Genomic DNA, 57,671 nt, shown 5'->3' with positions numbered 1-57,671 from the left:
TTGATTGGCAGTGGCTTTTTCCTTGTGGATAAAAGCGGTATTTTACCTGGAATTGGAACCTCCGGAACAACCGAGCAAATCCCAGTTGAATTGGTGAAAGTGATTGACGGCGATACGATTAAAATTATCTACCAAGGGCAAGAGCAAAATGTCCGTTATCTATTGATTGATACGCCAGAGACTAGTCACCCTAGACTGGGAAAACAACCGTTTGGCGAGGAAGCAAAGAAAAGGAATGCAGAGCTGGTTGAGAATGGCAAATTAACGATTGAATTTGATGTCGGGGAAAGATTTGATAAATATAGTCGACTTCTTGCTTATATCTATGTCGATGGAGAAAGTGTTCAAGAAAAGCTTCTAGAAGAAGGCTTAGCACGGGTTGCCTATGTCTACCCACCAAACACAAGGTATTTAACACCGTTTGAAAAAGCTCAGAAAAAAGCCCAGAAGAAAGAGGCCGGCATCTGGTCATTGGAAAATTATGCGAGAGATGATGGGTTTCATGCGGAATCTGCAGAATCAGAATCGCAAACGAGCGCCGACGAAGATTGCCAAATCAAAGGCAATATTGGTTCTTCCGGGAAAATTTATCACACACCAGACTCGCCTTGGTATGAACAAACAAAGGAAGAAGTGATGTTTTGTACGGAAGAGGAAGCGGTGGAAGCGGGATTTCGGGCGCCGAAGTGATGGTGTCATAAATTTAGTTTTTCACCTTATTGAATATATGTTACAGTATAAGAAAGAAAATACTGACAATTCATCTTGGGGTGTGGGGTATGAGTGAAAAGCTTCGAACAAATAACAAGTCTGTCGTTTCATTAACGCTTGGAATTCTTTCCATTGTACTACCTGCGATCGGCCTGGTACTCGGTATTATCGGGATGATCTTTTCAGGAATAGCTGTAAAGGAAATTGAGAGAACAAATGAGAGTGGCAAAGGACTTGCAATCGCGGGATTTATATGCAACATTGTTGGGTGTATCATTCAATTATTTTGGATCGTTTTGGGGATTTTATCGTTTTATTCTTATTCTAACGTGGAATTTGAGATGCAATTTATTTCATTTCCAGGGTTACTCCGATAATCGGTTCCATTCAAGCAAATGTGACTGGATCAGCCTTGTGTTGGGATGGGGAGCTAAAGTTGCAACGTTCGCATGTCTTCGCCGTTTTTGACTCATGATTTAATTATTTTGTATACGACAGTATTCTATCTCTATGCGGGAGTATTTTCTTGTATACGACAGTATTCTTGCGCTATACGGAGTGCTCTCCTTACTGTTAGTCTCAATGGTTATTAACCAGCATGTATGATTTCAATATTCAACTAGCTAACAAAAGCGAGATTTATAGATTTCACTTTCGTTAGCCTCCTCATCTATATTTTACGAGACTTAACAATTAATGTAGATGGAGTTATTTTAGCTCTATCACCAGAATACCAACGTGCAGGGTTACTTTTATCATTCTGTGGAATATTTGATTCTTCGATTACTTTCTCAATAACAAACCCAGCATTTATCAACTCATTCACAAAGGTACTAACCTTTCGTCTATACATAACAACAGGAACATCACGCCAAATCACAGTTTCAGGACCTTCTTTTAAAAATGATCCATTTATAATAAACTGACCGTTTTCATAAGCTAGTTTCGTATGGATAGGATGCTCCCAACTAAATATAAACTCGCCCCCTGGTTTTAAACTTCGAAAAATGTTACCCAATGTCTTTTTTAAATTAACAGTCCAACCAAGTGCATAGATGGAGACAACCTTATCAAAATAGTCGTTGGGTAAACCTGGAATATCCTCCATCGAGGATTCAATAAAATTTATCGGAATAATATGATTATTATATGACTGTCGCCACAACGGAATCCTGTCCAAACGAGTTCACTCGCTTCATCGTCCCAGCAATGACATGGGCCAAAATCCAAATGAAAGTTCCTTGGTCTAGAGAAAAATGGAAATACATCTATGGGGAATGGTTTCCCTCCTCTGGTTATGAACAGATTGAAGGTCTAAAAATACAAGTAGGACCCGAGGTTCAGATCGGTGTAGAGAAACAGATCATGACTGAGGAGGTAGATGTTGAATTATGGCTTCCTGTTGCCAAGATTAAATAGATGGGGAGGTTTTAGATATATTAATATTTCTTAATAACAATCCGTAGAATCTAAATCTAGTTTTCCAAAAAGGACCAATCCATCATTTAACATAATGACGGCTTATAGAAATGCTAATTCAATCAAATGTCTTTTTGCTTAACGAAAATATAAATTACTGGTCTTATAGGGCTGGATATCTTAATGAACGGGAATTTTATCATTGATTTAGAAAAAGTAGACTTAGTTCAAAATCATTAGATATAACACGAATTTCCAAACAATTCGTTGCAGCGTGTCACTCAAATAAAGAGCACGCTTATTTTTTATTTAGAGCTATTTTGCGAGATAATCTAGCCTCACAGACTGCCAAACAGTAATGTGAGAGGGCGATTAACCAAGCTGGGTATCGCTCTCTTTAGCTGTGGCTAAATACAAAAAGCGGTCTCTGCCCCCATGGTGCGAATAAAAAGGTGAAAACCAAGAAAATGTAAAGGGAACTTTAGATCTTCTTGGTTTTCTTTATTCTAAAGGAAAAAGTGGTAAGAAATCATATTGTTTGACCTAGAGGTCACTTTAGGTTGTAAAGTGTATGTATAGACATTAGTAGTAAGTGGAAAATCCAATAAAGAAAGGAAGAGAGATTGTGAACGTACTGATCATAGGAGCAAATGGCCAAATAGGCCAACACGTTGTGAGGAAGCTACATGAATCTAGTGAGCATAATGCCATTGCGATGGTTCGAAAAGAAGAGCAAAAGGCAGAATTTGAAAAGCAAGGAGTCAAAGCAGCCCTTGTTGATCTAGAAGGAAGTATCAATGATATCGCCAATGCGGCAAAGGATGCGGATGCGATTGTATTCACAGCTGGCTCCGGTGGCCATACAGGTGCTGATAAAACCATGATGATTGATTTAGACGGGGCCATCAAATCCATGGAGGCAGCTAAACAAGCTGGAGTAAAACGTTTTGTAATTGTGAGTGCGATTGGCGTTCATCACCGTGATAAATGGATGGGGGCTGTGCCGTACTATAGTGCTGCCAAACATTATGCCGATGTTTGGTTAGAGAGCAGTGGTCTTGATTATACAATTATCCGTCCAGGGGGACTAACGAATGATCCCGGAACTGGAAAGGTAAAAGTGGCGGTTGATCTTGAACGCGGACAAATTTCCCGCGCGGATGTTGCATCAACCATTATTACTTCACTGGAGAATAATCATACAATTGGAAAAGCCTTTGATATGATTGGTGGAGATACACCAATTGAAGAGGCATTAAAATCATTATAGTGGCATAAAAGGTATGTGAGGCGGGAAAGACCTAGTTATCAAAAAAAGACTTTTCTTGGCCTCTTTTTGTTTGGTCCCACACGATGGGGGCAGAATGGGTAAGATACCTGTTTCTTTAAAGGTCTATTGAACATGTTCAGCACTCCCTCGTTAGCTTATGGATAAATGTAGGGGAATGATCCGTATTTTGAACAGAAGGTAAGAGAAAATAAAGATGTCTAGGTTTCACATAGGAGGTAAGAAAATGATGGGAAAACAAGGAAATTTACCTGAAATTCGTAAAACAATCATCGTGGATGCCTCAATTGAAAAGGTCTGGGAGGCTGTTTCAACGTCTGACGGCATTGCTGGCTGGTGGATGCCAAGCACATTTGAATCGATTTTAGGAAAGGAATTTGTCCTTCATGCTGGTCCGTATGGTGATTCCCCCTGCAAAGTCACAGAGCTTGTTTCCCATAATCGTGTCGGTTTTGATTGGGGAAAGGATTGGCATGTGTTATTTGAATTGCAACAGTTAGCAGGGGGCAAAACAGAGTTTACCCTTGTTCATTCGGGCTGGGATGCTGAGGGAGTAACTGAATTTGGCCAACCACACACAGCTATTCGTGGCCATATGAAGGATGGTTGGGAAAAAATTGTGAAAGAAAAATTTCCCGCATATCTTACAAGTTAAGTACAACTTCTAATATTGAGAAGATAAGGAACAGTTTTTAAAACTAAACATTTCCTTGAAAAGGGATCAAGATTGTTGATATGAAACAATCTTGATCCCTTTTCAATTTAAAAACTTCCTACTTGATCCTTACGTAAGGTCATGTTTTATAGTGTACTTAACAGTGAATATGAGAAAGGAACATAAATATGCAAAATACTATTGTTAAGACACTCATTTATGATAAACAAGTGCGTTTATTTATCGTGGATAACACAAAATTACTAAATGATATTCTTAGTCTGAACAAAGAAACAAACAAAATTCTTAAGCTGACATTAGGAAAAACCATTTCCGTTGTGAGCTTAATGTCGGCTACCTTAAAAGGGGATCAGAGAATAAGTCTCCAAATGACAATGAGTGACCCGCAATATAAAGTTTTTGCTGATGCGGATGCAAAAGGAAATGTTTGTGGTTATCTCAATGAAGCATTGCTGGAAGCTACTGATGAAATATCGCTTGAGCGCCTTATTGGTCATAAAGGGACGATTCGTGTGATAAAAGGTGCGGGGTTCAATCAATTCACGGGCATAACAGATATGCCATATCGAAACATTGTTGATGATATTTCTCATTATTTTATTCAGAGTGAGCAAATTCAAACCTATATAGGGGAAAATATTGAATTTGCACATGACAATCGTATTTTATGTAGTCATGCATTATATGCGGAGTTGCTTCCTGGTGCTCCGACTGAGCTTATTCATCAAGTTGAACATACAGTCAATATGAATTGGGATTTTTTAAAATACAACAAGGACAATATCAAAGAAAAGCTAAGTCGGCTATTTAAGGATGTAAAAGTGATCGGCTATAGTCCTGTCCAATTTTTCTGTGGATGTTCCAAAGAAATGTTTTATGGGATGCTTCATTCTTTAAGTGCGAATGAATTAGAACAGGTCATTCATAATAAAGAGTCCATTGATACAGCTTGTCAAATTTGTGGGAGGACATATTATTTCCATTATAATGAAATTCAAGGACTTTTATAATAATACGAAGGCATTTTATAAGGGTGAAATAGATGAAGGAATACTGGAAAGTAGGAGAGCTTGCAGCATTAACAGGCTTAACAATAAGAACGTTAAGGTATTATGATCAAATTGATTTGTTTTCTCCGTCTCAATATACAGAGTCTGGACATCGGCTCTACACACAAGCCGATTTGTCTAAATTACAGCAAATCTTGGCTCTAAAACAAATTGGGTTACCCTTAGAAGAGATAAAATCTGTCATGATGAATAATGAAAAAGGGTTTGCTACCAATATTATCGAAACGCAAATAACCCGAATAAAAAGAGATATACAAGTTCAACAAAAACTGTTATATGAATTAGAGAGTGCATTAAAAACGATTCGTAGTAAAAAAATAATGTCTGTAGATGAAGTAACAAAACTACTAGGAGCTATGAAATTATATCAAGAAAAATATTTTACAAAAGAGCAGTTAGACATGATGAAAAATTATTATGCTCAATATGATAAAGCTTCTTTGAAAGAGGCAGAAGATGAATTTAGAATAATTGTGAAAAAAATACAATTGGAAAAAGAAAAGGGAACACCCCCTACTAGTAGTAAGGTACAAGCCTTGGCAAAAAAATGGGCTGACATTGTGTATTCATTCACAGGAGATGATCAAGATTTAAAGAAGCAAGCTGAGAAATTCCATGCGGAAAATCCTGATAATCAGTTGCAATTTGGGATTGATGCTGAATTATACAAGTATATCCAGGCAGCATTAGTATGAAGGAGTTCTCAAGTCAGACTATAAAGGAGGGCACGTTTTGACCCTCCTTCCACACTATTTTTGAGCCGTGATAATATATGTTTTATCTGTTGGAAAAAACTTTTGTGTTACTGCTAGTCCTGCTTTTTTGATTTCTTGCGTCATTGAGGCAGAAGAAATTCTTGGATGTGGATGTGTAGGAATCTCCTCTGCTTCAAATTCCATACATACGAGAGTGCCATCAGGTTTCAACACACGCTTTATCTCCTGAAGTGAAGCAGGTAATAAAGGCTTTAGCTCGTGAAGAACTAATGAAACGAGTACAAAGTCAATGGAATTCTCGGATAACGGGATAGCGTCAACACTTCCTTCTAGCGTTTGGATATTTGAGAGAAGCTCCTTTTTTGCTTTGGATTGGACCACTTCTAACATATTTGGATCAATATCGACTGCAAAAACAGTTCCTCTTTCCACGGCTTTAGCTGTTGGAATTGTAAAATAACCTGCTCCTGCCCCTAAATCTAAGATATTATCATCCTTTTTAATTGGAAGAAGATTTAGTAGCTCTGCTGGCGATATATCTCCTCTTCTTTCAGGATCCTCGAGAAACTCAACTCTTCTGGCAAATCGTTCCATTTCTTCAGATTGATATGATTCGTTTTCCATATGATCATTCTCCTTCTAGAGGTATAGTATATTCAAACCAATCGGCATCTTACGTTTGCAGTTGATTTAAAATCAATTTCAATATATCATTCTGTGACATATCGTTCGTGAATAGTGTTTCTCCATCCACGCCAAGATAGTCATGTGGATTCCACCAAGCGTGTAAAGGATCTTCTCCAAATTCCATCCTTTTCGAACTAGCATTATGGCGCAGAACTGTTTCCTCAAAGGATAAATCAAAATAATAAGTATAGCACCTTTGATTATAGAACTGGATTAAGTCGTTCAGCATCTTACCGTAACGACTTCTATACAAGATGCCTTCCACAATCACAAATTCGCATTTATCCCGCATTAACGGGCAGTAATACCCCCACCTCAAGGCTTTAGAGAATACGGAGAAGCATAGATGGGGATACACTGCCCGTAAAAGCCCGATTAGTTCAACTAACAATCAGTGGGGGATGAAAGAAAACCCCCACTGATTGAAGGTTCACTTTATCTTTACCATATTCAGCTATTTGACGAATTAAATCAATAGAAAGGTTTCCATCTCTATCGTGAACCTTCAACATCTCACGGCGAACGACGTCCTGTGAAACCAAAAGCGTTCCATGCCCTAAATCATTTTGTAGCTTTTTCGCCGTTGTCGTTTTTCCACTCCCAGAGTTTCTGCGCATAATAATTAGTTTAGATTCCATTTCTCTCTCCCTAGCACTTGGTCAATTGCCAAATAATGTTATGTTATTTTTACCATGAAAAGGTTATTCAGGCAAAGGAGGAAGGTATCAAAGCTTTTTCAAAAAGCATTATGACTCTATTTTTAAAAGAGGGAGATTTGACAAAAAAATCATTCAAGATATAGTAGTTGATATGTCAATGTTGTCTAGTCAACAAGTTGAAGGAGGTTCCTGCTCTATTGAACTTGAACGATCATATTGGGATACTAATTCATAGTGCAGATTTGGCGATCACGAGTTATGTAAGGAAGCAACTGGAGCCCTTCAACCTTGCTCCAGAGCAGAATCTAATTATGATGATTCTCTGGAATCAAGATGGCGTCTCGTCGAATGAGCTTGTGTCAGCACTTAATAACAAAGCCGGCATCGCACGTATGATTGCGAGCTTGGAGGGAAAGGGATATATAAAAAAAGTCGATGACCCAAAGGATAAACGCAGTTTTAAGATTCATTTAACGGAGGAGGGCAAACAGCTTTCTCATGCAGTTATAGATGTACACCGCAACATGCGTGAAACTTTAACGAAGGGCATGACAAACGAGGAGGTTCACGAGCTCCAGAAACTGATCACCAAGGTGATGAATAATATTTAGGAGGACATAGATTTTTATGGATATTCTTATTATTGTAGGAAGTCTTCGCAAAGACTCTTATAACATGCAACTAGCAAAAACAATGCAAGATCGTTACCGTGGAAAAATGAATATTGACATTGCTGATATTCGTTCTTTACCACATTATGAGCAAGACGAGGAAAATAATCCACCAGAGACTGTGAAGAAATTCAAGCAGTCCATTGCGGATGCAGACGGGGTTATTATCATCACACCAGAATACAACTGGTCGATCCCTGGAGTGCTAAAGAATGCAATCGATTGGGCGTCAAGAGTCGATAAGGTTTTCATTGATAAACCAGTGATGGCTGCGGGCGTCAGTATTGGTATGGCTGGAACACTTCGTGCACAGCTTCACTTACGCGACATACTTTCAGGCCTTCAGGCTCGTTTACTTCCGCCAAGCGGCAATGAAATCCTTATTAATTTTGCGACACAGAAATTTGATGATAAATCAGAACGACTAGTAGATGAACCAACTCTCGGCTTTTTAGATGTCGTTGTAGACAAATTTGTTGGGTTTGCAAAAGAGTAAGCTATCACTCTTTTTAATCAAATATTACCAAAAGGATAGATGGACAAGGGATAATCCCTAGTTATATCTATCCTTTTTTAAAGATAAATATAATTAATCAAACGTTTGATTAGGAAAAAGAGTCGCCAATTATGGCATAAGGTAATTCATGAGAAAAGGTTTGAATGTATAGCTCGGGTTTTTGTGGACATTGAACATCCATGACAGATATTCTTTCAGCAATTGCTCCGCTTTTAGTACATTTTTTTCCTTGTTAAAAAATACCGAATCTTAGATGATCAGTATTTTCCTCTCTATTTTTAGCAATTTGTAAATAAACCCTTTTACATTCTTCCAAATAACTACTATACTTTTAGTATTGTGACACTGTAAGTTCCTTATTGAGGTGCTAAATTGGATGAAGAAATTGGGTGTTAGCTATGTATGATTTATTATTTCAAGAGTCCTATGCTGAGTGGATTTTGCCGCTTACCATCGCGATTATCTGGATTCTAAGCTGGCAATTAATTATGCTTTCTCGTTCCGTTCATGCAAATGGACGAGCTAGTGAATCTGTTCAATTGAACATTTTTACCATGCCCACGATCCAGGATGAAAGACCGCGTTTCCGGCGCTTTCAATTAATGAAAACGGTGAGAAGGCAAGAATCACCAGATGATTCCGATGATCATCACTTTTCTATTTAGAGGGTAAACATCATAAAATGTTTGTTCAATAAGTAAGGGTCAAATGGATGAACTAAGGATAAACGGCTAAAGGCGTCACTTCCTGTGGCAACGCCGTTTTGACCAACGTCCTGTTGGCCTAAAATAGAAGGGTGAACTCGAATTGAAAAAAAATACAATTTTACTTTCTTTGCTTGTGATCGCCACTTTAATGCTTGGTGGTTGTTCAGGAGTAGAAAACGAAACAGGCTTTTTTTATAATACATTTGTCCGCCCACTTGCTTGGGGAATTCATGAAATTGGTTCTGCCCTCTGGGGAGAATTTGGACTAGCGGTCATTGCTATTACGTTAATTATCCGTTTGGTCTTGCTGCCATTTATGTTAAATACGTATAAGAAACAGCAAGAAATGAAGGTGAAAATGGATATAATTAAACCAGAAATGGATGAGATTCAAAAACGATTAAAAGCAACAAAAGACCCAGAAGAGCAGAAGAAAATTCAACAAGAAATGATGGGACTTTATACGAAGCATAATGTCAATCCGCTTGGTGTAGGTTGTCTGCCTATGATCATTCAAATGCCTATTTTGATGGGGCTGTATTGGGCTATTCGGAGCTCAGAAGATATTGCGAATCACTCCTTCCTCTGGTTTGATCTAGGAAGCCCAGATCGAATCATGATGTTAATTGCAGGACTTGTTTATTTTGTTCAAGCGAAAGTGTCGATGGCGACAGTTCCAGAAGCACAGAAAAAGCAGATGCAAATGTTTGCTTATATTTCACCGATTATGATCATGTTTATTTCTTTTTCAGCACCTGCAGCCTTACCACTCTATTGGGTGGTTGGTGGTATTTTTATGATTTTCCAAACATGGCTCGGTCGGAAATTCTATACACAACATCCTGAAAAGGTAGAGGAAAACAGTAAATCGACTGATGTTAAGAAATAAAGTTTATCAAAAGGTAGTCTCTAAAAGGAGGCTGCCTTTTTTTATTGCTAGCGTACTATAAAATTGTTGCTTGTGGATAACTAGCTTATATCCCGGTCGACATCCAGCTCCAGCGCCTAGCGACTAGCAAACTTTCAGCTTCTTCCTACGATAAGTCAACATCGGCTCATTCTACGCCGTGTATCCTTTATCTCAGGCCAACAGGATGTTGGTCAGAAAGGTGTTGCGCCAGGACGGCGCGAATTTAGCCTTTCTTCCTAGAGCAAGGCGCTTGCGCTTTTCTTATCTAGCTTACCAGAAGTTGAACAAATGCCGCTGGAAATTAAGGTAATGGTAAGGTTTACGTTCCAAGTAGGTTATCTCAATCTATTATATTTGAATAAAATAAATAATTTACCGATATTTTGTAGGAGTACAATCCTGGTTGACGTCAATAATGTTAGAAGAATGTCATCTTTTGTAAATATATTTAATAAAAGGGAAACTTTTCTGTCATTTTTTACGTTATAGTATATAGAGCTAAAATATGTATTTTTAATAGGGAGAATCTAAGGGGGATCTGTTTTGAAAAAGAAGGTATGGATTTGGATTAGTATTATCGTTGGGGTTTTGATCATCTTGGGGGGCGGAGCCGCTTTTGTGATGAACATTGGGGCAAAAATGGTTGATGGGGTAGAGGACATGGAAGATGTGTCTTTAACCGTACAAAAAGCGAGTGAACAAGAATTAACGGAAAGTATTTTAGTTACCGGAAAAATTGTTCCTGAAAGTGAACAAAAGATATATTTAGAACCCGAGAATGGTGAAATTCAGGAATTTAAGGTAGAAGAAAATAAAAAGGTGAAAGCCGGAGATCCGCTATTTCTCTATGATTCTTCTAAATTAAAACGTGAATTTGATAAAGCGGTTCGTGATCGAGATTTAATCAAGAGAAGATCACAAATCGAGATCAATCAAATGGCAGAATTAGATAAGAAAATTAGAGATGCAAAGCAAAAGGTTGGTCGAAAAGTAGATCCAGAAGCGGAAGTAATGGAAGAGATTGTGACGCAAGATGATGTTAATCAACTGCAAAATGAAAGAGTCCAAGCCGAGATGGATCATGAAGGCACAAAAGAAGAGATTGAAACGGCACAAGAAACGATTAATGAACTTGATGCACAAATCAAAGAGATGACCGTAGTAAGTAAAATCGATGGCATTGTTGTAAAAATAAACGAAAATATTGAAAAGACGGAAGAAGGGGCCAATGAGCCTGTCGTTCATATTATTTCTAGCGATCCTTACAAAGTCATTGGGACGATGAATGAATTTGACGCAGTGAAGATCGAAAAAGACCAAGCAGTGATCATTCGTCCAAAAGTGTTTAAAGATCGTGAATGGAAGGGTGTCGTTGAATCTGTCTCCCAATTTCCGTCAGACGATGGCGGTGGAGCAGAAGATTATGATATGGGCGGTGGCGGAGACGTTACGACCTATCCGTTTAAAGTCGCAATTAAAGATGATACATCTGAACTGCGCCAAGGCTTTCACGTGTCGTTAGAAGTTGAAATGGGTGGCGGGGAAAAATCTTTAGCCGTTCCTCATATGGCGATAGTGGAAGAGGAAGCAATGGAAGAGGGCGAGGAAAGTAGCGGAGAAATGCTTGAAGTCATTTATGTTCTAGTGGATGGAGTGCTACAACGCCGCGAAATCGAGACAGGAAAAATGAATGATGAATTCATTGAGATCACGGAAGGTGTGACAAAGGGTGAATTGGTTGTGACCTCCCCAGATCCTGGATTGTACGATGGAATGGAAGTGACATCCTATGATGAAGTTGAGTAAGATTACAAAGGTATATGGGAATGGTTCTTTGAAAGTACCTGTCCTGCATGGGATTGATCTTTCGATTGAAGATGGTGAATTTGTTGCGATTATGGGTCCATCCGGTTCGGGGAAATCCACGTTAATGAACATTATTGGTTTCCTTGATTACCCTACAGCGGGGGATTATCAATTAAACAATGAAAAAATTAGCGCCTTTCGGGAAAAACAATTAGCTGCATTACGTAATCGTCATATCGGCTTTGTATTTCAACAGTTTTTTCTGCTTCCGCGCCTTAATGCGATGAAAAATGTGGAAACACCGCTAGTGTATGCTGGTGTTTCAAAACGGGAGCGTAAGGAAAGAGCACAGCAAATGTTAGAAAAAGTCGGACTTGGCGATCGTGTAAAACATTTGCCAAACGAATTATCAGGTGGACAAAAACAAAGGGTAGCGATTGCTCGAGCCCTAGTCAATAACCCATCCGTGATTATGGCAGATGAACCAACAGGTGCTCTCGATTCTAAAACAAGTAAGCAGATTATGGAGCTTTTTGTGCAATTGAATCAAGAAGGTAAGACCGTGATCCTTGTTACCCATGAAGAAGAGGTGGCGGCATATGCCAATCGGGTCATTACGTTAAGGGATGGCCTGATTACGGATGATCGGAGGATGACATCATGAATTTTTTAGAAAGCTTCAAGATTGCCTTTTCTTCGATCTGGAATCATAAAGTCCGTGCTTTATTAACGATGCTTGGGATTATTATTGGCGTGGCTGCCGTCATTACGATTGTGGCGCTTGGTCAAGGAGCGCAAGATAATTTGACAGATGAATTATTTGCCGTCGATGAAAATGTTATTGAGTTATGGTATGAATATGTTCCAACAGAAGAGGAAGAGGTAAGTGGGGAATGGTCATGGCAAGAGCCTGAATTATTCGCTGAAGATTTAGAAGTTCTTCAGGCAGTTCCGGGCGTCAAAGCGGCAATTGGGACCAACTATGCAGGGGGTACACTTAGTTATAATGATAAGACAGGGAGCCCAGAAATTACCGGTGTTGGTCCAGAATACTTCCGAGCACAAAGTATTGAAATCTTGGAAGGGAGACCAATCAATGCTCGAGACAATGATGGCATGAATCGAGTGGTGATGATCGATAAAGCCGCCAGGAAGAATTTTTTCAAAGAGAATGAAAATCCGATTGGAGAAATTATTGATCTAGATGGAAATCCGTTTAAAATTATTGGTGTCTATAAATCACCCATACCTGAGCAATTTCAATGGAATGAAGCTGGAGAAATGTTAATGCCGCGTGCGGTGGTTTCTACAATGTTTGGGAGTAATGAGATCGAAAGTCTCTCTGTTATTGCCGAAAGCCCAGAAGTAATGGGTGAGGCAGGGAGATTAGCAGCTGAGACCTTAACGGAAAGCAAAGGGCTTGAACAAGGACAATATAACACCTATGATATGTCAGAGTATGAGGACGAATTTAATCAGGTAATTTTAATTATGACGATCTTTATTGGCAGTATTGCCGGCATTTCGCTATTGGTTGGCGGAATTGGCGTAATGAATATTATGCTCGTCTCCGTAACGGAGCGGACAAGAGAAATTGGTCTGCGCAAGGCGTTGGGAGCGACAAGAGGAAAGATTTTATTTCAGTTTTTAATTGAATCGATCACTCTCACTTCATTAGGTGGATTGATCGGAATCGGCTTGGCGAGTGCGGGGACAGGTTTAATTACATTATTGTCCCCAATCAATGCTATGGTCAGTCCAATCGTCGTCATCATCGGTGTTGGGTTCTCCGCCTTCATTGGCATCGTCTTTGGCATCTTACCAGCCAACAAAGCATCCAAATTAAGCCCGATTGACGCACTAAGATATGAATAAATGTAAAAAGACTAATTGCACCCTGCAATTAGTCTTTTTACTCCCGCATAGCGAAAAATCCCTGCATTAAAATTTATCCCGAATTAACTGGCAGTAAGACCCCCACTTCAAGAATTCGAGGTGAAAACGAAAATTCTAAGTGGGGGATAACTGCCAGTAAATACCCGATTGGTTCGGGCCTGCAGGACGCAGGTCACAAAGGCGTTGCGACGTACAGGACGTACTAGTGCGGGCGAAACGACAGGATGTCGTGCTTTAAGCCTGCCAACAGGATGTTGCGAATTTAGCCTTTGATCCTTAACATTCAGTGGGGGATGAAAAAAACCCCCACTAAATGAAGTTTCACTTTATCTCTTCCGTGACCAGTGCGCTCCTTCGTCCATATGAACGAATGGGATATCGGTGTCGACTTCACCTGTTAATTTTTCCAAAGTAAGATCTTCTCCGTTTAGCCACTTAGAAAAGTCAAACTCAATCGGATCTTGATCTCCGCCTAAGGCGATCCATGCTTTCATTTCTCGAGGCAAATAACCGGAAGTGTGGATCGTTCCAGCCCAGCTACTATATAATTCGGAAAAAACACCTTGGTTGCGATCATTCATAAAACGGAAAGCAGACTCTGCGTCAGAAAGTGCTGCATACTTCGTGTTCATCGCTTCTAATCGCCGTTTAGAATCGACAAGATGATGGCGATTTTCGTCTGTTAGAATCTCAAAATGATTGGTACACATTTTAGCCTGGCGAACTTCAATCCGTCGAGGCGTCGCTTCCACGATATAGGTTTCCCCACTTATATCAAATACGGTATAGCTGAAGGAATGACGATGGGGGATTTCTTTTAATAGATCAACAGCCTCTTCCACGGAGGCACACGATTCTAAAATCAGTCTCCCGATCATACAACATATGAATCCATCTGCCGGCTTTTTCCGATTCATAAAATTATAGCCCATGGCTAGTCCTTTTTCGTTCATCCCATCCATGCGTCCGGTCACTCTTTGACTGGGGCCAATTATCGCATAGCCTTGATCCGATGGTTGGAATACTGTATAACGGCCTTCATATGTTTTAGGGTGATAATCATAATTACGAATGAGATAGTTCTCGCCTGTTAAAATGGAACACCCTGATTTTACATAATCCAAACGATAGCCGCCAAACTCAGCCAGAACACGTTCCATTGGCCATTCCAACGCCGCATGCAACCCCAATAATTCCTCCCAAACTCCTGGTGCAAAAGGAAGAATCGCTTGCTTGACTTCTTCCACATTTATAGTAAAGCGAGGTTTTCGAACTTTCCATTGTTGTTCCCGGTTTTTGATTGTGAGAGAGCCCTTTATTTTTTCTCCTTGTAGAACACCAAAGTCATAATGAGTCCCTCGATATTGAATAATGTCACTATAGATTTTTTTCAAGATAGATCCCTCTTTGCATTTTAGGTAGGTTCATCGTACCTCTAGTCGATAGACGATGTCACGCAATTGCGATGCAATTTTACGTACACCAAAAAACTTGAGGCCAAACGCCCCAAGTTTTGAATTAAATAAGAAGATTGAATAGCGTACTATCTTCATTCACTTCTGTATATGGAAAGCCTCTTTGTTGCATACGTTCTACCAAGCCGGCATGGTCCTCTGGCCTTTTTAATTCAATCCCGACTAATCCCGGACCACTTTCTTTGTTGTTTTTCCTCGTGTATTCGAAATGGATAATATCATCTTCAGGACCAAGGACATCATCGAGAAACTCACGTAAGGCTCCAGCTCGTTGTGGGAAGTTGACGATGAAGTAATGAAGAAGTCCTTCATATAATAACGATTTTTCTTTGATTTCTTGCATTCGACCGATATCGTTGTTGCCTCCACTTACGACACAGATGACTGATTTTCCTTTGATTTCTTCTTTATAAAAATCCAATGCCGCGATGGGAAGGGCGCCAGCAGGTTCAGCAATGATGGCATACTTGTTATAAAGATCTAAAATTGTCGTACATACCTTACCCTCTGGAACAGGAATAATATCGTCCACGTATTGGCTACAGATTTCAAAGGTCTTTTGCCCTACACAACCAACAGCAGCGCCGTCCACAAACTTATCGACGGAAGCAAGTGGGATAATGCCTTTATTGTTAATGGCTGCTTTCATACTTGCTGCTCCAGCAGGCTCCACACCAATCATATGGGTATGGGGAGATAAATTTTTAATATAGGAGCTCAAGCCAGATATTAAGCCTCCTCCACCAATGCTGGAAAAGACAAAATCAACAGGCTCTTCTAAATCATTCATGATTTCAACCGCCACTGTTCCTTGGCCAGCGATGATATCATAGTCATCAAATGGGTGGATAAAAATTTTATCCTCCTTGTTGGAATATTCCAAAGCACTTTTAGAAGTATCATCAAAGGTATCGCCAACAAGGACAATTTCGACAAATTCACGGCCAAACATTTTTACCTGATCAATCTTTTGATTTGGAGTCGTTTGCGGCATGAAGATGGTCCCGGAAATGCCAAGATGAGAACAAGAAAAAGCAACTCCTTGGGCATGATTGCCGGCACTAGCACACACGACCCCTTTTTCCTTTGCCTCTTCTTCAATTCGTTTTATTTTATAAAAAGCGCCTCGTAGTTTGAACGAGCGCACATGTTGCATATCTTCCCTTTTCAAGTAAACATGGCAGTCATATTTCTCAGATAAACGCTCACTTTTTTGCAAAGGCGTATGTGCCACAACGTCTTTTAATTGTTGGTAAGCAATGAGGATATCTTCCACATTCACAGTATTTGTTTTCAATTTCGTTTCACTCATGCTCCGTCCACTTCCCTTGCTAATAAACTAGAATATTCGTACATTATAACATGAAAATATGAGCTTGAACAAAGGTATATTCGTAATATTTTGTGATAACGATTTCATTTCGTCCTTTACGGGATAAGGATTTATGAATCGAGAGCTTGTCCGGTATATATCCAAAATTTGCAAGAAGTGGGGAACTGAAAAATTTTAAGATTTACTCTTTTGACACTCCCACTTCTGTATACTGCATATCCGTCTTCTTTTCTAGAATGACTTCTAAAATGCCATTTTTATAAACGGCAGTTGTCTTCTTTTTATTCACAAGGGCGGGTAAGGTGATTGTTTTGGTGTTTTGGGCGACTTCTGAATCCTCAATGATTAGTTGATTGGTTGTATGGTACACCTTCCATCTTTCTAACGTTTTTTCGTCTGGAACAGAGATATGAATAAAGATAAATTGAAAGGATTCAAAAAGCTTTACACCATTTGATGACGAAGAACCTGAGGAAGAGGGCAACTGCTTAAGAAGCGATCCTACCCAATCATTTGAATTCGTTGCATCCTGATCGAAAGCCGAAAAGGCTTGGGACATCACCTTTTGCACATAATCGTCTACATTGTTTTTGCCGATTTCAAAAGGAGGAGCCTTATCTTGATTCTGGTTAAAAGGGAGTAAATTCCAAGGGAACATACGAATCCTTTCCTTCCTGTGACATAATAGAGAATATACGAAAACCGCGATGTCAGCAAGGTTTGTCAATTTGGTCCCTTATATTCTATATCCTTATTTTATGTAAAAAAAGAATCGATGTTCTTTTATATAGGATGGAACTGAAAAATATGCCTAAAAAGAGTATGATAAAAGAAGAAGAACTGAAGGGGATGGAATAAAAAAATGCGGAACATGTCATTAGAGGAACTATTGACTTTAAGAGAAGAACTTCAGGTTTCTGTGGATGAAGAGAAAAGTGTGTCTCTTTCTGCGCTCATCGGAGTCGAGGAAGAATTGTTACAAAGGCTTGCTCGGCAAAAAAAAGATGAAAATCCTTATGATGCAAAAGAAGTGCAAAGAGCTCTTATTGCTCATTTGCTTCTTTTTGGAGCATATACGAAAACATATTATAAAAGAGATCTTGTTGATGACCAAAAATCATTAACGAAGGTGCTGAAATATGATCGGGGCAATACAGCAGCATACTATCGTCTCGGGATGCATGCCTATAGGAAAAACTTTTTTATTACAGCTGCTGTTCATTTTAATAATGCCCTGAAAAGTCATGAACAAGCTGTCGATTCGCCATTCAGCTTATCAAAACAACAGCAGTATCAGGTCCTGCTTTATTTACAGAACAGCACTTTAAAAGTAGCAACTGAAACAGAGGCGATGACAAGAAAAGTGGAAGAAAACATGGATAGGGCATTTTTGGCTCATTCGGAACTTCCTCCTCTTCAAGAGAATATTCGTCAGCAGGAGGTTTACCTGCAAAACCATGCCTTTACAGTTCTATCTGAGCATGGATTGAAGGGTGCTTCGAAGGAAGAATGTGAGAAGCTAATGGTTGCAGCAGAGGAGAAGCCTACCTTGGTTTTATATTTTTCTGATGATCAACAGTCGGTCATTTTTCAGAGGAAAGAAGTATCACTTACGATTCAGCAAGCGATCATGTTAAAACGGTTTTTACTGAATCGCTTGGAAGGAAAGCCTGTAGAAAGAGCTGAGCTAACCGATGTATTTGCTTCACGAGGTCATGGGGGAAAGGTGCCTGCAGCCGTTTACAGACAAGCCCTTACTCGTTTGAAGAAACAATTGGCAAAATTGGAGATAGGCCAAATTTTGAGCGAACAGGAGAATGGCGATTTGTTTCAAGCTGATATGCCTTTTTTATGCATACAGAGAGCAGAGCAATTTTGAATAGATCCTTCACAAAGTTGTTAAAAAGAGACTTGCTTTTTTCTTGAAAATTTTACCAATTCTTCATAGAATAAGATTAAATTGAATAGTTATCAAGAGTGGCTGAGAGATCTGGCTCTACGACGTCACAGCAACCTGCAATAAGCAAGGTGCTAATACCAGCAAAGTGATATTTTTTGCTTTGGATGATAAGGTCGGTCTCAAGACCCCGTCTGTTATCCAATGCAGATGGGGTTTTTCGTGTGTATTTGCAAGCGTGGGTAAATAATCCCGCTAATAAAGTTTCACTTTATAAGGAGGTATTCACATTGAAACGTTTGGTGATTGAGAGTGAAAAGAGACACAAAGAGGAGAAGGATCGGGTGAGTGAAGTCATTAAAGAGATGTCCCCAGAGGAATTAGAAGCATTTAAGTTGGAACGATATCGAAAATTTATCGGTCCGCTGACAGAATATCATATAGATGATATGAAAAATCGGAAATAAAACCATTTTCTTCGAACTTGCTGATTTCCGTCTTAAACACGGAAATCAGCTGACAGACGTCTTATTCGGTCAAGCTCATTGCTTTTCCTTTTTTCGCAAGCGAAACGAACGGACGATAAAATAGGCCATTGAAGCAAAAATGAGGCCTAAAAAGATAAGCGGGAACCAAATACCTAAACCAGTTTGATGGTTCAATGCAATTTTTATCCCTTCCCAAGTGAGAAAGGAGAAGGAGAGCAGAATTCCATTTTTCAAGACATTGATCATAAGCCGGGCATTCGTATATTGAGCAGGGGCATTCTCCTTTGTGATGGGAACCATATAGTTATAAACATGTGGATATCGTTCTAAAATGGTCATGCCGATCCACATCACAATCCCAATGATAGGGAGTATCAGCATTTCTCCTTTGCTTCCCCAACGATCCACCACACCCGCTGCATTATAATGAGCAGGCACTTGATCTGGTAAAAGTTGCCAATGATAAATCAAATATACCATCATACTTATAAAAACGATAATGGTCACAATATTAAGGGTCTGTTCCCATTTCGTGATAGGTAACGTGAATTTGGGCCGATTCTCCTTACCCATATATACTGGCCTCACTTTCCTTTTTTAAAAAATCATTATTCGACAAAATCCGGGGCGTGCCAGGCACCACTAATGAATCGTTCCGCCAATTTCATGGATGTCTTCATGTTCAAAAGCTGCTGTGATGGCAGCTATTTTTAGGGCCTGGATTATTAGGTTTAAGCTCATACTGGGGGCGGATGTATCTACAGTTTGTTTTGGAATAAATGGAATATGAATGAATCCGCCGCGAATATGTGGAGCATGTTCATGGAGATAATGCATTACTCCATAGAATAGGTGATTACAGACAAAGGTGCCTGCTGTATGGGAAACGCTCGCTGGAATCCCCATTTTCTGCATTTGCTTAACTATTCGCTTCACGGGCAAAGTGCTCCAGTAGGCAGTGGGACCATTTTCAATAATGGGTTCATCTATTGGCTGCTGACCTTCATTATCCGCAATCCGTGCGTCAGCTAGGTTAATCGCAATTCGTTCTGGTGTAATCTGAGAGCGCCCACCTGCCTGTCCAACACAAATCACGACATCAGGCTGAAAAAATTCAATCGCTTGTACGGCGACTTCTCGTGATGTATGGAAAACGGTTGGGACTTCTACAGCAATGAGTTCTAAGTCGTCAAGGATTAATCCATTTAATTGTTTCATGGCCTCAGAAGCTGGGTTGATCACATCTGTTCCGAAAGGATCAAACCCAGTTAATAAAACTTTTTTCACGATAAACGTTCAACTCCTTTACTAAACATCTTTATATCTTTGTATGACATTTTTCACTAAACGACTTTCAGTGAGGATGGATAATAGATAACTAATGATCACGCCATGCATCAAAATCCCGAATAATGTAAGTAAAATCACGATAATATGTCCCCAAACCGTAGTAGGTTCAATTTCGCTCGATCCAAAGAAAATCAGGGAGGAAATGCTTCCCCAGAAAGCTTGTTTATATGTCGCAATGCTTGGTTCTACATAGTATAACGGAATCACGAGTAAAAAGACGAGTGAGAATCCAATCGGAATAACGGACATCATTCGTTTTGCCTTTAACTTTTCTAAAAAGGGAGAAGTAAAATGCTTGGTAATCACCTTCAACCGCATGAAGTGCAACAATCGAGTAATTCGAGCTAATTGAAAGATATTATCTAAAGGAATAATCGCAATAATTAAAAATGGATTTTTTCTCAAAAACGTCCATTTGCTTTCAGATCGAAAAAAGCGATATAAGAAATCAATAAAGAACACGAACCATACTCCCCAAGAAACCCAATGATTCGAGCTAGTATGAAGCCAAATGGTCGAAATGGAAATAAGTGCAAAAATCAGCATTCCAATTTCATATATCAGTGTCATTGGTGTTTGAAAATGTCCCCCTTAAACAATTGACCTTTTCCTAATGGTAACATATTTCAAGCGAGAATCTTGCTCATTTTTAAAAAAGAAAAAGCGAACCCCAGCTAAATAGGGCTCGCTTTTAAAAAGTCATTCGACAAAATTCGAGGTGTGCCAGGCTCCTTAGACCATCACTTTACAAATATCATTGGTGAAGTCGACTGGGTCTTGTACAGGCAGTCCTTCGATAAGGAGTGCTTGGTTATATAAAAGGTTGGTGTAAAGGTTTAGTTTTTCTTTGTCTGTTGCAAAGGCAGATTTTAAAGATTGGAACACTTGATGATTCGTGTTGATTTCCAAAATTTTGTCTGCTTGGACGTTTTGATTATCCGGCATTGCTTGTAGGATCTTTTCCATCTCGATGGTAATTTCGCCATCTGTTGCGAGACAAACAGGGTGGGACCGCAAGCGTTTGGATGCACGCACATCTGTCACTTTTCCGGATAAAATATCTTTCAACGACTCGAATAGCTCCTTGTTCTCTTCTGTTTCTTCAGAAGCTTCTTTTTCCTCTTTCTCTTGATCGTCAAGACCTAAATCTCCGCTTGCAACAGAACGGAATTCCTTTTCCTTGTAATTCATGACCATTTTAATCGCAAATTCATCTACATCTTCTGTGAAATACAAAATTTCATAGCCCTTTTCTAGAAGAAGCTCGGTCTGTGGTAGCTTCTCGATGCGATCGATCGAATCTCCTGATGCATAATAAATATACTTCTGCTCCTCAGGCATTCTGGATACATATTCATCCAGCGTTACAAGCTTGTTTTCTTTGGAAGAGGAGAACATCAGCAGATCCTGTAAAACTTCCTTATGCATGCCATAATCGCTATATACGCCAAACTTCAACTGTCTACCAAATGCTTCATAGAAAGTTTCATATTTTTCACGATCATTTTTTAGCATGCTTTGTAATTCACTTTTGATTTTCTTTTCAATATTATTGGCAATTCTTTTTAATTGACGATCCTGCTGCAAAATCTCACGAGAAATGTTGAGTGATAGATCTTCAGAATCCACCATTCCTTTGACAAAGCTAAAATAATCAGGAAGCAGATCTGGACACTTATCCATAATCAGGACTCCGCTGGAATACAATTCCAATCCCTTTTCAAATTCCTTGGAATAATAGTCAAATGGCATTTTTTCTGGAATATAGAGAATCGCATTATAGCGGATCGCTCCATCGACACTTGTATGAATATGAGCCAAAGGCTGATCAAAACCATATCGTTTTTCAGCGTAAAAATTGTTATAGTCTTCGTCTGTTAATTCGCTTTTATTTTTACGCCAAATCGGCACCATGCTATTAAGCGTTTTCTCTTCTATAATTTGTTCGTATTCATCCTCTGTGCCTTCCTTTAATTTACTTTCTGTTACATTCATTTTAATCGGATAGCGGATGAAATCAGAGTATTTCTTAATAATCGACTGGATTCGAGATTCTTCTAAAAACTCATCATAATTTTCTTCTTCGGCATTTTCTTTAATGGTTAGGATGATTTCCGTTCCAACTGTTTCCTTTGTGGTAGGTTCAATTGTATATCCATCAGCTCCTGAAGATTCCCATTTATACGCTTCTTCGCTGCCTAGAGCTTTACTAATCACGGTGACTTGATCCGCTACCATAAAAGCAGAGTAGAAACCTACACCAAATTGGCCAATAATATCATGACCATCTTTTATTTCATTCTCGCTCTTAAAAGCCAGAGAGCCACTTTGCGCAATCGTCCCAAGATTTTCCTCTAATTCTTCCTTTGTCATCCCGATCCCCGTATCTTCTACTTTCAAAATTCGGTTATCCTTGTCAACGGAAAGCTGTATGTAGTAATCATCTTGATCAAAGATTAAAGCATCATCGGTAAGAGTACGATAATAAATTTTATCGATGGCATCACTAGAGTTGGAGATTAATTCTCGTAGAAAAATTTCCTTGTTTGAATAGATCGAATGGATCATCATGTCTAATAAACGCTTTGATTCTGCTTGAAATAGCTTCTTTTCCATAAAAATTCTCCTTCTTTGCTAAGATTGGCACTCTAAACACGAGAGTGCTAACTACTTAATGTAATACCATACAGGAATAAATGTGTCAAAGAAAAACCATTTCTTTCAAAAGATAGGAGAGCGTTTACAATGTTAATTTAAAAATACTTGAACAAATGCTTGCTATGAAGAACTACCTGTGCTACAATAACTTTACACTTAATATGTATTAAATCTTATAATTCACATGTTTTCACGGGATTATATTATTTACTTAGTTATTCCGTGAAAGCATGTGAATTTTTGTTTACATCGTTATTAAGTAACAAATTTTTGGAGGTATTCATACATGAATCAAGGTACAGTTAAATGGTTTAACGCAGAAAAAGGTTTTGGCTTTATCGAAGTTGAAGGCGGAGAAGACGTATTCGTTCATTTCTCAGCAATCACTGGTGAAGGCTTCAAAACTCTTGAAGAAGGTCAAAAAGTAAGCTTTGATATTACTCAAGGCAACCGTGGCGACCAAGCTGCTAACGTTGTTAAACTATAATCAATAATGGAAGAGGACCGAGGATCTAACCGTTGAGGACGATCCGAGGTCCTCTTTTTTTTTATGGATAAGACTTCGAAGTGTGTTCCTAGCCTTAGCGTTAGGGTGGCATATTTATCCCGCATTAACTGGCAGTAAGCCCCCCCACTTCAAGAATTCGAGGTGAAAACGAGAATTGTAAGTGGGGGACAACTGCCAGTGAATACCCGATTGGTTCGGGCCTGCAGGACGCAGGTCACAAAGGCGTTGCGACGTACAGGACGTACTAGTGCGGGCGAAACGACAGGATGTCGTGCTTTAAGCCTGCCAACAGGATGTTGCGAATTTAGCCTTTGATCCTTAACATTCAGTGGGGGATGAAAAAAAAACCCACTGAATGAAGTTTCACTTTATAACCTAGCCCCAAAGAAAGGAGAAAAGTCCCTTTCTTTGGGGCTAGGTTATTTGAGTATGGTGAAAAAGGATTAAAAACTTGCATTGAAAACGTTCACTAGATTAATCTGTTTCAGATTGTGTTACAGAAAGGAGTATAAAAACAATTTAATCGACATGAAAAGATTATCAGATCAAAAACTAATTGATGCTTACCTCAGTGCAAAAAAATTAGGATTAGATCCTAATTTTATAAAACAACTAGAATCTGAAGTCAAACGACGTTCCATTGATATACATCCAGATAAAACAGATAAAAAAGGGTAGGGGTCGCTATCCTTAGGTAAAGTGAAGCCCCAAGCAGTGAGGAATGAGACTTTCCCATTGCTTGAGGCTTCACTTATGCCCAAACAAACTTAAGGCTCCTTAATTTTTTTAATGGTTCCCATGTTAGGGATTTTTCTGAAAATCAAACTGTATGGATAAAGATTGAATAGTGGTTGTGGATGTCGAATGCTGTAGAATTGGTGGAGGAAAAGGGTGGGTAGAATTCTTTGCGGTTATATTCTCCTCTTTGCAGAATTAAAAGTAAATCAACATTTTTCGTTGTTTCGGTAAAATGGATGTACTGGAATCAATTTTCCTTTCAAGTCGCTCGAGTCTCGCTTCAAACTCACTGAATTGTCCCTCAAGTCGTTCCATTTTTTGCTCCATGCGTGTTGAATGGAATTCAAGCGCATGTAAGATTTCCTTTAAAGCAGATTCTTCCATTTTCAAATTCACCTCCCTCTATTACTTATTATTATAACTTGTCTTATTTTTGTTGCAATAGGGGAATGGTTGTCGAATGTTCCGTTAAGTTGTTAGGAAATACGTTATAATAATAGAAATAGATTTTAGAATAATAGTTTACGAGGAGTGGTCAGAAGTGAAAATCTTCCATACAGCGGATTGGCATTTAGGGAAATTAGTTCAAGGTGTCTATATGACAGAAGACCAACGATTCGTTTTACAGCAGTTTATACAAGATATTAAGCAAGAGCAACCAGATGTCGTGATTGTTGCGGGGGATTTGTATGATCGTGCAGTGCCGCCAACGGAAGCTGTTCAGCTTTTAGATGAAGTGTTGGAGGCAATCGTTTTACAATTGAAAATTCCTGTATTGGCGATTGCCGGAAATCATGATAGTCCAAGCCGCCTACATTTTGGAAGTAAAATTATGGAACAAAACGGGTTACATATGTCAGGACGCTTAACGAAAGAAATGCATCCTGTTATGCTTCAAGACGCTTTTGGGCCTGTACATTTCCATCTTGTCCCATACTGTGATCCAAGCATGGTCCGAAATGTATTTGATGATGAAGAGGTACGGACTCATCAAGATGCAGCACGTAAAATCATTACGGAAATAAAATCAGAACTTGATCCTAGAGCTCGTCATGTGCTCATTGGACATGCCTTTGTTACTCCATTTGGGGAGGAGCAAGAAAATACAAGTGATTCCGAACGGCCGCTTTCCATTGGCGGTGCAGAGCATGTTGATGCACAGCTTTTTTCCGATTTTCACTATACAGCACTCGGACATTTACACCAAGCGCATTATGTTATGGATGAAAAGATTCGGTATGCAGGCTCGATTTTAAAATACTCGGTTTCCGAGGAACATCACCGAAAAGGGTATTCCATCGTAGAGCTTGATCAGGATGGAGAAGTAACGATTACGAAAAAAGCATTTACACCGAAAAGAGATTTGCGAACAGTTGAAGCCACGCTGTCTGAACTATTAGCCCATCCTATCTGTGATGACTATGTATTTGTTCGCTTATTAGATGAGACGCCGATTCTATCACCAATGGAAAAAATTCGCTCCGTTTATCCTAATGCCATGCATGTTGAAAGAAAGCAGATAGTTACCCAAGCCGTTTCAGCTACGAAACAGACACGTAGTAAGATGAGTGATTTTGAGCTTTTTCAATCTTTTTACGAACAAGTGAAAGGGGAGAAAGCAACGGAAGAAACGGAAAGAATTTTTAAAGAGATTATGGATGAATTATTACAAGATGAAAACGAAACGTCTCCCCAAACGGAAAGGGAATTTGTGTCAAATTAAGGGAAAAGGAGGGAAGGAAGGATGCGCCCATTAACGTTAAGACTGACCGCTTTTGGCCCGTATAAAGATACGGAAATTATTGATTTTACAAAGCTAAAGGAGCAGTCCATCTTTGTAATTTCTGGCAATACTGGTGCTGGGAAAACGACAATTTTTGATGGGATTTGCTTTGCTTTATACGGAAGTGCAAGTGGACAGGATCGGGAAAATCAAACCATGCTGCGAAGTCATTTTGCAGAGGATGATATCCATACCGCGGTTGAATTAATATTTGAGCTTCACCACCGTACATATCGAATTTTACGGCAATTAGGTCATGTCAAACAGGGAAATAAGACCAAAACCGGTGAGCGTTACGAGTTTTTTGAAATGGAAGACGACAGGGAAGTTCCCTGTGTGGATCGGCAAATCGTTTCTGAGATCGATAAAAAGGTCGAGTCTCTATTAGGGCTCACACAAGCGCAATTTAAGCAGATTGTTATGCTCCCACAAGGTGAATTCCGGAAACTATTAACCTCGCAAACGGAAAACAAAGAAGATATTTTACGACGCCTTTTTAAGACCGATCGTTACCAGCAAATTGGGGAAAAACTGCGAAATCGGAAAAAACGAGTGGAGGAGATGTTTCAGCAAGAGGAAAGAGTCAAAGCGTCATTGATTCAAAATGTCCAAGCGACACTTCCTGTTAGAGAGGGATCCTTATTTTTTCAAGTGATCTCCCAAGATCATTACAATACTCAGCAAATTTTACAAGGACTGGAAGATGAGGTTGCCTATTATCAAGAAAAAAAACTCCAAGATCATCAACAATATGAACAAGCGTACAAACGACATACAGAAAAACAGGCTGAATTTTATCAAGCTCAAGCATTGAATGAAAAATTTGTGGAACTTACCAGCAAGCGCCAGCAGCTGCAACAATTAGCTAAGCAGCTCCCTGTTTTTGCGCAAAAGGAAACACAATGGGAATTAGCTGAGCGCGCTAGCACGATCGAGCCCTATGAGCAGCAGGTAAAGGAGTGGCGAGAAGAGGAAGAGAAGAAGCGGAAAGCCTATGAACAGGCTGTACACGCAAAGAAGCAAATAGAGGCTGATTATCAGCAGACACTGAAAAAGTATCAACAGGAGGAAGGCAAAGAAGAGAAAAGGGAACAGCTACGACGAGAACTCACACGATTACAGGATTATCTCCCGACAGTCAAAGAAATTGATCAAGTCAAGCAACAGATTCAAGTGCTTGAGCAACAAGTCAGTCAAGCGCATACTCAGCTTGAAGCAATTAAGCAGAAGCGAAAGGAAAAAGCGGATACCGTAGAGAAATGGCAACAGCAGATTATGGAGCTGGAGAAGCGTGTTAGCAAGTATCCAGAGAAAAATGACTTATTAGCAGAGAAACGTGAGCAGTGGAAGGTTTTACATGAGTATCATAAATATGCACTTAAACAAACCAGTTTGGATCAAGAATTACAGCAGAAAAAGCAGGTTTTTGAACAGAAAAAATCGGAGTACTTGGAGCAAGAAAAAAATTGGTTCAATCAACAAGCCCTTGTATTAGCAAGCCATTTGCATGATGGAGAGGCTTGCCCCGTTTGTGGAAGTCTTGAGCATCCCAAGAAAGCGGCAGACAAAGGGGGAATGATTTCAAAAGAGCAATTAGAAACGTTCAAAAAAACGGTGGAGCATTGTGAACATGAATACCATGCGCTTAAAGTTGATTGGACTGCAAATACGAAACAGCTACAAGATAGACAAGATGATGTCGAAGTGCTTGATCTCACTATAGAAGAAGTGCCAATGAAATTGGAGCAATTAAAGAAGGAAGGAAAGGTTTTAAGTGAAGAGGTTGAAAAGTTAAAAAGTGACCAGCGGCTGCTTGCCAAATGGAAAAGTGATTTGGACGGACAGCAACAAGAGCTCAAGCAGTTTGATAAGAAAAAAGACGAGCTTGAGGAGCTTTATCAAGAAAAACGGTTGAAGGCAGAAAATACAAAGACGCTTTATATGGAGCGGATTCGAACGATCCCAGAAGAATTACGTGTTTTAAAGCAATTAGAAACGCAAATGCAAAATACGAAAAAGGAAAAAATAGCCTTAGAACAGGCTTGGGAGCAAGTGCAGCAGCAGCTCCAGAATATCCAAGACAAGAAAACAAAAGCAATAAGTAATGTGGAAAGTACTGAACGGGAGCAAATGGACACAATAGCAAAGAGAAAGAAGATGGAAGCTACATTCCAATCCTTGCTACAAAAATCTGAATTTGCGACAGAAGAGCTTTATCGTTCTGCTAAGATGTCTGAAGAGGCTCGCGCGGAATTAAAGAATGAGATTCAGCAATTTAAGCAAACACGATCCTTCCTCGAAGGGCAGGTAAAGGAATTAGAGATCAGTTTGCAAGATAAAGAAGAAGTGAATTTACAACAATTGCAACAACAATTGGAAGAGTTTAAGCAGGCATATGAAACAGCTCTTAATCAGTGGGAGCATTCGAAGAAAATTCATGTGGAAGCCATCCAATTGCGAGACAAGATTACAGAAGCAGAGAAACGTGTTCGTGAAAGTGAACGGCAACTAGCCGTTTTAACCGATTTATTTGATGTCATTCGTGGTCAAAATCAGCAAAAGGTTTCTTTTGAGCGTTACCTGCAAATTGACTATTTAGAGCAAATTATTGAGGCAGCCAATTTACGATTGAAAAAATTATCCAATGGTCAGTACGATTTAATCCGTAGCGACCGCCAGGAATCTCATGGAAGACAGAGTGGTTTAGCCCTTGATATTTACGATGCTTATACGGGGCAAACGCGTGATGTGAAAACATTATCCGGTGGTGAAAAATTCAATGCCTCTTTGTGTTTAGCTCTGGGGATGTCGGATGTTATTCAGAGCTTCCAAGGGAATATTTCAATCGAAACGATGTTCATTGATGAGGGTTTCGGTACTTTAGATGAAGAAGCTCTCAATAAAGCCATTGATGCATTAGTTGACCTACAACAATTAGGGAGAATGATCGGGGTCATTTCCCATGTTCAAGAACTTAAATCGATCTTTCCAGCCATTCTCGAAGTAAAGAAAACGAAAGAAGGGCATAGCCAGGCACAATTTATATTGAAATGAACGAATTCAGGATGAGGGGCTGGGACATAAGTATTTTTACCAAGAAAAAACGAACTGCTAGAGGGTATATACTTCCGCTCCGGAAATAGTTCGGCAAGACCCCGGGAGGCGAAGCCTGAGGAGACTTGCCACTCGCCCGGAGTCTACGTATATTTCCTCCGCTAAGGCAGTACATTGTTCGTCCTTGGTGCTCAATGTTTTAATTATGTCCCAGCCTTTTCCTTGGTATCACTAACAATGTCTTCTAAGGTGGATAGAACAAGCAAAAGCGATGCTCTGCCCAGTGAGATCCTATTGCTCTGTCGGAAGGATCGTTTGGAAAATGGCACAATCCGTATTGTTATTGATTCTTTTTTCGCTTTTTATTATTTAATTTCTGTTTGGTGCTCAGCGGTTCTTGGGACATTTCTTCCTGATAGCCCACATTGCGGCTTGGCCTTTTCTCCGGATTTAATCCTTCCAAATGACTCTCTGTTCTCTTTGCCATTTCTATCACCTCCACCTGTAGTCTGTGTGAGAACGGTAAAAATATGTAAAAAACATAAGATTTAACAGAGTCCTGTGTTTCCCTGTGGTCGATATGTTTTTTGAATCTCCTGTAATCGCCGTTTCCTTGCCAATGTCTCTTGATCCCATTTTCTTTTAGTGCTCTTGCTCGTCTGTACTTCTTGCTGAAACCAATCAGGTACTTTTTCTGTCCGAATGATTTTTCGCTTCGTTGTGGTTGGGACGGATGTTTGCTGTGTTAATAAAACTTTATAAGCATACTTCCAGGCGAAAATCGCACGCTCCGCAGTGGTTTCTAAGGCTTGTAAAATTTCTTTAAGCGAAAAGGTTTTACAAGCATAGGCCAATTCTTCTTTTTGTGATGAGCGAAGTGGGAAAAAATGCAGTCTCTTTAGATGTTTTTGAATAAGTGCTATTTTCTCTTGGGTCTCCACCTTCATCTGTGGTGTATTTATCTCAGAGCTTGCCTGAAAGGTGTTTTTAAGTTTACTCGTCGTTGCGAGCGTTTTATTCGTCGTTAGTTCAGATTTATTCGCCGTCGCATCTCTCTTATTCGTCGTCACCCCCTGCTTATTCGCCGTGAGCTTTTGGCGAGGGAGAATATTGGTCCCATTCTCACTAAGAGCATACCAATTAGTGCGATCATAGCGGTGTTTGCCGTGTTGCTCTATTAGGATCAAGCCTTGTTTTTTTAAAGAAGCAAAGATTCGTTTAATGGTGGAAATCGACCAGAAGGGAAAATCCTCCTGCCATTCTTCATAAGTACGTTCAATCCACACCTGTCCATTTAAAGGGGTTCCTGCTTTTTCAACGTGCTCGTAGAGCTTCTCGACTACAATACTTTCATTTAATCCAATTGTTTTCGCTAATTCTTTTCCAAATATGATTTTCTCCATTTTGCATCCCTCCTATCCTCCATATAGATCCGATAGACGCAAAAGGACACCTTATTAATAATTATTTTTTAAAATATGTTTTAAATGCTTTTAAAATCAAGAACTTAAAGAGGAGCTTAAAGTGAACTGCTCGAACATTCATATGGGGATACGGCTGTAATCTTCATTATGATCTGCTCGAATGATGAACCACACTGCGAATATTTTCCATTACTAGGATAAAGCTACATACATATAGTTTGAGCAGAAAGGGTGAACATCATTTTTCTTAAAAATCTGTTCTTGGTCCTGCTGGGATTGCTAGTGTATCTTTTCCAGCCTACTCAGGTGCAAGCGAAGATCCCTCTTACCCAGCCATTTGATGTAAAGGGACAGGCGCTAGAAATTTTTCGGGAGAAGCCTTTGCAAAATAGCACAGTTCTTCAAGGGATCGGTTTTGATGATCGGCATCAGCATATTTATACTGTGCAAGTGATGGAAAAGGGATATCGATTTCCAGACGAAAAGACAGCTGTAAGAGGAGCGGAGCGAGCAAGCAATGGTGATTTGGTTTTAACGAAATTGGATATCAAGGGTCATAAACTTGGCCATATGTATTTGCGAGGATTTGGTCATGGTGTTTCCATTGGCGTTGAACCAAGCAATGATGAGGTATATATTTGGACGGAAACCGACGCTGTTGCAGGCACAGGAAAAAATGGTTGGGGTACAAGAATTGCCAGATTTCCATTTAGGGATGGCAAAACCATTAATCCAAACGCTTCTATATTGGAAAAATTTGATTTTTTGCCAAATATCGATCATACAACGGTGGATATTGATCATGCCCATCAGCTTCTAACGATGAGATATCGCCAAAACGGAAAATTCTATTTTGCTTTATACCAATTAGCAGATGTGAAGCAGCATCGTTTTCAACCGATTGCAAAGATGGCCCAGCCGAAACTTGGGACATTTCAAGGGTTTGCATCGTACGGAAATTATCTCTACTTATTAGAAGGAAATGACTACGGAACAAGAGACTCTCAAAAGCCCAACGGCAATACGCATATTACTACAATGGATTGGAAAACCAGAGAAATTGTGGATAAGCAATGGATTGGAATAGCAAATAATCTCCCATTTAGGGAGCCTGAAGGGATGGGGATTTATTTACCTAGGGATCAAGATCCTGATCAGGTTTTATTATGTATAGGCTTTGCTTCCACGATCACCAAAAATAATCCAGACAAATTAGCCAGTATATATGGATTTCCCCTGAAACCATGAAATAGACACTGACACAGCTTCTAAGCTTAACCTAACAGCGATATTGAGTGGAAGTTTGCTTTGAATGACGAACCATTGTTGATGAAAAGCTTTCTTTTTCATAACCAAAACAATTTCGCTCTTTACGTAACCCATATTTTTTTATACTCTAAGGAGAGGTCAAATAATAGCTTGAAGGAGATTATGCATTTGAAAGAAAGTTCGTTTATTATTCGCATGCTCGAAAATACACGTGAGATTCTCCCGAATTATCATGATTATGGGTATGTGCTGAAGCAAATATTGCAGGTGATGAGGGAAAAAGCAGGTCACACTCTAAGGTTATTTTTAGACAGTGAGGGACAAGAAGAGATTTGGTCTGTGCTTCAGGAGGATATTGAAGTTGGCAAAGCTCAGCTTGTGGCAAATATTTTTGATTATCTCGAAACAGGGATGATTACCTATGAACAAAATGGAGATCAACAAGGCTTTGTTATTAAACCCTCTCTAAATAACTCAGTCTATTATTATCCCGAGCATCAGGTCGGCCTAATAAAATTACCTATTTTTCAAAGTCATGCTGATTATGAGAGAGAGTTTATTTTAGCTGAAAATGATCATGCTCTGTTACTCTTTTTGACCTACGTCTATGAACGTCAAAAAGAGATTATGAAGGGAAGCGTGACGGTTTTTACCGATACAGAGGATGGAGTCGAGAGAACGAAGGAATGGATTACCCAGCAAGTCAGCAGAGAGGATGTCCTCTTAGAAGAAGACTTGAAAAATGAGGTATATCGCTCGATTGACGAGTTTTTCAATGAGAGTGGGGAATTTTTCAAAACGTACAATATTCCGTATAAACGAGGGATATTGCTATACGGGCCTCCTGGCAATGGAAAAACAACTCTCGTAAAGTCGATCGCAGGAAGTATTGATGCACCTGTGGCTTACTGGCAGATTACAGAATACACTTCTAGTTACTCGATTCAAGAGGTATTTTCTATTGTCGCCAAGATGGCCCCGATGGTATTGGTGATAGAAGATATTGATTCCATGCCAGAATCCGCACGTTCCGTTTTTCTAAATGCTTTAGATGGAGCGACATCCAAAGAAGGGCTTTTCCTAATTGGGACGACGAATTACCCGGAGAGAATTGACCCTGCTTTGATAAATCGTGCGGGACGATTTGACCGTGCCTATGAAATTAAGACGCCAAGCCTCGCTTTAAGGGAAAAATATTTGCTTGGCAAAAAAATCGATCGTTTTTTAGAAAAAGAGGATATTCTTTATCTGGGAAGACAAACAGAGACATTTTCTGTGGCGCAGTTAAATGAGCTCTACACATCTGCAGCCCTGCAATGGCACTATGAACAATCGGTTGATCTGAATACATTGATTCAAAATTTAAAAGTTGCAAATGAAAAAGCTAGAACACAAGAATGGGAAACAGATGAGTATTCATCTGCAATGGGATTTGATATGTAGAAGGGCAGCTTCTAAGAAAAATAGATATGGAGAGGAGGAATGATTGAAATATCTTCCTCTCACCATATAATAAGTTAGAAGATAGAAAAGTAAAAGCGCTGTCACTATAGAGGAGGATGACGTATGAAGGGGATTACTGCAAACATTCACACAATTAATGATTCACGAGTAGAGGCTTGGCAGCAGTTAGAATATGGGATGTTTATTCATTGGGGGCTGTATTCAGAAATTGGCGGGGTCTGGAAGGGACAACCTGAAACAAAAGGATATAATGAGCAGATTCAAATGTGGGCCAATATTTCAGAGGCGGAATATCTTGAGGTGGCCAAGCAGTTTACAGCCGAACATTTTAATCCAAAAGAAATTTGTCAGCTTGCCAAGGATGCGGGCATGCGCTATATTGTTTTGACAACAAAGCATCATGATGGATTTTCCATGTTTAAGACGGAAACAACCGATTATAATATTGTTGATCGTACACCATTTGGAAAAGATGCCTTAAAATTATTAGCGGAAGAATGCCAAAAACAAGGATTAAAACTGGGACTCTACTATTCTCTTGTTGATTGGCACCAGGGACATGAGTTTGATCATAATAACTGCAATGAAATTCCTGAGTCGATTGACAAAATCATTGAAGAGCAATTACAAGAGCTTTTAACGAACTATGGAGCGATAGTCGAGTTATGGTTTGATATGGGGGCTCCTACCCTTGAACAAAGCAAGCGATTTAAGCAGATTGTGCGCGAATATCAACCAAAAGCTGCCGTGAATAGCCGGATTTGGAATAATCAAGGGGATTTTCGTACATTAGGGGATAATGAAGTGCCTTCTGTTCCGCTCGATGGAGCTTGGCAGACACCAGCGTCCATTTACCATTCGACTTGGGGCTATCGAAGCTGGCAAGAAAGAAAGGATCTTACTGGAAAGGTGCAAGAGCTTGTGAAAAGCCTTGTGAAGGTAAGAGCGAATGGCGGGAACTACTTGTTGAATATTGGGCCGCGTGGGGATGGCTCGATTGTGGAATATGAAGCAGATGTATTAAAAGGAATCGGCGACTGGTTAAAACGCCATCAGCATGCCTGCTTAGATTCATCTGCGACCTTATTTGGAACGCAAGCTTGGGGAGAAGTAATGGCGAAAGATCAGGAGCTATTTTTATATGTGATGGATTGGCCAGAAGAAGGAAAACTCCGATTACCAGGCCTGACAACAGATGTAAAGCAAGTGCTAGAAGAGGGAACAGGAAAGCCACTTAACTGGCAATTTGACAACAATGATGTTGTGATTACTTTATCCAGTAAACCTCATGACGAGATTTTACCTGTTGTTAAAGTGGAATTAAGTGCAAAGCCCACACTTATTCCCAACCTTACAGTGGAGGAAAAAGCTGGAGAGTGGAATCTTCATAAGCAAGATCTTAGTTCTCGCCATAATTACAAGGATGAAGGCTCTTATTTTTCTACAAAACAAACAATTGTCCAGCTGGCGGCCTATCTTGCTAGTCAGCAAGAGGGAGAGGTAACCTTAACTGTAACAGGAAAAGCTGATCCAAAGGCGCGATATCGTATCCAGATCGGAGAGCATTCGCATGTTGCGGCAGGGGACAACCTTACAAATATAGGACCATTCCAGCTATCTGCAAATGAAGTGATTCCGCTCATTATTGAACGAGCAGATCCCGCCTACAAGGGCGAGGATATCGATTTTGAAGTGGATGAGCTGATTTTAAAGCGGAAATAGAAAAAGAACCAGATCCTTATTTTATCAGGGGATCTGGGCTTTTTTTATAGGAAAGGAAAGGAGAATTCTGACAATTACCCTTTTTCAAGCAATCATTTTACGGTATGATTGTGTAAGAAGTTTGTAATAGAAGCTGCTCATATTTGGTCCATGTATGGAAGTGGCTTGTCTTAGGAAAGGAAATAAAAGAATGATAGAATTACGAGAAATAAATGGGGACAACATAGATGAAGTAATAGCACTTGAGGTTGGAGAAAACCAGAAAGATTTTATAGAAACTAATAACCTTAGAAGCTTTGCAGACGCTCATATGTTGAACGCAGATGGGATACCAGCGACTCCCTTAGCCATTTATGCCGATGAAGTCGTGGTGGGATTTTTGATGTATATTTATGATACGCTGGATCATGAATCATTTGAAAATGAAGTTTTTTACGAGAAGGCGAGCTATTTTATTTGGCATATTATGATCGACAAGACTTATCAGGGGAAAGGATATGGCAAACTTGCCTTTGAAAAAATGTTGATGGATATTGAAACGATGCCAGATGGAGAAGCAGAATATGTAGCTCTCTTTTATCACACAAGTAATCTCACAGCTAAAACATTATACGCTTCATTTGGTTTCGTAGATACAGGTATCATTCAGGATAATCATTCGATGTTGGCGATTAAAAAGATGGGATGCTAAAAGTGAGGGAACCAATGGGATCGAAAGTTAATATTAAAAAAATAACAAATCAACAACCATTTTGTGCAGGGGTCATCATTACAAAAGGGGATAAATTTCTCCTAACACTTAATACTGATGGTCTACTTAAAGATCTCAAAGGCGTTGCATTGAGAGTTGGTGGGGTCGGGGGTGGACAAGAACCTGGCGAAAATATTCTTGAATGTGCTATTAGAGAAGCGAAAGAAGAAATAGGCGTTGATGTAGAAATTATTCCATCAGAGTCAACTTATTTTCATAATATTGATGAAAATAAAATTGAGGAAATAGACGTAGAAGATGAAATTTCCCCCTTATTGTTTGAGCGTGTCAAGAATTCGCGACCTACTATACCTTATAAAAAAGGTTTGCCAATCGGTCCGTATATCTATTTTGGGCTGTATGAAGCTAAATTAAATGATTGGAACATGATTAAAGCAGGAGATGATGTTCAGGAACTATTACTTCTTCCTATTAAAGAATAGAATAGTTTATTAGATGGAAATTGCACGATTGCTGATCTGAAGAAAAGAGGAGCAGAATTTATTCATAATCATTTAGATGAAAGTACAAAGCTTTGGGTATCATCTCAAGAATCATTTGGAACTGTCAGTCAAATTTTATTAAATTAGTATCTAAAAGAGAGTTACTCTGTCAATTAAAGGGATTTTATCAGCTGAGAGTCTTATATATTGAATATTGACATTGAACCAGCGTTTATATTTTATTAAAAAATTTATAATACGAGGGAGCAAACCTATGATCGGTAAATTTTTTAAGAAAAAGAATAAGCATGCAGTCATACCTCCTGAAAATGTTAAACGGACCATTCCAAAAGGGATTATGACAAAGTGTAAAAAATGTGGAGTTATTCAGTATTCAAAAGAACTACAAAAAAATTTGAAAGTATGCATATCATGTGGATTTCATTTTAGACTAAATGCGTATGAACGAATTAATTTTACAGTTGATGAAGAAACCTTTGCTGAATATGATCAAGATTTGATTGCTTCAGACCCTTTATCATTCCCAGGTTATTCAGATAAGTTAGAGAGAAATAAAAAAAGTTCAGGTTTAAAAGATGCTGTTATTACGGGGGAAGCCACAATAGGGGGATTTCCGGTTGTCATTGCAGCCATGAGCTTCGATTTTTATGCTGGTAGTATGGGCGGAGTAGTCGGAGAAAAGTTAGTAAAAGCGATAGAGAAAGCAAGAGAGAAAAAATGTCCACTTATTATTTTTTCAACATCAGGAGGAGCGCGAATGGAGGAAGGAATTTTAAGCTTAATGCAACTGGCGAAGGTTAGTGTAGCTCTTTCTAGATTCGATAAAGCTGGAGGTCTGTTTATTTCGGTCATTACAGATCCAACCTACGGTGGAGTTTCTGCAAGTTTTGTAATGCAGGGGGATATTACAATTGCTGAACCGAAGGCTTCTTTTGGCTTTGCTGGCCGTCGTGTGATTGAGCAAACGATTGGTGAAAAATTACCATCTGACTTTCAAACTTCTGAGTTTAACTTTGAAAATGGTCAGCTGGATAAAATTGTTGAACGTAAGGAAATGAGAAATACCCTTATAAAAGCTCTTGATATCCATCAAATTTCTACTAATCCCCATCTCCAATAGAATACTAGCTAAGAGGAAAAAAGCGCGCTAGTTGTTGGTAATAATGGATGCGTTTACAATTACTCTTTTTTCAAAAGGGGATTTAAAAACAGAGGAAAAGGGAGAAATAACCCCCTTTTCCAATTTCATTGCTTCGGTTTATCCCGAATTAACTGGCAGTAAGACTCCCACTTCAAGAATTCGAGGTGAAAACGAGAATTGTAAGTGGGGGACAACTGCCAGTAAATACCCGATTGGTTCGGGCCTGCAGGACGCAGGTCACAAAGGCGTTGCGACGTACAGGACGTACTAGTGCGGGCGAAACGACAGGATGTCGTGCTTTAAGCCTGCCAACAGAATGTTGCGAATTTAGCCTTTGATCCTTAACATTCAGTGGGGGATGAAAAAAACCCCCACTGAATGAAGTTTCACTTTATCTCTCTTTTTCATCTTCTTGAAGAGCGGTCATCGCTAAGTTTTTAATTGTCATATCGTCCATTGGTGGGTTATGCAAGCCAGCGCGGACATCACGGTAGTAACGTTGCAATGGATTGGTGAGTTGTAAACTCTTCGCACCGACAACACGCATCGCTTGGTCGACAATGTTGATCGCAGAATTGGTGACCGTATGCTTGGCAATGGCAATTTCATTTGTTAAGTATGGTCTTCGTGATTCATCATCATAGGCTGCTGCGACACTATATAATACATGACGCGCCTGGGTTAATTCTAATTCTATCTCCCCTAAATGTTGCTGCACATTTGGTAGTTGGCTGATTGGTCCCTTCAAGCTGTTTGGTGCATGATGATTAGCGAAATGAACAGCATAATCGCGGGCCGCTTGGGCAATTCCAAGATACGTAGCAGGAATATGCAAGGCCCAACCAGCAAATTTTGCCGGGCTTTTCTTATCCGGTAGTTCAATAAGCTTGGTATCTTCCACTTTTACATCCTCTAAAACCAAATCATGACTACCTGTTCCTCTCATCGACATTACATTCCATGTTTCATCCACGGACAATCCTGGTAAGTCTTTATGAAGAAGAAAGAAACCGATCGACTGTTTCTCTTCAATCCAAGCAGAGGTTAAAAAATACGTTAAAACAGGGGAGGCGGTTGTAAACGTCTTTCTGCCATTCAGAACCCAGCCATTTTCTTGTCTTACCGCATTTGTGCCTGGGCGGCCACCGCGTGTCGGGCTCCCCGTTTGCGCTTCACTAACCGATCGATTGGTAATCGCTCCATTTACAATTTCCTTTGCTAAAAAATCCAAGTTTTCTGTTGTCCAAGCTTTTTTCTCATAGATTTCCCCGACAGTCCCCAGATGCCAGCCGATAGAAAGGGAGGTGTTAGAATCATAGCTTGCTAAGGTTTCCTGAAAAAGCACCATATCATAGACTTTTAAACCTTCTCCACCAAATTCCTTTGGTAACGTGATCTTTGTGTAGCCCAAATCAACTAGATCTTGAATGCTTTCTTTTGGAAAGATGCCTTGTTCATCAATTTGCGTGGCTCGACTTTTAAACTTTTCTGCTTTCTCCTGCAATTTGTTTAACCATGCCTGTTGCTGTTCTGAACGAATAAATAAACCCATTTCTGTTTCTCCTCCTGTCCCGTAATGCAATCATGCTTATTTGTTTAGTCGGAATTAGTTGTATTATTTATTCCCCAAAATTTGTTAGTGAAATCGTGGGGCCAAAATGTTCAATAACTTATTAGGCAGTGGGAGGTCGCCTCCCACTGATACGATTGCCCTAATCTTAGGGGATGAAAAAGGCTTTGTCAAGATTGAACTATAGTATTTGCCTCCATGATCACAGCAGTTTTTCAACAAGTTGGGTGAGAGGAACATCCATTTCTTTTTGAGGATCATCCAAAGGGTAAATGCGTGCTGTCTCGTTATGTTCATCTACTCGTTGAATATAAACACGCTCACCTTCGTAGGTGACATGCTTAATATCTCCAGTTTGTACAATTTCTTCAGCTCTTTGTCGATTCAATGAAATCCTCCTCCTTATTCCATATATTTTCTCGGATGTGATACAAATATACCGATAAAAATATCTTGGGATAAAATATGAAGAAACTAAAAAATACAATCGATTTAGGGTAATGACTCGTTTATAATAAGGAAAATGCAAAAAAGGAGTGAGTGAGATGAGCGATCAAGAGATATTTGAAATGCCGGTTTTAGAGACTGAACGATTGCGTCTAAGGAAATTAAAGGATACGGATGTGGAAGACGTATTTTATTATGGGTCGGATGTAAAGGTATCACGATATGTAACATGGGATCGTCATCAGACCATTACAGATACGAAGCAATTTTTAGAGTTTGCGAAGGAAAGATATGCTGAAAATCAAGTGGCTCCATGGGGCATTGAGTGGAAAGAAACCGGGAAGATCATTGGAACGATTGATTTTATTTGGTGGAAACCGAAACATCGAAGCGCCGAAATCGGCTATGTATTATCGCGTGATTTCTGGGGTAAGGGCATTATGACAGAGGCAGCCAAAGAAGTTATCCGCTTTGGGTTTGAAGAAATGGATCTCATGCGAATTCAAGCACGCTGCTTGGATGAAAATATTGGTTCCAGTCGAGTAATGGAGAAAGCAGGAATGAGCTTTGAAGGGATTTTACGCAAAGCAATGTTCACAAAAGGGAAACATTGGGATATTAAGATCTATTCTATTTTGCGGGGAGAGCAATTGTGAAGCGACATTATGTCGCTTTTTTTGTTGTTAAGGAAACTATAAAATTCTTGGCCTGTGGATAACTGTTTACGTTGCGGCTCGACATCCAGCTCCAGCGCCCAGCGACTAGCAAACTTTCGGTTTCTTCCTGCGATAAGTCAACATCCATTCGCTTTCCAAGCTCATGGTGTTTCCTTTATCTCGTCAGAACCCTAAAAAGTTTGTACGTCGCTAAACGGGCGCTTGCGCTTTTGTTCCGCTATAAAGTCCATCAAGCTATGGCAATAGCTGAAATTATTTTATCTGAGCGATATAATGATGGGTCTGAAAGCCTTAACGGCGAATAAAAGCGGCATGATGGCGAATAAAGACAGAGTCATGACGAATAAAAGCAATGTGATGGCGAATAAAAACGGCGTAACAGCGAATAAATCCACCTCAACGGCAAATAAAGGCCCCACAATGTCTCTTAGCTTCATTTTTGTGTAATATATATGCAGATTAAGAGCCTATTATCATCTCGCAATTGCATCAAAGAATTAGGGAGTGAATTGCAGAGAAAAAGGACCTTAGCAGGTCCCTGTTCATTCCCTTTCGACCACTTTCATCGGTCGCATCATATCATAATCTTCATGTTCTAAAATATGGCAGTGCCATACATAATCACCCGGGTTTTCCGTGAATTTCATAATCACACTTGTTACCATACCTACATCCGCTCGAACCGTATCCATCCAGCCTTTTTCATATGGTTCTGGTTCGATTGGTGGCCCCGTGTATTGAATATAGCCATCTTCCTGGAATCGCTCCAAATTAAAGGGTCTTCTGTGTAAAACTTTAAATTGGATAAGATGGATATGCATGGGATGTGGAAAGTTCATTAAGTTAATAAATCGCCATACTTCGGTATCTCCGATAACAGGTTTCTCCGTTACGGGATCATGCCACATTTGATTATCCAACATCATCATCGGGCGATTGTATTCATCTGGCATCGCATCAAGGGTCAATAATCTAATCCTATCTGCACATTTTTCCTCTAATGTAGAATCATCTGGCAACAAGCTTGTGGGAATCTCGCTTGTATCTTTTTGATTGAGTGGCAATGTAACATCAAATCTCATAATGACCCCTGTATTCCCTTCGTCGTTCGTGTTTTGCATAACCAACTTTTTACCCCTTAGCTTCGAAAAGTCAACAATGATTTCTGACCGTCCGGCAGGTTCAATCGGAAGAGTAGTTAACTCAACTGGCTCTGGCAAAAGTCCTCCATCTGTTGCAATTTGGTAAAAGGAGCGCTCATCCCCAATCCGTAATGTATAAGCATTCGTATTTGACGCATTTAAAATACGGAAGCGATATTTCCGCGGCTCGACTTTTAACCGCGGCCAGATTTTCCCATTTACGACCATCGTATCTCCATTAAAAAATGGTTGAACAGATGGATTGATAGGAGCGGGTGGGTCTGTATTTTCTGGATAGAATAAGGAGCCATCCTTTTTAAAGGATTTGTCTTGAATGACAAGAGGCAAATCATAACGATTTTTTGGTAATTTTAGTTTTTTCTCGATGGCATCACGAATAATGTAGAGGCCAGCAAGCCCCGCGTATACGTTTAATCTTGTAATGCCAATTGCGTGATCATGATACCAAAGGGTAGCGCCGTTCTGACGATTGGTATATTCATAAATTTTTCGTTTAAAGGTTTCGCCTGTTTGCGCGAAGTTTCTTGAAAACCATGCTTCTGGATGTCCATCACTTTCCCAAGCCACATTCGCACCATGTAAATGAGTGACTGTCCGTACTTCAGGCGGACCTGCTGATCCATGGAGGGTTCGATCAATCGGTAAAAAGTGCTTCAAAGGTAATTGATTTTTCCATTTCACATAAATAGTTTCATTTTGATTAACTTGGATCGTCGGTCCGGGATACATTCCATCATAGCCCCAAACAGTTGTAGCTGGCATGAGCTTATGGAACCGATGTTTACATTCCTTCATGGTGATTTCATAGTAAGACTTGCCTTTGATGTTTTTAAGTGGTCTAGCTACAGATGGAATCGGTAGGTCATCGACAAACTTAGGAATGGTATCAGGATTGGAAGGATCCACTTTGCTTCCTTTCGGATTAATGGTTTGTATTTTTTTCACCCCCACTTTTTCATCTCCATTTCAGTCTATGTGGCATAGCCATTTATGAATGAGACATAAGCGGAGAGGTGGGAATTTTTAGGGAGGATCCGTTTTTATGAAAAGAGGCTGGGACAAAAATGTTTTCACCAAAGAAAAAAACGAACTAATAGGGTGATACCTCCGCTCCGGAAATATACTTCGCTTTCCGCGGGCGAGTGGCAAGTCTCCTCAGGCTTTGCCTTCCGGGGTCTTGCCGAACTCTCACTTCCCGCAGGAGTCTACGTATATTTTCTCCGCTAAGGTAATGCATTGTTCGTCTTGAGGGCTTAACATTTTAATTTTGTCCCAGCCTCTAGGAAGAATCCTTATTGCGGTGAGAGAACTGTTTTTGCTTGTTGCTTTCAAGAAACTTTTCAAAGTCAGTGAAGGAATCATTTTCCTCTGGTTGCTGGTCAGTGCTATGGATAGTTTCCTCTTCTTGGGTATTGAGGGTGAAAAGATCGCCCTCTTCATCGGTCTTTTTTGGATATGCATCATCAATGGATCCTTTATTCACTGGTTCACTAGTTAGATCCGTTTTACCAGGTTCCAATGCATCTTCTGCTTGACGCTTTAGCTTTACGGTGGCAAGCACTTGTACAAATCGCTTGAGAGCTTCCTTTTTCATTAATTCCATATTATCTTGATGATCGGTTGTATCTGACCCTCTGATCACTTCTTTCATTAAGGAAAAGCCTTGTTCTAAGGTTTTAAATTGTTTTTGATAAGCATTTGTTCCTCGTTTTAATTGAATATGTCCATTCTTCATTGTTGCTTCATAAAAAATTAGTGTATGGGTCATATGAGCAGCCGTTATCTGTAGCTGCAGGGAAGTAATGGTTTCAGGCTCCATGCTAGGATCACTTCCTGTTCGTTTTTCCAAAGTGTAGTGTTCATTTATAATCATTTCAACAGCTTGAATGTCAGCAAATTCATAGGAAAACACTTGAAAGGTCATTTCTTTTTGAGGTAGTTTCATAGTTGGATCATTTGGTAACCAAATACAGACTCTCTTTTCTTGTTCGTCCAATGCAATCCGTGTTAACAGAGAGTCAGGAGAAATGACCTGTGTTTCTGTAAATGCCTCTATTTCTGGACGGAAGCTGGCTATATAATTTTTGTATCTTTCCCGATTGGCGTCTTCTATCTCAGAAGCGCGCGCCATAAAAGCAATGGAAATCACGAGCAGAACGATTAGCAGTACGATCCCGATCCCAAGTTGTCCGATAGTGATTAAAAAGATTAAAAGGCCGATTCCTATAGGAATAAACGAGCAGCCTAAATAGCCAATAAGATTAGAATGGCGTGAGGACATGGTGAATATCTCCTCTCTGAAGATAGTTTTAATCTGTTTATACGAGGAGAAGGAAAGAAAGTTTCAATTTTTTACAATTTCCTATCCCTTTGCATACGATATTATAATTCATTGGCAAGGGGATGGTATGCGAGATGGGATTATATATGAATAAGAATCAACATCCAGCGCTTTATAAAACGGCAATGGATGTGCAAGCGAAAAATCAAGGAAGTTATCAATATGATGGTTGGACGGAATTTTTAAAAGAACAAAAGCGAGCCAATCAAGAATTCAATCAGGCTTTTCTAATACTCAATCAGTTACACCAAAACCAAGATCGCAAACATGAACAGCAGTGGAGAGAGGTTGGCGGACAAATTGAGGAACTGAGGAAGATGAATGTTCGGAGGGAAGCGTCTGAAAAGTTTGCTTTAGAGCTTTTAGAAAAAATAGAAGGACAGCAGGTAAATAGCGTGGACATGGAGGAAAAGCTGAATCGAGAAATCGCTGATCATATCGATAGGGTCTATGTATCAAACAAGGAAATGATGCAGCGGCTGGATCAACTTGTTATGGCGGGGGAGCAAATAGAGATGCAAGTTAAGGAGACGGAACAGAAATTATCACATCAGTTGTTTGAACTTCGCGAGGAAACCATGAACAAAATCGATAAGCAAGAAACGAAACAGCAGACGATAAATCAGCAAATGGAAAAACAAGATGCCCACCATCAAGAGGTGATCGAGAGACTAGATAGACAGGAAGCTGTTTCGGAAAAAATCATCCGGGAAATTCAACATATTCGGTCCATCCTATTCGAAAGAGCCAGCTTTTTGGCTGAAAAAATCGAAAATGGCTACAAACTAACCTCTTCCTACCTGCAAAAAATTGTTCAAAATTCATAAACGGGGGCCTGACCCCCACCGTGGTAACGCTTTAATACAGCGGGGGTCAGGCCCCACAATGACAATTGTCATGTCAAATCCATTACATAATCAACTGAAATTTCCAGGTTTGGAGCGGTAGGATAAGGGGAGAGATGTTGGGGGTGGAATGATGGAAGCTGTAGTGAGCATTGAGCATTTGTCGAAGACGTTTAAAGGGAAGAGAGCGGTGGATGATGTTTCTTTCTCGATTTATCCGGGAGAGGTTGTGGCAATTCTTGGACCAAATGGGGCGGGGAAGACGACGACCATCTTGATGATGCTGGGATTGCTAAATCCTACGGAAGGGTCAGCTCGATTATTTGGTCAGGATGCGAAAGCCAAGGCAGTTCATGAAAGAATCGGTGTGATGTTGCAAGAGGTGAGTTTAATGGACGGCTTAAAGGTGAGAGAAATTCTTCGTCTTTTTCGTAGTTATTATCCGAGTCCTCTTCCGTTAGAAACATTAATGGATATGACAGGGTTGGCAGAAGCTGATTTAAGAAAGCGGGTTGAGAAATTATCGGGTGGACAGAAGCGTAGAGTCGCCTTTTCATTGGCCTTGGCTGGGAATCCAGATTTACTGTTTTTTGATGAACCAACGGTGGGAATGGATATCGCGGCTAGAAAAGCTTTCTGGGAGAATATTTTGGCCTTAAAGAAACAAGGCAAAACGATTCTTTTTTCTACGCACTATTTACAAGAGGCCGATGATATTGCCGATCGGATCATTTTATTTCAAAATGGCAGAATTATGGCAGATGGAAAACCAGATGATATGAAGAAGCAATTAACCAAGCAATCCGTTTCCTTCATTACCAAGGATCGTTTTCCAAAGAAGCTTTTTCTCCAGGAACCTTTTGTTTCTGACTGTTTTGTTCAAGAGGGAAGAATGGTCATTTCAACAGACGACACAGATGCTGTGTTAGCAAAAATTTATGCCCAGCAGCTTGAGGTGAGGGATGTTCGTGTTGAAAAAGGACGATTGGAAGAGGCCTTTGAACAGTTAGTGAATCAGGGAAGGGAAGGGGAGACAGGATGAAGATGTTCAGGTATCAATGTCATGCTGAAATGCTGCGGATGTTGAGAAATCCGTATTATCTATTCTGGTCACTTCTCATGCCGATTGTGTTCTATTTTATTTTTACAAAAGTAGTGAATACCGGTGTTCCTGATCAAGATGAGTGGAATGCTCACTACTTGATGTCAATGACCACTTTCAGTGTAATGGGAAGTTCGATTATGACAATGGGCATCCGTTTAGTGGAAGAGCGTTCAAAGGGCTGGACGACTTTTATTCGCGTCACCCCATTATCAGACCTCGTCTATTATTCGGCAAAAATGGTCGGCCAGACAATGGTTCATATCTGCTCTGTGCTTGTCATTTTTATTACAGGGGTCCTTTTAAACGGTGTCAGTTTATCTGCGTTGGAATGGATTTTTAGTGCTGGCTGGATTTTACTTGCCTCTTTGCCATTCTTAGCACTGGGGATCTTGATCGGAACGATGAGACGTGTAGATACGGCAATAGGTGTGAGTAACGTTATGTATATGGCGCTTGCGATTACCGGCGGCATGTGGATGCCAATGGAGATATTACCAAATATCATTCAAAAAATTGGCGCATGGCTTCCAGCTTATCATTTTGGGAATGGCGCTTGGGAAATTATTCGCGGGCATGCACCGGAATTTAGAAATTTTGCTATTTTGGCCGCCTATCTGCTTGTATTCATGGTATTATCAACGTATATAAGAAGGAAACAGGAAGCGGTGTAGTCAGTGAAAAATATTCACATATTCCCAAAAAAGTTTGGCTTTTTCCCTTATATCTTTCTCGTTTATTTACTCATGCCCGTACTTTATATTTCAAATGAAAAAGGGTGGAAGCTATTCATCGGCTACACCCTTCTTTTGCTTTTTTTGGTCTCGTATCGCCAGCTTTTTTGTTTTCCTCCTGTAAAAATCTACGTTTGTTGGTTAGCGATTCAATTAGCCATTATTGTCATTCTAAGCCTTTGGTATGGTCCTTATAATTTATTCTTAGGTTTTTTTCCATCAAACTTTATTGGTTGGTTTGAACATAAAATCTTGTTTAAGCGGGCTTTAATTGCGTTTAGTTCTGTGATTATTGGCACTCTAATACTGTTGTTTATTCAGGAAACCCATATCGAAACCCTCTCCTTTTTACCGTTTATTGCAGTCATGCTGATCTCCCCGTTTGGGATTCGTTCCATGAATAAACGGATGGAATTGGAAAAGGAATTGGATCAAGCCAATGAAAAAATTAAAGAGCTTGTAAAAAGGGAAGAGCGCGTCCGGATTGCTCGAGATCTTCATGACACATTGGGGCACACGCTTTCTTTGATTACATTACAGAGTCAGCTCATCCAGAGATTGGTGAAGAAACAACCAGAGCGGGCGATTGCGGAGGCGCGCGAAATGGAAGGCACTTCTAGGTCAGCCCTTCGCCAGGTTAGAGAACTGGTTTCAGAAATGCGAGCGCTGACGATTGCAGAAGAATTAATTCACATGGAACAGATTCTGCATGCAGCTGGGATTGGATTTTTACAAAAAGGAGGGACCCAATTTACACATCTTCCCCCACTCGTGCAAAACATCATCGCAATGTGTCTGCGTGAAGCAGGTACAAATATTGTCAAACATAGTAAAGCTCAGAGTTGTCTCGTGCATTTTCAAGAGGAAAATGGCTTTTTTTCAGTCAGGGTTCAGGATGATGGCATTACGGCTACTGAAAATATAAAGGTAGGTAATGGTTTACGGGGGATGAAGGAACGATTGTCTTTACTAAACGGTCAAGTAGAATTCAAAGTGGAAAAAGGAATGACATTGGACATCACGGTGCCACTTATTTTGAAGCAAGAGGAGATGACGCTATGATCCGGATTGTCATTGCAGAAGATCAACGAATGTTAAGGGGAGCACTTGGTACACTTTTAGATTTTGAAGATGATTTAGACGTGGTGGGGCAAGCGAAGGATGGGAAGGAAGCAATGCTTTTGATAGAACGATTACGACCAGATATTTGTTTGATGGATATTGAAATGCCGCTCAAAAGCGGGTTAGATGTAGCAGAGGAGTTAAAACAGTCATCTTCCCCGTGTAAGGTGATGATCTTGACAACTTTTGCACGCCCAGGGTATTTTGAACGAGCGATCAAGGCAGGGGTCCATGGATACTTATTAAAAGATGGTTCGATTGATGAGTTAGCGGACTCAATTCGTAAGGTGATGCAAGGGAAACGGGAATACGACCAGGAGTTAATTCTCAATGTGTACCAAGCAGATAATCCATTAACAGAGAGAGAACAAGAAATACTACGATTATCAGCTGAAGGAAAAACAGCTAAGGAAATTAGCAGGCAATTATATCTCTCAGCTGGTACTGTGCGAAATTATATGTCTGAAGTCCTACAGAAACTAGAGGCAAAGAATAAAATAGAAGCGATTGCGCGGGCGCAGGAAAAAGGGTGGATTTAGGAGAAGAGTAGGCGGAAATGATATACTACAAGTAAATGAAGTTTGGAGGGACTTTACATGCATGTATACCAGAATGGCCCCCACTCATTGGAGGAGTATTGGCAAATTCGTGAAAACAATGAAGCATTACTAGAGTATATCGATGGAGTGATTTACATGTCTCCATCACCTTCGACGAAACATCAACGAGTTTCACGCAAGCTAGGGAGAGCATTTGAGGAATTTCTCGATGGAAAATCATGTGAATTGTTTTATGCCCCTTATGATATTGAATTGAAAAGCGAAAAGGTGGATGGTACAAGAATTGTGATTCCGGATATCACGATTATTTGCGATCCAAGCGGCTTCACGGATGCTAGATATGTCGGCGTACCTGATTTGCTTGTGGAAATTCTTAGTCCATCCAATCAATCGCATGATCTAATCACGAAGCTTAATCTTTATATGAACTATGGTGTGAAGGAATATTGGATCGTCAATCCGATGCTTGACACCATTACTGTCTATACATTGAATGGAGATGGGATGTACGAGCAACATGACGTGAAAGCAGGGACAGGCCTTATTACCTCCAAGTTTTTCACGGGTTTCCAACTGGACTTGACGGAGGTCTATTAAATAAAACAGCGACAGCTTATGCTGATTATTTACTTTATTTCCTAATGTATAATGTTTGATCCAAAAGTTTATTCGATCAATTTTACTGTTATAGAAAATAATGAATGAGCCATGTTCAAAGATAAGAATTTATAAAATTTCCTTTAGGGCTTTGTTGGAACCGGATGCATGTGTAGTCTAGCCCTGAGAGGCTCGCAGGATATGAGTACATCGGAGAAGATGCGGACGTGGCGTCCTTAGTCAGTGTGCTACTAAATCACCTGAGCCAATAAAAATTAAAACTGGATTTTACTTAGCTCAGGTGATTTGCTTGTCGAGACAGGCCAAGGCATTTCCGCTTTTCTTCCATTCTTTATTTAGGGATCCGAAAGCTAATCGTTGTTCCATGGTCTAGTTCACTTTGGACGCTTAGGCCTTTTCCATAAAGCTTCATCAACCGAGAGTGAACGTTTCGAAGTCCCACGCTTGTTCGCTCACTTGCTTTTTCTCGAGTTAAAAGCCTATTAATTTTTTCAGCTGTCATTCCTACTCCATTATCCGTGATGGAAACCTCAATATCAGATGAGTGCTCGATAATATCAATAGAAATTGTCCCTCCTTCGGCAAGTTTGAGGATACCGTGTTTAACAGCATTTTCAACGAGAGGTTGTATCGATAACGGGGGAAGTAGAATAGTAGCATTCGTATCCAACCTCCATTTGATCGTCAATCGATTGCCAAACCTTGTTTTTTCAATATATAAGTAAGAGCGCACCAAGGAAAGTTCCTGCTCTAGAGGAATAACAGGATCCGCGTTATGAAAATCAAAACTCAAGCGTAAATAATTATTAAATTCATCAAGAAGTTGTTGCATTTTGGAAATATCCAATTCTCCAAGGGCCGCAATGGAATTTAAGGTATTGAAAATAAAGTGTGGTTGAATTTGTGATTGTAGCCAAGCTCCTTCCATACGGATATGTTCTTCGATGGAAACTTTCAATTTTATTAAGGCTTGAACTCTTGCTTTTAATTCCAGTGAAGCAACAGGCTTCGTCACATAATCATTTGCTCCTGCCTGAAAACCTGCTAATATATCTTCCGTACGTGTACGTGCAGTTAATAAGAGTACGGGTAGCTCCGAAATAGAAAAACTTTTTCGAATTAGTTGTGTTAACTCATATCCGGATATTTGCGGCATCATCACATCAGCAATGACAAGATCATAGGACTCTGTTTGGAACTTTTCAATGGCTTGTTTTGCACTAGTTACCCCTATAATTAGGCAATTTTCTTCCCCAGCAAGGATTGATTGGAGAATACCTACATTTATTGGATCATCATCCACGATTAAAATTTTTTGTTTTCCTTGCGCGTTTTTAGTGCTATTCGACTGCAAGCTGTCTGTTATTGTTGCAGCAAGTTCAGTGTTTTCTTTGATGATTTGAGATGTCGATATTTTGGCATTATGAGCCCCTTTAAATAAAGGGAGTGTAAAAGTGAAAACAGAACCCTTTCCTGGAGTAGACTGAACAGTTAAATCCCCATTTTGCAATTGCACTAATTGCTTGCAAATACTTAATCCTAAACCAAATCCACCGCTGCCCCTTTCTTTATTGACTGTTGCTTGTTCATAAGGCTTGAATATATGCGCCATTTCCTTTTCCTGAATTCCAATTCCAGTATCCTCTATTTTTATATAAGCCATTTCCTGATGAATAGTTGCTCGGACCGTAATGGTTCCTTCGTCCGTAAATTTCACTGCATTATGAATTAAATTAAAAAGGATTTGAATCAGGCGAGTTTCATCTGCTGCTACAGGAGGGAACGAGTCTGGTATATCTATTCGCAGCTGAACTGCCTTTCCTTCCGCCATTAACTTCGTCATATCGATTACACCAGCAACCACCGTTTGGATAAAAATTTTTTCAATATGCAATGGAATTGTCTTTTCCTTTAATCTTGTCACATCCAGTAAATCATTTAACATAAAGGACATCCTTTTAGCCACATTATCTAAAATGGACAAACGTCTCCGATGTTCTTTGTGAAGAGGGGCTGTTTTGTCATCTAAAAGAGATTGAATAACATTTGAAATACCGTGTAATGGGTTCCTTAGCTCATGTGAGGTATTGACTAAGAAATCATCCTTACGTTGATTCTCCAACTGTAATTTTTCCGCTAAATGTTTTGCATCAGAAGCGATCCGTGAAAAGCGTTTAAACCAAAAGGCCGCAAAACAAAGTAGGGCAATGATAAGGTCAAATGGATAATGCATTGTGGTTGTTGTGAAATTATGGATCAAGGTCCAAATAATATTTACGCCTATACTGAGACAACCAAGTATTAAAAAGATGCTCTCTTCTTTAGGTATCTTTACTTTTCGGAGGATTAAGATGGATATTATAATAGAACAAGCGAAAACGACATAGAACAGTACCCTGGTTGAGAGTATGATGGTCCTTGGTGGTGCTACTAGCATAAATAATGCGTATATTATACAAAAAGCAGTGAAATACCTTAATAACTGCTTATTGGAGTTTATAGGAAATAATTTGTTAATAATGTGTGGGATAAATGCTCCAACACCGATATAGGATAAGAAGGTAATTCTGGTTCTCCAATCATAATCTACTGGAATCCATCTAAATAATAATTTATCATCCGAGCTAAGTACACTAATAATGGTGCATAGAAGCAGTAGGGAGAAAAAAAGTAAACCCTGCCTAGGTTTAAAGCGAATGAAATATAAGATGGCAGCGTAAACACTATGTAATAATAAGACACCACAAAGCAAAAGCTGTAGCCCTTCTGATAATAATTTGCGATGCTGAATGGCATCCATTGATCCAAAATGAATGGGGTTTATAATGCCGCCGCTACTTTTGTTGCTGGAAGCATGGATCATTAGCTCTATTTCATTGTTATCTAAATTAAATGGAGCGGTAAAGGGAACATTACTCCCTTTGTAATTTTTTACGGAAGTGGCTACCTGACCAGCTTTACCGATAAGCTGGCCATTCACGTAGATAGCGGAAGCATTATTGTATTTTTGATTGATGAGTAGCCCCCAAAACTTTTCATCATTGTCATCTAGTAATATACGGAGCCTGTACGTTCCATAATGAAAGGAATCGTCCTTTTCAAACGATGTATTCCAATTACTTGGTACAGTGATAAATCTAGTTGCAGGTTTATTTAACTGTTCAGATGATGTTATGAATGTAGAAGGATAAAAGTCCCATTCTCCGTTTAATTGAAGCGTTTCTCTATCATTAAAATCCCATCCACGTAAATCGAGTACACCATGATGTGCATGTGGGGAATCTTTATAGTCAAGTGTAGTTAAAAAGCTCATCCAGGAAAATCGAATAGCTGTTATGATAATAAGAAAAATGATAATAAAGAAAGACCATTTAGATGGTTTAATAGATTCTATCATGAATATTCATTCCCCATATGTAATCCTACACCCGCAATCATATCAATTAAAATGGCCTTCAACATACATCCCCCCTTATTCCAATAAGAATGTTCGGTTCATTACATTGTATAAGATGTATGTAGGCAAAACAATGCATATTAATGCATTCTCTCCATAAAAAGAATGTTTTCTATCAATCCGATATCCCTCATAATCGATTGCTCTATTATTTTAAAGGACTTTAGCATTTAATGTGAATCTCATGTTATTAACTTTTATATAGACGCTACATCCAAAAACATGGTATGAGTTCTTATTTCAAGGATAAGTATTTATACCTAATTTGTATTTCTTATCCAACCTTGTTTAAAATTATTGAGTAAGTTTAAAGTACTCTTTAGCATACATAAGTATGCCACTGAATATAAGGGAGGGGAAGTGAGAAAAAGAGTAAGTCTGCTGTTACCTTTGATGAGGAGGCTAGGAAAACCCTGAAGCTAAAGGAAGTTTTTTATTATCAAAGCTAAAGTAATGGCTGGAGAAACTTCAGAAGACGAGAACGAGCAATCAGTTACACAAGGAGAGACGGACCTGACAGAAGAAAATAATCATTCTGATGAAGAGAAATTTCAGGTCAGGTCAAGAACGCCTTTCTTTTCTCATAACATATACTTGTCGAAGGTAGCGGCCTTACGCTTTTCTTGATCCACAATGCGGGCAAGAGCTTAATGCGGCATCAAATTCATATTGACAATTGGGACATTTTTTGACCTCTGCTCCACACTGTTTCCTCAGGAAGTGACTTTGTTGCTGTAAATACTGAAGAATCGTCTCTTGTTTCTCTAGTACGTTCGCTAAAGCAAATTGGATGATAGCAAAAATAGCACCCCCTACGACCGCAAGCAGAAACATCCAAAAGCTCCCAGAAAGAAAGCCGACCACCAAACTTATCACCACTCCTATGATGCCAAAAACATATAAAGCCGTTACGATTCCAATCACTCCCTTTCTTTGAAAGAATGTTGGGGACTGTCCCTCAACGCGTTAACGTGCTACCGGGTTGGGGGACAGTCCCCAATTAATGTGTCATGCGAATATTTTGAAAAGGGAAAATTACTAACTTACTTTTCCCAATGATCTCGTCCTCCGGGATAAAGCCTAAAGAAAAGGGTGCTACACCACGACTATCCATACTATTTGGTCGATTATCGCCCATGACAAAATATTGATTTTTTGGAACGGTAACGGGCTCAAAGTCCTCTGTTAGTTTGGTGCCATGCTGATTTGTAATCTTTTTTGCTTCATTTAAATAGGATTCATCTATTTCTTTGCCATTAATTTGCAAATGATCATTCTCCATTGCGATTGTTTCACCGGGGAGCCCAATCACCCTTTTGACATAGTTTATTTTTTCTTCAGGGTCTTTAATGATGACGATATCCCCTCGATGGATGTCTCCGATCCAATTGATTGTTTTACTGACAATGATTTTTTCGCGATCATGCAGAGTCGGTTCCATCGAAGCACCATCGACTGAGACAGGGGTAAATAAGAATGTACGAATGGCGATCGTAATTACGACAACAATGACCAGGGTTTTCACCCATTCATACTTATTTTGTTTATCTTCCATACATAAAGCCTCCTTCATCCAATGCCTCTTTTTATTATAAAGAGAATCGAACTTGAAATGGTAGAATTTTGCGGAAAAATAAAGAATAGGACATTGGTCCTTTGTTTGCAATCCAGCTTGAGCTTTTAAAGAAAAACTGATACGCTTTTTGAGGAAATTTCGCTCGAAATACATAGACAATATAGTGATGAAAAGGGAGGCAATTATTTTGTGGGAAGAATTTAAAAAATTTGCGATCCAAGGAAATGTAATGGATTTAGCAGTAGCGGTTGTGATAGGGGGCGCGTTTGGGAAAATCGTCTCCTCCTTGGTTGAAGATATCATTATGCCGCTAGTTGGCGCACTGCTTGGCGGCCATAGTTTTAAAAATCTCTTTTTCTTAATCGGAGACGCGAAAGTAGCTTATGGCGTCTTTATTCAAAGTGTAGTTGACTTCATTATTATCGCTGCTTCTATCTTCCTATTTATCAAATTAATAGGAAGCCTGAGAAGGAAAAGGGAAGAAGCGGTCGTGGAAGAAGAAATAGAAATTGCACCAGATGTGGCACTACTATCAGAAATTCGTGACTTGTTGAAAGAGCAAAATCACAAGGAGGAAGTCGGAGAACGAGATTCAACATTGTAAATATGCACAATAACAGAAAGACGAAGCGAGAAAAGGTATCGTGCTTCGTCTTTTTGTATGGGTATTCTAGGCATCATGCTAGGTTCCAGCCTCTGTTTTTCTCTTATTACGGTATTGATCATACCATTCCTGAATAACAGGGGATATGGAGAGATCTAAATTCTCCAAAGTCCTTTTCAATTGGTTATATTGATGGTCTATTAATAGCCCATAGTTAAAACGGGCATATAATTTCATTAATGCAAAATGGGAATGTTCGTCTTCTGGCGCTATAGCGCAAATTTTAAGATACCAAGCTTCGGCTTCTTCCAGATCTTGATTGTTTTCATACCACTCCGCTATTCGGGTAGCAGTCTTCACCCATAACTGATCCAAGCGGTATCGCTCTGACTCAGCCCAAATGTAATCATAGTCTTGTAGGTAAGAACCTGTATATAAATTCATCGTTTCCTCATATTTCGTAATCGACTTGGAGTCAATGGATAGAGCACTTTGTACCGTTTTTTCCCATTCGTTAATATCAATGAAGCTATTTTGAATGACCAGCATATAGCCCCCTGTTTCATTTTTAATGGACAAATGCTCCCTCAATGGATGCAGTGTTTTTCTTGTGTGATAGATCGCAGTATACAACTGAGGATAAGCCTTATCCTCATCCATTTCTGGCCACAGGATTTCCAGTAGTTCCGTCTTATGAATAGATTTCCCAAAGTTATGAAGTAAATAGAGAAATAGTTCTTGAGATTTAGATGTTCGCCATTTTAAATTAGGTAGTTTTTTTTCAGCTAAAGAAAGGGAAAATTCACCACATACTTTTATTTGTAAGGAGGTACGGATGGAAAAGGGATCATTCGTTTGAGCGCGAATATTTACTTCGATCCGTTCCAATGCTTTTTGCAGGCGATCTAATTGGAGCGGTTTCATAACGTAGTCTAGTGCATTTAATTCGAAAGCTTGTAAAGCATATTCTTGATGAGCTGTGACGAAAATGACCATTAGGGATGAATTGATTTCTAAAAGCTGAGACGCCAACTCTAACCCATTTGTATTTGGCATTTCTATATCCAAAAACACAACTTGAATCTCTTGAAGTAATAAGGAATGCTTTTGCAGATTAAAATAGTTAAATTTCCCCGCAATTTGTAAATTGCTTATTTTTTTAATTTGGAATTCAAGATATTCCAAAGCTAATGGTTCATCATCAATAAGTATGGCCCTCACGAATATTCTCCCCTTAATCACTATGTGAATTACAGTTATTGACATTGTATAAGAAGTTCATCTATAAGACAATGAAGTTCATTCGGCTGTAGGTTTACACACTCACTCGTATACATCGTATTCTAATAATTCATCTAGTCCCAGGCAATTTTGGGAATCAAGCCCCCCCAGCTGATTCTATTAGCTGACATTATGCCTTTATATCTAGCATACTTGTGATTTGTGAAAAAACGTAATAGATCTTTTAAGGCTAATTGAATAGGAGGATTTTGACATATCCTTCAGAAATAATAATATTAAAGGAAGGAAAGGGTGATGGAATTGAGAATGGTTGATATTTTAGCAAAGAAAAGGGATGGAGAATCTTTATCTAGTGAAGAGATTCGCTTTGTTATTGATGGATATACGACTGGGAGCATTCCTGATTATCAAATGTCTGCGTTTTTAATGGCCGTTTATTTCCAAGGCATGACAGCGGAAGAAACCGCGACACTTACCATGGCGATGGTGGACTCAGGCGATACAATTGACTTAGCAGATATTCGTGGAGTGAAAGTCGATAAGCATTCAACAGGAGGAGTCGGAGATACAACGACATTAATCTTAGCTCCACTTGTAGCAGCTCTAGGAGTTCCAGTTGCGAAAATGTCTGGTAGAGGATTGGGGCATACAGGCGGAACGATCGATAAATTAGAGTCCATTCCCGGTTTCCATGTAGAAATCTCGGAACAAAGGTTTATGGAGCTAGTGAACCGTAATAAGATTGCGGTTGTCGGTCAGTCGGGGAATTTAACCCCAGCTGATAAAAAAATCTACAGCTTACGTGATGTAACCGCGACAGTTAATTCAATCCCATTAATCGCGAGCTCCATTATGAGTAAAAAAATTGCAGCGGGTGCAGACGCAATTGTATTGGATGTCAAAGTCGGCTCAGGTGCTTTTATGAAAAGCTTAGCAGATGCGGAAGCTTTGGCAAAAGCCATGGTGGAAATTGGCAACCAAGTGGGGAGAAAAACAAGTGCTGTGATATCGGATATGAGTCAACCCCTTGGTTTTGCTGTTGGAAATACGCTTGAGATGAAAGAGGCCATTGAAACCTTGCAGGGGAATGGTCCGGCGGATTTACAAGAGCTATGTCTTGTCTTAGGCAGTAAAATGGTCCTGTTAGCAGGTGCGGCAGAAACAGAGGAAGAAGCGCGCGCGCATTTACTGGAAGTAATCGAAAATGGAAAGGCCTTATCAGTTTTTAAACAATTTTTAAAAGATCAAGGTGGAGATCCCACTGTTGTGGATGACTTTCAAAAACTACCAGAAGCCAAGTATCAAATTCCAGTAAAAATTAAGGAATCTGGCTTTATTTCCGAAATTATTGCAGAGGAAATCGGGATCGCAGCTATGATGTTAGGGGCAGGTCGGGAAACCAAAGAATCAAAGATCGATTTAAGCGTTGGTGTCGTTTTACATAAAAAAATCGGTGATACGGTTGCAAAGGACGAGGTTATTGCCACCATTCACAGCAATAAGGAAATGGTTGAAGATGTTGCAATGAGAATCCAGAATGCATATCGATTTTCCAAGGAAAAGCCCGAATCTGTCCCATTGATCCATGGATATTTTTAGAGGGAAGGAGTCTCAGAACGAGGCTCTTTTTAGTTGTTTCTTGATTTAAAAAAGAATCATGGTATGATAAATGAATGAAAATGATTATCATTATCTTTGGAGGTTGAAAATGTTAGCGACTACATCGATTGCTCAAATTATTCGGGAAAGAACTTCCGTAAAGAACGGATATCTTGATAAGGAAGTCAGCCAAGATCTTGTCCTATCATTATTGAAAGATGCTGTCTGGGCACCAAACCACAAACTTCGTGAACCATGGCGGTTTATCTTTGTGTCTGGCGAGAGAAGAGACGCGTTTATTAAAGCGATTCTACCTTGTCATGAGCGAAGTATGCATGATTCAGTTCGTAATAAATTTAACATTGTTCCAGCATTTCTAGTTGTTGTTATTGACGACGACCCCCGTCAGAAACAAGCAGAAGAAAACTTTGCTGCAGCAAGCTGCATGATTCAAAATTTACAGCTGCTAGCATGGGAAAAAGACTTAGGCATGGCCTGGAAAACACCGCAGCATATCCGTGACCCGCAATTTCGTGAAGCACTCAATATCCAACCAGGTGAAAAAATTATTGGCGTCCTAAACGTCGGTTACTTTGATAAAGACATCATCGCCCAAAAAGTGCGGAAGCGAATTGATCCTGCGGAAAAAATGACCAGTTTTTAAAATGAAATATATGCTTGTGGCCCACCATCATATGATGGTGGGCCGCTTTGTGTTGGGAAACTCGTAAAAGGGAGAGCTGGCTCGTAAATCGAGTGCAA

The 57,671-nt window shown here is 39.6% G+C and carries 57 protein-coding genes, 2 pseudogenes and 1 riboswitch (1 of these 60 running past the window's edge); of the genes and pseudogenes, 37 read left to right on the top strand and 22 right to left on the bottom strand.

The window, feature by feature from the left end; genetic code table 11:
• Together IPU53_RS18885 and IPU53_RS18880 are read left to right on the top strand one after the other, a co-directional pair.
• Positions 1-690, top strand: the 3' portion of a protein-coding gene (locus tag IPU53_RS18885; RefSeq protein WP_207452545.1) for a thermonuclease family protein. The gene continues 126 nt to the left of window position 1, outside the view; only the last 690 of its 816 coding nucleotides appear in the window; its start codon lies off the left edge, out of view; its stop codon occupies positions 688-690.
• Positions 691-779: 89 nt separating this feature from the next.
• Positions 780-1,088, top strand: coding sequence for a DUF4190 domain-containing protein (locus IPU53_RS18880; protein ID WP_207452544.1), 309 nt, complete (start codon positions 780-782; stop codon positions 1,086-1,088).
• 293 nt (positions 1,089-1,381) lie between these two features.
• Here the strand turns inward: IPU53_RS18880 and IPU53_RS18875 are convergent, their stop codons facing one another.
• Positions 1,382-1,876 (bottom strand): class I SAM-dependent methyltransferase, encoded by a 495-nt coding sequence (locus IPU53_RS18875; protein WP_207452543.1) that lies wholly within the window; start codon positions 1,874-1,876, stop codon positions 1,382-1,384.
• Between IPU53_RS18875 and IPU53_RS18870 the strand changes: the two genes are divergently transcribed.
• The 5 genes from IPU53_RS18870 (at position 1,861) to IPU53_RS18850 (ending at position 5,859) form a co-directional block, all read left to right on the top strand.
• Positions 1,861-2,130 carry a GyrI-like domain-containing protein gene (locus IPU53_RS18870; RefSeq protein WP_207452542.1) on the top strand — a complete coding sequence of 90 codons (270 nt, stop codon included), beginning with the start codon at positions 1,861-1,863 and terminating at the stop codon, positions 2,128-2,130. The genes IPU53_RS18875 and IPU53_RS18870 overlap by 16 nt on opposite strands.
• 625 nt (positions 2,131-2,755) lie before the next feature.
• Positions 2,756-3,400: an SDR family oxidoreductase gene (locus tag IPU53_RS18865; protein ID WP_207452541.1), complete on the top strand. Its 645-nt coding sequence runs from the start codon at positions 2,756-2,758 to the stop codon at positions 3,398-3,400.
• Between the two features lie 247 nt (positions 3,401-3,647).
• Positions 3,648-4,073 (top strand): SRPBCC family protein, encoded by a 426-nt coding sequence (locus IPU53_RS18860; protein ID WP_207452575.1) that lies wholly within the window; start codon positions 3,648-3,650, stop codon positions 4,071-4,073.
• A 188-nt stretch (positions 4,074-4,261) separates the two neighbouring features.
• Positions 4,262-5,104 (top strand): Hsp33 family molecular chaperone HslO, encoded by an 843-nt coding sequence (locus tag IPU53_RS18855; protein WP_207452540.1) that lies wholly within the window; start codon positions 4,262-4,264, stop codon positions 5,102-5,104.
• Between the two features lie 32 nt (positions 5,105-5,136).
• Positions 5,137-5,859: a MerR family transcriptional regulator gene (locus IPU53_RS18850; RefSeq protein ID WP_207452539.1), complete on the top strand. Its 723-nt coding sequence runs from the start codon at positions 5,137-5,139 to the stop codon at positions 5,857-5,859.
• A gap of 54 nt (positions 5,860-5,913) precedes the next feature.
• On the opposite strand, the gene IPU53_RS18845 is transcribed toward IPU53_RS18850, so the two are convergent.
• The 3 genes and pseudogenes from IPU53_RS18845 to IPU53_RS18835 form a co-directional block, all read right to left on the bottom strand.
• Complete coding sequence (locus IPU53_RS18845; protein ID WP_207452538.1) at positions 5,914-6,504, bottom strand: class I SAM-dependent methyltransferase; 591 nt, start codon at positions 6,502-6,504, stop codon at positions 5,914-5,916.
• A gap of 49 nt (positions 6,505-6,553) precedes the next feature.
• Positions 6,554-7,025 (bottom strand): annotated as a pseudogene (locus IPU53_RS18840) (hypothetical protein).
• Positions 7,008-7,205 (bottom strand): annotated as a pseudogene (locus IPU53_RS18835) (AAA family ATPase); the annotation flags it as partial. The pseudogenes IPU53_RS18840 and IPU53_RS18835, both read right to left, overlap by 18 nt.
• A gap of 218 nt (positions 7,206-7,423) precedes the next feature.
• Between IPU53_RS18835 and IPU53_RS18830 the strand changes: the two are divergent.
• From IPU53_RS18830 to IPU53_RS18800, 7 genes are all read left to right on the top strand, one after another.
• Positions 7,424-7,837, top strand: coding sequence for a MarR family winged helix-turn-helix transcriptional regulator (locus IPU53_RS18830; protein ID WP_207452536.1), 414 nt, complete (start codon positions 7,424-7,426; stop codon positions 7,835-7,837).
• Positions 7,838-7,853: 16 nt separating this feature from the next.
• The gene (locus tag IPU53_RS18825) at positions 7,854-8,393 is read left to right on the top strand and encodes an NADPH-dependent FMN reductase (RefSeq protein WP_207452535.1); all 540 of its coding nucleotides are present in this window, start codon (positions 7,854-7,856) and stop codon (positions 8,391-8,393) included.
• A gap of 419 nt (positions 8,394-8,812) precedes the next feature.
• Entirely contained in the window at positions 8,813-9,079 is a 267-nt protein-coding gene (locus IPU53_RS18820) for a hypothetical protein (protein WP_207452534.1), read from the top strand.
• Positions 9,080-9,221: 142 nt separating this feature from the next.
• A complete protein-coding gene (yidC, locus tag IPU53_RS18815; protein WP_207452533.1) occupies positions 9,222-10,010 on the top strand; it encodes a membrane protein insertase YidC in 789 nt (262 codons plus the stop codon).
• A gap of 564 nt (positions 10,011-10,574) precedes the next feature.
• Positions 10,575-11,837: an efflux RND transporter periplasmic adaptor subunit gene (locus IPU53_RS18810; RefSeq protein ID WP_207452532.1), complete on the top strand. Its 1,263-nt coding sequence runs from the start codon at positions 10,575-10,577 to the stop codon at positions 11,835-11,837.
• Positions 11,821-12,501 carry an ABC transporter ATP-binding protein gene (locus IPU53_RS18805; protein ID WP_207452531.1) on the top strand — a complete coding sequence of 227 codons (681 nt, stop codon included), beginning with the start codon at positions 11,821-11,823 and terminating at the stop codon, positions 12,499-12,501. Before IPU53_RS18810 ends, IPU53_RS18805 begins: the two co-directional genes overlap by 17 nt.
• Positions 12,498-13,712 carry an ABC transporter permease gene (locus IPU53_RS18800; RefSeq protein ID WP_207452530.1) on the top strand — a complete coding sequence of 405 codons (1,215 nt, stop codon included), beginning with the start codon at positions 12,498-12,500 and terminating at the stop codon, positions 13,710-13,712. Before IPU53_RS18805 ends, IPU53_RS18800 begins: the two co-directional genes overlap by 4 nt.
• A 347-nt stretch (positions 13,713-14,059) precedes the next feature.
• On the opposite strand, the gene IPU53_RS18795 is transcribed toward IPU53_RS18800, so the two are convergent.
• The 3 genes from IPU53_RS18795 to IPU53_RS18785 all read right to left on the bottom strand — a co-directional run bounded on the left by IPU53_RS18795 (position 14,060) and on the right by IPU53_RS18785 (position 17,199).
• Positions 14,060-15,127, bottom strand: coding sequence for a C45 family autoproteolytic acyltransferase/hydolase (locus IPU53_RS18795; RefSeq protein WP_207452529.1), 1,068 nt, complete (start codon positions 15,125-15,127; stop codon positions 14,060-14,062).
• A gap of 124 nt (positions 15,128-15,251) precedes the next feature.
• A complete protein-coding gene (ilvA, locus tag IPU53_RS18790) occupies positions 15,252-16,520 on the bottom strand; it encodes a threonine ammonia-lyase IlvA (protein ID WP_207452528.1) in 1,269 nt (422 codons plus the stop codon).
• A gap of 202 nt (positions 16,521-16,722) precedes the next feature.
• The gene (locus IPU53_RS18785; RefSeq protein WP_207452527.1) at positions 16,723-17,199 is read right to left on the bottom strand and encodes a hypothetical protein; all 477 of its coding nucleotides are present in this window, start codon (positions 17,197-17,199) and stop codon (positions 16,723-16,725) included.
• A gap of 204 nt (positions 17,200-17,403) precedes the next feature.
• Here IPU53_RS18785 and IPU53_RS18780 point away from each other — a divergent pair, with 204 nt between their 5' ends.
• Positions 17,404-18,420 (top strand): hypothetical protein, encoded by a 1,017-nt coding sequence (locus tag IPU53_RS18780; RefSeq protein ID WP_207452526.1) that lies wholly within the window; start codon positions 17,404-17,406, stop codon positions 18,418-18,420.
• Positions 18,421-18,506: 86 nt separating this feature from the next.
• Positions 18,507-18,615: riboswitch (SAM riboswitch) on the top strand.
• 113 nt (positions 18,616-18,728) lie between these two features.
• Positions 18,729-18,905: a hypothetical protein gene (locus tag IPU53_RS18775; protein ID WP_207452525.1), complete on the top strand. Its 177-nt coding sequence runs from the start codon at positions 18,729-18,731 to the stop codon at positions 18,903-18,905.
• A 75-nt stretch (positions 18,906-18,980) separates the two neighbouring features.
• Here the strand turns inward: IPU53_RS18775 and IPU53_RS18770 are convergent, their stop codons facing one another.
• The 4 genes from IPU53_RS18770 to htpG all read right to left on the bottom strand — a co-directional run bounded on the left by IPU53_RS18770 (position 18,981) and on the right by htpG (position 22,892).
• Entirely contained in the window at positions 18,981-19,499 is a 519-nt protein-coding gene (locus tag IPU53_RS18770) for a DUF1648 domain-containing protein (protein WP_207452524.1), read from the bottom strand.
• A gap of 69 nt (positions 19,500-19,568) precedes the next feature.
• Positions 19,569-20,216: a pyroglutamyl-peptidase I gene (gene pcp / locus IPU53_RS18765; RefSeq protein ID WP_207452574.1), complete on the bottom strand. Its 648-nt coding sequence runs from the start codon at positions 20,214-20,216 to the stop codon at positions 19,569-19,571.
• Positions 20,217-20,234: 18 nt separating this feature from the next.
• Positions 20,235-20,846: a hypothetical protein gene (locus tag IPU53_RS18760; protein ID WP_207452523.1), complete on the bottom strand. Its 612-nt coding sequence runs from the start codon at positions 20,844-20,846 to the stop codon at positions 20,235-20,237.
• A gap of 162 nt (positions 20,847-21,008) precedes the next feature.
• A complete protein-coding gene (gene htpG, locus IPU53_RS18755) occupies positions 21,009-22,892 on the bottom strand; it encodes a molecular chaperone HtpG (protein WP_207452522.1) in 1,884 nt (627 codons plus the stop codon).
• Positions 22,893-23,220: 328 nt separating this feature from the next.
• Here htpG and IPU53_RS18750 point away from each other — a divergent pair, with 328 nt between their 5' ends.
• Positions 23,221-23,421: a cold-shock protein gene (locus tag IPU53_RS18750; protein WP_057981888.1), complete on the top strand. Its 201-nt coding sequence runs from the start codon at positions 23,221-23,223 to the stop codon at positions 23,419-23,421.
• Positions 23,422-23,970: 549 nt separating this feature from the next.
• Complete coding sequence (locus IPU53_RS18745; RefSeq protein ID WP_207452521.1) at positions 23,971-24,120, top strand: sporulation histidine kinase inhibitor Sda; 150 nt, start codon at positions 23,971-23,973, stop codon at positions 24,118-24,120.
• 255 nt (positions 24,121-24,375) lie between these two features.
• Here the strand turns inward: IPU53_RS18745 and IPU53_RS18740 are convergent, their stop codons facing one another.
• Entirely contained in the window at positions 24,376-24,570 is a 195-nt protein-coding gene (locus IPU53_RS18740; RefSeq protein WP_207452520.1) for a hypothetical protein, read from the bottom strand.
• A gap of 151 nt (positions 24,571-24,721) precedes the next feature.
• Here IPU53_RS18740 and IPU53_RS18735 point away from each other — a divergent pair, with 151 nt between their 5' ends.
• Together IPU53_RS18735 and IPU53_RS18730 are read left to right on the top strand one after the other, a co-directional pair.
• A complete protein-coding gene (locus tag IPU53_RS18735) occupies positions 24,722-25,903 on the top strand; it encodes an exonuclease SbcCD subunit D (protein ID WP_207452519.1) in 1,182 nt (393 codons plus the stop codon).
• 21 nt (positions 25,904-25,924) lie between these two features.
• On the top strand, positions 25,925-29,017 hold the full coding sequence (locus IPU53_RS18730) for an SbcC/MukB-like Walker B domain-containing protein (protein WP_207452518.1): 3,093 nt from the start codon (positions 25,925-25,927) through the stop codon (positions 29,015-29,017).
• A 340-nt stretch (positions 29,018-29,357) separates the two neighbouring features.
• Here the strand turns inward: IPU53_RS18730 and sspO are convergent, their stop codons facing one another.
• Positions 29,358-29,504 carry a small acid-soluble spore protein O gene (gene sspO / locus IPU53_RS18725; protein WP_207452517.1) on the bottom strand — a complete coding sequence of 49 codons (147 nt, stop codon included), beginning with the start codon at positions 29,502-29,504 and terminating at the stop codon, positions 29,358-29,360.
• Positions 29,505-29,565: 61 nt separating this feature from the next.
• The gene (locus IPU53_RS18720; RefSeq protein WP_207452516.1) at positions 29,566-30,420 is read right to left on the bottom strand and encodes a hypothetical protein; all 855 of its coding nucleotides are present in this window, start codon (positions 30,418-30,420) and stop codon (positions 29,566-29,568) included.
• 252 nt (positions 30,421-30,672) lie between these two features.
• On the opposite strand from IPU53_RS18720, the gene IPU53_RS18715 reads away from it, so the two are divergent.
• The 6 genes from IPU53_RS18715 to accD all read left to right on the top strand — a co-directional run bounded on the left by IPU53_RS18715 (position 30,673) and on the right by accD (position 37,231).
• Positions 30,673-31,689: a phage baseplate protein gene (locus IPU53_RS18715; protein ID WP_207452515.1), complete on the top strand. Its 1,017-nt coding sequence runs from the start codon at positions 30,673-30,675 to the stop codon at positions 31,687-31,689.
• 183 nt (positions 31,690-31,872) lie between these two features.
• Entirely contained in the window at positions 31,873-33,153 is a 1,281-nt protein-coding gene (locus tag IPU53_RS18710; protein WP_207452573.1) for an ATP-binding protein, read from the top strand.
• 123 nt (positions 33,154-33,276) lie between these two features.
• Complete coding sequence (locus IPU53_RS18705; RefSeq protein WP_207452514.1) at positions 33,277-34,896, top strand: alpha-L-fucosidase; 1,620 nt, start codon at positions 33,277-33,279, stop codon at positions 34,894-34,896.
• A 190-nt stretch (positions 34,897-35,086) separates the two neighbouring features.
• Positions 35,087-35,587, top strand: a complete 501-nt coding sequence (locus IPU53_RS18700; protein ID WP_207452513.1) for a GNAT family N-acetyltransferase — start codon at positions 35,087-35,089, stop codon at positions 35,585-35,587.
• Between the two features lie 14 nt (positions 35,588-35,601).
• Positions 35,602-36,090 carry an NUDIX hydrolase gene (locus tag IPU53_RS18695; protein ID WP_207452512.1) on the top strand — a complete coding sequence of 163 codons (489 nt, stop codon included), beginning with the start codon at positions 35,602-35,604 and terminating at the stop codon, positions 36,088-36,090.
• Between the two features lie 274 nt (positions 36,091-36,364).
• The gene (accD, locus tag IPU53_RS18690; protein WP_207452511.1) at positions 36,365-37,231 is read left to right on the top strand and encodes an acetyl-CoA carboxylase, carboxyltransferase subunit beta; all 867 of its coding nucleotides are present in this window, start codon (positions 36,365-36,367) and stop codon (positions 37,229-37,231) included.
• A 412-nt stretch (positions 37,232-37,643) separates the two neighbouring features.
• Here the strand turns inward: accD and IPU53_RS18685 are convergent, their stop codons facing one another.
• Both IPU53_RS18685 and IPU53_RS18680 read right to left on the bottom strand, forming a co-directional pair.
• The gene (locus tag IPU53_RS18685) at positions 37,644-38,804 is read right to left on the bottom strand and encodes an acyl-CoA dehydrogenase family protein (protein ID WP_207452510.1); all 1,161 of its coding nucleotides are present in this window, start codon (positions 38,802-38,804) and stop codon (positions 37,644-37,646) included.
• Positions 38,805-39,024: 220 nt separating this feature from the next.
• Entirely contained in the window at positions 39,025-39,210 is a 186-nt protein-coding gene (locus IPU53_RS18680; RefSeq protein WP_207452509.1) for an H-type small acid-soluble spore protein, read from the bottom strand.
• 157 nt (positions 39,211-39,367) lie between these two features.
• Here IPU53_RS18680 and IPU53_RS18675 point away from each other — a divergent pair, with 157 nt between their 5' ends.
• Complete coding sequence (locus tag IPU53_RS18675; protein WP_207452508.1) at positions 39,368-39,925, top strand: GNAT family N-acetyltransferase; 558 nt, start codon at positions 39,368-39,370, stop codon at positions 39,923-39,925.
• A 294-nt stretch (positions 39,926-40,219) separates the two neighbouring features.
• Positions 40,220-40,393 (top strand): hypothetical protein, encoded by a 174-nt coding sequence (locus IPU53_RS18670; RefSeq protein ID WP_207452507.1) that lies wholly within the window; start codon positions 40,220-40,222, stop codon positions 40,391-40,393.
• Positions 40,394-40,488: 95 nt separating this feature from the next.
• Here IPU53_RS18670 and IPU53_RS18665 read toward each other — a convergent pair whose 3' ends face one another.
• On the bottom strand, positions 40,489-42,060 hold the full coding sequence (locus tag IPU53_RS18665; protein WP_313886528.1) for a multicopper oxidase family protein: 1,572 nt from the start codon (positions 42,058-42,060) through the stop codon (positions 40,489-40,491).
• Between the two features lie 328 nt (positions 42,061-42,388).
• On the bottom strand, positions 42,389-43,390 hold the full coding sequence (locus IPU53_RS18660) for a hypothetical protein (protein ID WP_207452506.1): 1,002 nt from the start codon (positions 43,388-43,390) through the stop codon (positions 42,389-42,391).
• A gap of 146 nt (positions 43,391-43,536) precedes the next feature.
• On the opposite strand from IPU53_RS18660, the gene IPU53_RS18655 reads away from it, so the two are divergent.
• The 6 genes from IPU53_RS18655 to IPU53_RS18630 all read left to right on the top strand — a co-directional run bounded on the left by IPU53_RS18655 (position 43,537) and on the right by IPU53_RS18630 (position 48,410).
• Positions 43,537-44,277 (top strand): hypothetical protein, encoded by a 741-nt coding sequence (locus IPU53_RS18655; protein ID WP_207452505.1) that lies wholly within the window; start codon positions 43,537-43,539, stop codon positions 44,275-44,277.
• Between the two features lie 151 nt (positions 44,278-44,428).
• Positions 44,429-45,337: an ABC transporter ATP-binding protein gene (locus IPU53_RS18650; RefSeq protein ID WP_207452571.1), complete on the top strand. Its 909-nt coding sequence runs from the start codon at positions 44,429-44,431 to the stop codon at positions 45,335-45,337.
• Positions 45,334-46,071 carry an ABC transporter permease gene (locus IPU53_RS18645; RefSeq protein WP_207452504.1) on the top strand — a complete coding sequence of 246 codons (738 nt, stop codon included), beginning with the start codon at positions 45,334-45,336 and terminating at the stop codon, positions 46,069-46,071. The genes IPU53_RS18650 and IPU53_RS18645 overlap by 4 nt, the downstream gene beginning before the upstream one ends.
• A gap of 3 nt (positions 46,072-46,074) precedes the next feature.
• Entirely contained in the window at positions 46,075-47,193 is a 1,119-nt protein-coding gene (locus IPU53_RS25485) for a sensor histidine kinase (protein ID WP_313886527.1), read from the top strand.
• A complete protein-coding gene (locus IPU53_RS18635) occupies positions 47,190-47,792 on the top strand; it encodes a response regulator transcription factor (protein ID WP_207452503.1) in 603 nt (200 codons plus the stop codon). The genes IPU53_RS25485 and IPU53_RS18635 overlap by 4 nt, the downstream gene beginning before the upstream one ends.
• A gap of 57 nt (positions 47,793-47,849) precedes the next feature.
• The gene (locus tag IPU53_RS18630) at positions 47,850-48,410 is read left to right on the top strand and encodes a Uma2 family endonuclease (protein WP_207452502.1); all 561 of its coding nucleotides are present in this window, start codon (positions 47,850-47,852) and stop codon (positions 48,408-48,410) included.
• 352 nt (positions 48,411-48,762) lie between these two features.
• On the opposite strand, the gene IPU53_RS18625 is transcribed toward IPU53_RS18630, so the two are convergent.
• The 3 genes from IPU53_RS18625 to lepB form a co-directional block, all read right to left on the bottom strand.
• Positions 48,763-51,828: an ATP-binding protein gene (locus IPU53_RS18625; RefSeq protein WP_207452501.1), complete on the bottom strand. Its 3,066-nt coding sequence runs from the start codon at positions 51,826-51,828 to the stop codon at positions 48,763-48,765.
• A gap of 672 nt (positions 51,829-52,500) precedes the next feature.
• Positions 52,501-52,812 carry a hypothetical protein gene (locus tag IPU53_RS18620; RefSeq protein WP_207452500.1) on the bottom strand — a complete coding sequence of 104 codons (312 nt, stop codon included), beginning with the start codon at positions 52,810-52,812 and terminating at the stop codon, positions 52,501-52,503.
• Between the two features lie 76 nt (positions 52,813-52,888).
• On the bottom strand, positions 52,889-53,461 hold the full coding sequence (lepB, locus tag IPU53_RS18615; protein ID WP_396019962.1) for a signal peptidase I: 573 nt from the start codon (positions 53,459-53,461) through the stop codon (positions 52,889-52,891).
• 190 nt (positions 53,462-53,651) lie between these two features.
• On the opposite strand from lepB, the gene mscL reads away from it, so the two are divergent.
• Positions 53,652-54,068, top strand: coding sequence for a large conductance mechanosensitive channel protein MscL (gene mscL, locus IPU53_RS18610; protein WP_207452498.1), 417 nt, complete (start codon positions 53,652-53,654; stop codon positions 54,066-54,068).
• 78 nt (positions 54,069-54,146) lie between these two features.
• On the opposite strand, the gene IPU53_RS18605 is transcribed toward mscL, so the two are convergent.
• Positions 54,147-55,289 carry a response regulator gene (locus tag IPU53_RS18605; RefSeq protein ID WP_207452497.1) on the bottom strand — a complete coding sequence of 381 codons (1,143 nt, stop codon included), beginning with the start codon at positions 55,287-55,289 and terminating at the stop codon, positions 54,147-54,149.
• Between the two features lie 321 nt (positions 55,290-55,610).
• Between IPU53_RS18605 and IPU53_RS18600 the strand changes: the two genes are divergently transcribed.
• On the top strand, positions 55,611-56,909 hold the full coding sequence (locus IPU53_RS18600) for a pyrimidine-nucleoside phosphorylase (RefSeq protein ID WP_207452569.1): 1,299 nt from the start codon (positions 55,611-55,613) through the stop codon (positions 56,907-56,909).
• A gap of 109 nt (positions 56,910-57,018) precedes the next feature.
• Entirely contained in the window at positions 57,019-57,573 is a 555-nt protein-coding gene (locus tag IPU53_RS18595) for a nitroreductase family protein (RefSeq protein ID WP_207452496.1), read from the top strand.
• Positions 57,574-57,671: the final 98 nt, after the last annotated feature.

Origin of the sequence: Bacillus sp. SD088 (assembly GCF_017355205.1) — a bacterium.
In the GTDB taxonomy this organism is placed as follows: domain Bacteria; phylum Bacillota; class Bacilli; order Bacillales; family Bacillaceae_C; genus Lederbergia.
This window is presented reverse-complemented; position numbering and strand designations above follow the sequence as displayed.

Excerpts from the sequence above, each read along its gene's own strand:
- IPU53_RS18800 (WP_207452530.1), top strand. The coding sequence starts at position 12,498 with ATGAATTTTTTAGAAAGCTTCAAGATTGCCTTTTCTTCGATCTGGAAT.
- IPU53_RS18635 (WP_207452503.1), top strand. The coding sequence starts at position 47,190 with ATGATCCGGATTGTCATTGCAGAAGATCAACGAATGTTAAGGGGAGCA.
- IPU53_RS18650 (WP_207452571.1), top strand. The coding sequence starts at position 44,429 with ATGGAAGCTGTAGTGAGCATTGAGCATTTGTCGAAGACGTTTAAAGGG.
- IPU53_RS18660 (WP_207452506.1), bottom strand. The coding sequence starts at position 43,390 with ATGTCCTCACGCCATTCTAATCTTATTGGCTATTTAGGCTGCTCGTTT.
- IPU53_RS18670 (WP_207452507.1), top strand. The coding sequence starts at position 40,220 with ATGATGGGTCTGAAAGCCTTAACGGCGAATAAAAGCGGCATGATGGCG.
- ilvA (WP_207452528.1), bottom strand. The coding sequence starts at position 16,520 with ATGAGTGAAACGAAATTGAAAACAAATACTGTGAATGTGGAAGATATC.
- IPU53_RS18745 (WP_207452521.1), top strand. The coding sequence starts at position 23,971 with ATGAAAAGATTATCAGATCAAAAACTAATTGATGCTTACCTCAGTGCA.
- IPU53_RS18645 (WP_207452504.1), top strand. The coding sequence starts at position 45,334 with ATGAAGATGTTCAGGTATCAATGTCATGCTGAAATGCTGCGGATGTTG.
- IPU53_RS18700 (WP_207452513.1), top strand. The coding sequence starts at position 35,087 with ATGATAGAATTACGAGAAATAAATGGGGACAACATAGATGAAGTAATA.
- IPU53_RS18825 (WP_207452535.1), top strand. The coding sequence starts at position 7,854 with ATGGATATTCTTATTATTGTAGGAAGTCTTCGCAAAGACTCTTATAAC.
- accD (WP_207452511.1), top strand. The coding sequence starts at position 36,365 with ATGATCGGTAAATTTTTTAAGAAAAAGAATAAGCATGCAGTCATACCT.
- IPU53_RS18750 (WP_057981888.1), top strand. The coding sequence starts at position 23,221 with ATGAATCAAGGTACAGTTAAATGGTTTAACGCAGAAAAAGGTTTTGGC.
- htpG (WP_207452522.1), bottom strand. The coding sequence starts at position 22,892 with ATGGAAAAGAAGCTATTTCAAGCAGAATCAAAGCGTTTATTAGACATG.
- IPU53_RS18625 (WP_207452501.1), bottom strand. The coding sequence starts at position 51,828 with ATGATAGAATCTATTAAACCATCTAAATGGTCTTTCTTTATTATCATT.
- IPU53_RS18805 (WP_207452531.1), top strand. The coding sequence starts at position 11,821 with ATGATGAAGTTGAGTAAGATTACAAAGGTATATGGGAATGGTTCTTTG.
- IPU53_RS18870 (WP_207452542.1), top strand. The coding sequence starts at position 1,861 with ATGACTGTCGCCACAACGGAATCCTGTCCAAACGAGTTCACTCGCTTC.
- IPU53_RS18785 (WP_207452527.1), bottom strand. The coding sequence starts at position 17,199 with ATGTTCCCTTGGAATTTACTCCCTTTTAACCAGAATCAAGATAAGGCT.
- IPU53_RS18850 (WP_207452539.1), top strand. The coding sequence starts at position 5,137 with ATGAAGGAATACTGGAAAGTAGGAGAGCTTGCAGCATTAACAGGCTTA.
- IPU53_RS18595 (WP_207452496.1), top strand. The coding sequence starts at position 57,019 with ATGTTAGCGACTACATCGATTGCTCAAATTATTCGGGAAAGAACTTCC.
- IPU53_RS18780 (WP_207452526.1), top strand. The coding sequence starts at position 17,404 with ATGCGGAACATGTCATTAGAGGAACTATTGACTTTAAGAGAAGAACTT.
- IPU53_RS18760 (WP_207452523.1), bottom strand. The coding sequence starts at position 20,846 with ATGACACTGATATATGAAATTGGAATGCTGATTTTTGCACTTATTTCC.
- lepB (WP_396019962.1), bottom strand. The coding sequence starts at position 53,461 with ATGAAGGAGGCTTTATGTATGGAAGATAAACAAAATAAGTATGAATGG.
- IPU53_RS18630 (WP_207452502.1), top strand. The coding sequence starts at position 47,850 with ATGCATGTATACCAGAATGGCCCCCACTCATTGGAGGAGTATTGGCAA.
- IPU53_RS18675 (WP_207452508.1), top strand. The coding sequence starts at position 39,368 with ATGAGCGATCAAGAGATATTTGAAATGCCGGTTTTAGAGACTGAACGA.
- IPU53_RS18705 (WP_207452514.1), top strand. The coding sequence starts at position 33,277 with ATGAAGGGGATTACTGCAAACATTCACACAATTAATGATTCACGAGTA.
- IPU53_RS18655 (WP_207452505.1), top strand. The coding sequence starts at position 43,537 with ATGAATAAGAATCAACATCCAGCGCTTTATAAAACGGCAATGGATGTG.
- IPU53_RS18855 (WP_207452540.1), top strand. The coding sequence starts at position 4,262 with ATGCAAAATACTATTGTTAAGACACTCATTTATGATAAACAAGTGCGT.
- IPU53_RS18695 (WP_207452512.1), top strand. The coding sequence starts at position 35,602 with ATGGGATCGAAAGTTAATATTAAAAAAATAACAAATCAACAACCATTT.
- sspO (WP_207452517.1), bottom strand. The coding sequence starts at position 29,504 with ATGGCAAAGAGAACAGAGAGTCATTTGGAAGGATTAAATCCGGAGAAA.
- IPU53_RS18880 (WP_207452544.1), top strand. The coding sequence starts at position 780 with ATGAGTGAAAAGCTTCGAACAAATAACAAGTCTGTCGTTTCATTAACG.
- IPU53_RS18720 (WP_207452516.1), bottom strand. The coding sequence starts at position 30,420 with ATGGAGAAAATCATATTTGGAAAAGAATTAGCGAAAACAATTGGATTA.
- IPU53_RS18710 (WP_207452573.1), top strand. The coding sequence starts at position 31,873 with ATGCATTTGAAAGAAAGTTCGTTTATTATTCGCATGCTCGAAAATACA.
- IPU53_RS18820 (WP_207452534.1), top strand. The coding sequence starts at position 8,813 with ATGTATGATTTATTATTTCAAGAGTCCTATGCTGAGTGGATTTTGCCG.
- IPU53_RS18770 (WP_207452524.1), bottom strand. The coding sequence starts at position 19,499 with ATGGGTAAGGAGAATCGGCCCAAATTCACGTTACCTATCACGAAATGG.
- IPU53_RS18845 (WP_207452538.1), bottom strand. The coding sequence starts at position 6,504 with ATGGAAAACGAATCATATCAATCTGAAGAAATGGAACGATTTGCCAGA.
- IPU53_RS18685 (WP_207452510.1), bottom strand. The coding sequence starts at position 38,804 with ATGGGTTTATTTATTCGTTCAGAACAGCAACAGGCATGGTTAAACAAA.
- IPU53_RS18860 (WP_207452575.1), top strand. The coding sequence starts at position 3,648 with ATGGGAAAACAAGGAAATTTACCTGAAATTCGTAAAACAATCATCGTG.
- IPU53_RS18730 (WP_207452518.1), top strand. The coding sequence starts at position 25,925 with ATGCGCCCATTAACGTTAAGACTGACCGCTTTTGGCCCGTATAAAGAT.